The organism is Chryseobacterium sp. ON_d1 (genome assembly GCF_006829085.1).
Taxonomy (GTDB): domain Bacteria; phylum Bacteroidota; class Bacteroidia; order Flavobacteriales; family Weeksellaceae; genus Chryseobacterium.
Genome location: NZ_BJTC01000001.1, coordinates 438,171 through 495,841 on the forward strand (window position 1 = coordinate 438,171; position 57,671 = coordinate 495,841).

Annotated in this window: 54 protein-coding genes (2 of these 54 cut by a window edge); 31 read left to right on the top strand and 23 right to left on the bottom strand. The window is 37.6% G+C overall.

The window, feature by feature from the left end:
- On the top strand, window positions 1–1,278 hold the 3' portion of the coding sequence (locus tag CRS_RS01875; RefSeq protein WP_142722386.1) for a prolyl oligopeptidase family serine peptidase. The gene continues 1,125 nt to the left of window position 1, outside the view; 1,278 of the gene's 2,403 nt are visible here — the last part of the coding sequence; the start codon falls outside the window, past its left edge; the stop codon is at window positions 1,276–1,278.
- Between the two features lie 137 nt (window positions 1,279–1,415).
- On the opposite strand, the gene CRS_RS01880 is transcribed toward CRS_RS01875, so the two are convergent.
- Window positions 1,416–2,111 (bottom strand): HAD family hydrolase, encoded by a 696-nt coding sequence (locus CRS_RS01880; RefSeq protein ID WP_142722387.1) that lies wholly within the window; start codon window positions 2,109–2,111, stop codon window positions 1,416–1,418.
- Between the two features lie 77 nt (window positions 2,112–2,188).
- Here CRS_RS01880 and CRS_RS01885 point away from each other — a divergent pair, with 77 nt between their 5' ends.
- Together CRS_RS01885 and CRS_RS01890 are read left to right on the top strand one after the other, a co-directional pair.
- Window positions 2,189–2,752, top strand: coding sequence for a Crp/Fnr family transcriptional regulator (locus tag CRS_RS01885; RefSeq protein ID WP_142722388.1), 564 nt, complete (start codon window positions 2,189–2,191; stop codon window positions 2,750–2,752).
- 254 nt (window positions 2,753–3,006) lie between these two features.
- The gene (locus tag CRS_RS01890) at window positions 3,007–3,510 is read left to right on the top strand and encodes a GNAT family N-acetyltransferase (RefSeq protein WP_142722389.1); all 504 of its coding nucleotides are present in this window, start codon (window positions 3,007–3,009) and stop codon (window positions 3,508–3,510) included.
- 125 nt (window positions 3,511–3,635) lie between these two features.
- Here the strand turns inward: CRS_RS01890 and CRS_RS01895 are convergent, their stop codons facing one another.
- The 9 genes from CRS_RS01895 to CRS_RS01935 form a co-directional block, all read right to left on the bottom strand.
- The gene (locus CRS_RS01895) at window positions 3,636–4,997 is read right to left on the bottom strand and encodes an MATE family efflux transporter (protein ID WP_142722390.1); all 1,362 of its coding nucleotides are present in this window, start codon (window positions 4,995–4,997) and stop codon (window positions 3,636–3,638) included.
- Between the two features lie 100 nt (window positions 4,998–5,097).
- Window positions 5,098–6,282, bottom strand: coding sequence for a sigma-54 dependent transcriptional regulator (locus CRS_RS01900; RefSeq protein ID WP_002979922.1), 1,185 nt, complete (start codon window positions 6,280–6,282; stop codon window positions 5,098–5,100).
- Window positions 6,283–6,338: 56 nt separating this feature from the next.
- Complete coding sequence (locus CRS_RS01905) at window positions 6,339–6,998, bottom strand: YggS family pyridoxal phosphate-dependent enzyme (protein ID WP_142722391.1); 660 nt, start codon at window positions 6,996–6,998, stop codon at window positions 6,339–6,341.
- Between the two features lie 66 nt (window positions 6,999–7,064).
- On the bottom strand, window positions 7,065–7,931 hold the full coding sequence (locus tag CRS_RS01910) for a polysaccharide deacetylase family protein (protein ID WP_142722392.1): 867 nt from the start codon (window positions 7,929–7,931) through the stop codon (window positions 7,065–7,067).
- 296 nt (window positions 7,932–8,227) lie between these two features.
- A complete protein-coding gene (locus CRS_RS01915; RefSeq protein WP_142722393.1) occupies window positions 8,228–8,956 on the bottom strand; it encodes a DUF72 domain-containing protein in 729 nt (242 codons plus the stop codon).
- Between the two features lie 4 nt (window positions 8,957–8,960).
- Window positions 8,961–11,816 carry a heavy metal translocating P-type ATPase gene (locus tag CRS_RS01920; protein WP_142722394.1) on the bottom strand — a complete coding sequence of 952 codons (2,856 nt, stop codon included), beginning with the start codon at window positions 11,814–11,816 and terminating at the stop codon, window positions 8,961–8,963.
- Window positions 11,817–12,037: 221 nt separating this feature from the next.
- A complete protein-coding gene (locus CRS_RS01925; protein ID WP_142722395.1) occupies window positions 12,038–12,598 on the bottom strand; it encodes an AraC family transcriptional regulator in 561 nt (186 codons plus the stop codon).
- Complete coding sequence (locus CRS_RS01930; RefSeq protein ID WP_142722396.1) at window positions 12,595–12,990, bottom strand: acyl-CoA thioesterase; 396 nt, start codon at window positions 12,988–12,990, stop codon at window positions 12,595–12,597. The genes CRS_RS01925 and CRS_RS01930 overlap by 4 nt, the downstream gene beginning before the upstream one ends.
- Window positions 12,991–13,087: 97 nt before the next feature.
- Window positions 13,088–13,501: a DUF6157 family protein gene (locus CRS_RS01935; protein WP_142722397.1), complete on the bottom strand. Its 414-nt coding sequence runs from the start codon at window positions 13,499–13,501 to the stop codon at window positions 13,088–13,090.
- Window positions 13,502–13,862: 361 nt separating this feature from the next.
- Between CRS_RS01935 and CRS_RS01940 the strand changes: the two genes are divergently transcribed.
- Window positions 13,863–14,216: an RNA-binding protein gene (locus CRS_RS01940; protein WP_142722398.1), complete on the top strand. Its 354-nt coding sequence runs from the start codon at window positions 13,863–13,865 to the stop codon at window positions 14,214–14,216.
- Window positions 14,217–14,624: 408 nt separating this feature from the next.
- On the opposite strand, the gene CRS_RS01945 is transcribed toward CRS_RS01940, so the two are convergent.
- Together CRS_RS01945 and CRS_RS01950 are read right to left on the bottom strand one after the other, a co-directional pair.
- Window positions 14,625–15,110, bottom strand: coding sequence for a BlaI/MecI/CopY family transcriptional regulator (locus CRS_RS01945; protein WP_142722399.1), 486 nt, complete (start codon window positions 15,108–15,110; stop codon window positions 14,625–14,627).
- Between the two features lie 8 nt (window positions 15,111–15,118).
- Window positions 15,119–15,721 carry a phosphatase PAP2 family protein gene (locus CRS_RS01950; protein ID WP_142722400.1) on the bottom strand — a complete coding sequence of 201 codons (603 nt, stop codon included), beginning with the start codon at window positions 15,719–15,721 and terminating at the stop codon, window positions 15,119–15,121.
- Window positions 15,722–16,250: 529 nt separating this feature from the next.
- Between CRS_RS01950 and pdhA the strand changes: the two genes are divergently transcribed.
- From pdhA to CRS_RS02005, 11 genes are all read left to right on the top strand, one after another.
- Window positions 16,251–17,252: a pyruvate dehydrogenase (acetyl-transferring) E1 component subunit alpha gene (pdhA, locus tag CRS_RS01955; RefSeq protein ID WP_142722401.1), complete on the top strand. Its 1,002-nt coding sequence runs from the start codon at window positions 16,251–16,253 to the stop codon at window positions 17,250–17,252.
- An 84-nt stretch (window positions 17,253–17,336) separates the two neighbouring features.
- Window positions 17,337–18,929 (top strand): 2-oxo acid dehydrogenase subunit E2, encoded by a 1,593-nt coding sequence (locus CRS_RS01960; protein ID WP_142722402.1) that lies wholly within the window; start codon window positions 17,337–17,339, stop codon window positions 18,927–18,929.
- Window positions 18,930–19,198: 269 nt separating this feature from the next.
- Entirely contained in the window at window positions 19,199–19,867 is a 669-nt protein-coding gene (locus tag CRS_RS01965) for an ABC transporter ATP-binding protein (RefSeq protein ID WP_142722403.1), read from the top strand.
- 114 nt (window positions 19,868–19,981) lie between these two features.
- Window positions 19,982–20,461 (top strand): murein L,D-transpeptidase catalytic domain family protein, encoded by a 480-nt coding sequence (locus CRS_RS01970; protein ID WP_262711767.1) that lies wholly within the window; start codon window positions 19,982–19,984, stop codon window positions 20,459–20,461.
- Window positions 20,462–20,481: 20 nt separating this feature from the next.
- On the top strand, window positions 20,482–21,159 hold the full coding sequence (gene radC, locus CRS_RS01975; protein WP_142722405.1) for a DNA repair protein RadC: 678 nt from the start codon (window positions 20,482–20,484) through the stop codon (window positions 21,157–21,159).
- Window positions 21,156–22,070 (top strand): GNAT family N-acetyltransferase, encoded by a 915-nt coding sequence (locus CRS_RS01980; RefSeq protein ID WP_142722406.1) that lies wholly within the window; start codon window positions 21,156–21,158, stop codon window positions 22,068–22,070. Before radC ends, CRS_RS01980 begins: the two co-directional genes overlap by 4 nt.
- Window positions 22,071–22,143: 73 nt before the next feature.
- Window positions 22,144–23,076 carry a phytanoyl-CoA dioxygenase family protein gene (locus CRS_RS01985; protein ID WP_142722407.1) on the top strand — a complete coding sequence of 311 codons (933 nt, stop codon included), beginning with the start codon at window positions 22,144–22,146 and terminating at the stop codon, window positions 23,074–23,076.
- A 91-nt stretch (window positions 23,077–23,167) separates the two neighbouring features.
- The gene (locus CRS_RS01990; protein ID WP_142722408.1) at window positions 23,168–24,340 is read left to right on the top strand and encodes a hypothetical protein; all 1,173 of its coding nucleotides are present in this window, start codon (window positions 23,168–23,170) and stop codon (window positions 24,338–24,340) included.
- 24 nt (window positions 24,341–24,364) lie between these two features.
- Window positions 24,365–24,877 carry a hypothetical protein gene (locus CRS_RS01995; protein ID WP_142722409.1) on the top strand — a complete coding sequence of 171 codons (513 nt, stop codon included), beginning with the start codon at window positions 24,365–24,367 and terminating at the stop codon, window positions 24,875–24,877.
- A 17-nt stretch (window positions 24,878–24,894) separates the two neighbouring features.
- A complete protein-coding gene (locus CRS_RS02000; protein WP_142722410.1) occupies window positions 24,895–25,506 on the top strand; it encodes an inorganic pyrophosphatase in 612 nt (203 codons plus the stop codon).
- Window positions 25,507–25,752: 246 nt separating this feature from the next.
- Window positions 25,753–28,482, top strand: a complete 2,730-nt coding sequence (locus CRS_RS02005) for a sodium-translocating pyrophosphatase (RefSeq protein ID WP_142722411.1) — start codon at window positions 25,753–25,755, stop codon at window positions 28,480–28,482.
- A 150-nt stretch (window positions 28,483–28,632) separates the two neighbouring features.
- Here the strand turns inward: CRS_RS02005 and CRS_RS02010 are convergent, their stop codons facing one another.
- Complete coding sequence (locus CRS_RS02010; RefSeq protein ID WP_142722412.1) at window positions 28,633–29,772, bottom strand: aminotransferase class I/II-fold pyridoxal phosphate-dependent enzyme; 1,140 nt, start codon at window positions 29,770–29,772, stop codon at window positions 28,633–28,635.
- Window positions 29,773–29,932: 160 nt separating this feature from the next.
- Here CRS_RS02010 and CRS_RS02015 point away from each other — a divergent pair, with 160 nt between their 5' ends.
- The 4 genes from CRS_RS02015 (at window position 29,933) to CRS_RS02030 (ending at window position 33,227) form a co-directional block, all read left to right on the top strand.
- Complete coding sequence (locus CRS_RS02015; protein WP_142722413.1) at window positions 29,933–30,973, top strand: M28 family metallopeptidase; 1,041 nt, start codon at window positions 29,933–29,935, stop codon at window positions 30,971–30,973.
- Between the two features lie 50 nt (window positions 30,974–31,023).
- Window positions 31,024–31,386: a glyoxalase gene (locus CRS_RS02020; protein ID WP_142722414.1), complete on the top strand. Its 363-nt coding sequence runs from the start codon at window positions 31,024–31,026 to the stop codon at window positions 31,384–31,386.
- A 9-nt stretch (window positions 31,387–31,395) separates the two neighbouring features.
- Window positions 31,396–31,896 (top strand): endonuclease V, encoded by a 501-nt coding sequence (locus CRS_RS02025; RefSeq protein ID WP_142722415.1) that lies wholly within the window; start codon window positions 31,396–31,398, stop codon window positions 31,894–31,896.
- A gap of 155 nt (window positions 31,897–32,051) precedes the next feature.
- Window positions 32,052–33,227 (top strand): acetyl-CoA C-acyltransferase, encoded by a 1,176-nt coding sequence (locus CRS_RS02030; protein WP_142722416.1) that lies wholly within the window; start codon window positions 32,052–32,054, stop codon window positions 33,225–33,227.
- 406 nt (window positions 33,228–33,633) lie between these two features.
- On the opposite strand, the gene CRS_RS02035 is transcribed toward CRS_RS02030, so the two are convergent.
- Window positions 33,634–36,975, bottom strand: a complete 3,342-nt coding sequence (locus CRS_RS02035) for a DEAD/DEAH box helicase (protein ID WP_142722417.1) — start codon at window positions 36,973–36,975, stop codon at window positions 33,634–33,636.
- A 133-nt stretch (window positions 36,976–37,108) separates the two neighbouring features.
- Here CRS_RS02035 and CRS_RS02040 point away from each other — a divergent pair, with 133 nt between their 5' ends.
- The 3 genes from CRS_RS02040 (at window position 37,109) to CRS_RS02050 (ending at window position 40,049) form a co-directional block, all read left to right on the top strand.
- Complete coding sequence (locus CRS_RS02040) at window positions 37,109–37,906, top strand: SDR family oxidoreductase (RefSeq protein WP_142722418.1); 798 nt, start codon at window positions 37,109–37,111, stop codon at window positions 37,904–37,906.
- A gap of 76 nt (window positions 37,907–37,982) precedes the next feature.
- Window positions 37,983–38,897 (top strand): AraC family transcriptional regulator, encoded by a 915-nt coding sequence (locus CRS_RS02045; protein WP_142722419.1) that lies wholly within the window; start codon window positions 37,983–37,985, stop codon window positions 38,895–38,897.
- 171 nt (window positions 38,898–39,068) lie between these two features.
- On the top strand, window positions 39,069–40,049 hold the full coding sequence (locus CRS_RS02050) for a T9SS type A sorting domain-containing protein (RefSeq protein ID WP_142722420.1): 981 nt from the start codon (window positions 39,069–39,071) through the stop codon (window positions 40,047–40,049).
- A gap of 82 nt (window positions 40,050–40,131) precedes the next feature.
- Here CRS_RS02050 and CRS_RS02055 read toward each other — a convergent pair whose 3' ends face one another.
- Entirely contained in the window at window positions 40,132–40,749 is a 618-nt protein-coding gene (locus CRS_RS02055; RefSeq protein WP_142722421.1) for a GNAT family N-acetyltransferase, read from the bottom strand.
- 190 nt (window positions 40,750–40,939) lie between these two features.
- On the opposite strand from CRS_RS02055, the gene CRS_RS02060 reads away from it, so the two are divergent.
- Entirely contained in the window at window positions 40,940–42,103 is a 1,164-nt protein-coding gene (locus tag CRS_RS02060) for an MFS transporter (protein WP_228451150.1), read from the top strand.
- Between the two features lie 95 nt (window positions 42,104–42,198).
- Here CRS_RS02060 and CRS_RS02065 read toward each other — a convergent pair whose 3' ends face one another.
- Together CRS_RS02065 and CRS_RS02070 are read right to left on the bottom strand one after the other, a co-directional pair.
- Window positions 42,199–42,588: a hypothetical protein gene (locus tag CRS_RS02065; RefSeq protein ID WP_142722422.1), complete on the bottom strand. Its 390-nt coding sequence runs from the start codon at window positions 42,586–42,588 to the stop codon at window positions 42,199–42,201.
- Window positions 42,589–42,613: 25 nt separating this feature from the next.
- Window positions 42,614–44,002 (bottom strand): MFS transporter, encoded by a 1,389-nt coding sequence (locus CRS_RS02070; protein ID WP_142722423.1) that lies wholly within the window; start codon window positions 44,000–44,002, stop codon window positions 42,614–42,616.
- Window positions 44,003–44,074: 72 nt separating this feature from the next.
- Here CRS_RS02070 and CRS_RS02075 point away from each other — a divergent pair, with 72 nt between their 5' ends.
- From CRS_RS02075 to CRS_RS02085, 3 genes are all read left to right on the top strand, one after another.
- Complete coding sequence (locus CRS_RS02075) at window positions 44,075–44,923, top strand: AraC family transcriptional regulator (protein WP_142722424.1); 849 nt, start codon at window positions 44,075–44,077, stop codon at window positions 44,921–44,923.
- Between the two features lie 114 nt (window positions 44,924–45,037).
- The gene (locus tag CRS_RS02080) at window positions 45,038–45,532 is read left to right on the top strand and encodes a MarR family winged helix-turn-helix transcriptional regulator (protein ID WP_142722425.1); all 495 of its coding nucleotides are present in this window, start codon (window positions 45,038–45,040) and stop codon (window positions 45,530–45,532) included.
- Window positions 45,529–46,293 (top strand): hypothetical protein, encoded by a 765-nt coding sequence (locus CRS_RS02085; protein WP_142722426.1) that lies wholly within the window; start codon window positions 45,529–45,531, stop codon window positions 46,291–46,293. The genes CRS_RS02080 and CRS_RS02085 overlap by 4 nt, the downstream gene beginning before the upstream one ends.
- A 74-nt stretch (window positions 46,294–46,367) precedes the next feature.
- Here the strand turns inward: CRS_RS02085 and CRS_RS02090 are convergent, their stop codons facing one another.
- Window positions 46,368–46,610, bottom strand: a complete 243-nt coding sequence (locus CRS_RS02090) for a hypothetical protein (protein ID WP_142722427.1) — start codon at window positions 46,608–46,610, stop codon at window positions 46,368–46,370.
- A 242-nt stretch (window positions 46,611–46,852) separates the two neighbouring features.
- Here CRS_RS02090 and CRS_RS02095 point away from each other — a divergent pair, with 242 nt between their 5' ends.
- The 3 genes from CRS_RS02095 (at window position 46,853) to CRS_RS02105 (ending at window position 49,347) form a co-directional block, all read left to right on the top strand.
- Window positions 46,853–47,137 (top strand): hypothetical protein, encoded by a 285-nt coding sequence (locus tag CRS_RS02095; RefSeq protein WP_142722428.1) that lies wholly within the window; start codon window positions 46,853–46,855, stop codon window positions 47,135–47,137.
- A 134-nt stretch (window positions 47,138–47,271) separates the two neighbouring features.
- Window positions 47,272–47,895, top strand: coding sequence for a hypothetical protein (locus tag CRS_RS02100; protein WP_142722429.1), 624 nt, complete (start codon window positions 47,272–47,274; stop codon window positions 47,893–47,895).
- A gap of 156 nt (window positions 47,896–48,051) precedes the next feature.
- Entirely contained in the window at window positions 48,052–49,347 is a 1,296-nt protein-coding gene (locus tag CRS_RS02105; protein WP_142722430.1) for a deoxyribodipyrimidine photo-lyase, read from the top strand.
- A gap of 95 nt (window positions 49,348–49,442) precedes the next feature.
- On the opposite strand, the gene CRS_RS02110 is transcribed toward CRS_RS02105, so the two are convergent.
- From CRS_RS02110 to CRS_RS02130, 5 genes are all read right to left on the bottom strand, one after another.
- A complete protein-coding gene (locus CRS_RS02110; RefSeq protein ID WP_142722431.1) occupies window positions 49,443–50,138 on the bottom strand; it encodes an ABC transporter ATP-binding protein in 696 nt (231 codons plus the stop codon).
- The gene (locus CRS_RS02115) at window positions 50,132–51,478 is read right to left on the bottom strand and encodes a DUF3526 domain-containing protein (protein WP_172616979.1); all 1,347 of its coding nucleotides are present in this window, start codon (window positions 51,476–51,478) and stop codon (window positions 50,132–50,134) included. Before CRS_RS02115 ends, CRS_RS02110 begins: the two co-directional genes overlap by 7 nt.
- Window positions 51,478–52,923, bottom strand: coding sequence for a DUF3526 domain-containing protein (locus CRS_RS02120; RefSeq protein WP_142722433.1), 1,446 nt, complete (start codon window positions 52,921–52,923; stop codon window positions 51,478–51,480). The genes CRS_RS02115 and CRS_RS02120 overlap by 1 nt, the downstream gene beginning before the upstream one ends.
- A gap of 3 nt (window positions 52,924–52,926) precedes the next feature.
- On the bottom strand, window positions 52,927–55,179 hold the full coding sequence (locus CRS_RS02125; protein WP_228451151.1) for a TonB-dependent siderophore receptor: 2,253 nt from the start codon (window positions 55,177–55,179) through the stop codon (window positions 52,927–52,929).
- Window positions 55,180–55,367: 188 nt separating this feature from the next.
- A complete protein-coding gene (locus CRS_RS02130; RefSeq protein WP_142722435.1) occupies window positions 55,368–55,721 on the bottom strand; it encodes a hypothetical protein in 354 nt (117 codons plus the stop codon).
- A 172-nt stretch (window positions 55,722–55,893) separates the two neighbouring features.
- On the opposite strand from CRS_RS02130, the gene CRS_RS02135 reads away from it, so the two are divergent.
- Both CRS_RS02135 and pelA read left to right on the top strand, forming a co-directional pair.
- Window positions 55,894–57,081 (top strand): DUF4861 family protein, encoded by a 1,188-nt coding sequence (locus CRS_RS02135; protein ID WP_228451152.1) that lies wholly within the window; start codon window positions 55,894–55,896, stop codon window positions 57,079–57,081.
- A 17-nt stretch (window positions 57,082–57,098) separates the two neighbouring features.
- Window positions 57,099–57,671 carry the 5' portion of a pectate lyase gene (gene pelA, locus CRS_RS02140; RefSeq protein ID WP_142722436.1) on the top strand. 447 nt of this gene lie beyond the right edge of the window, so 573 of the gene's 1,020 nt are visible here — the first part of the coding sequence; its start codon is at window positions 57,099–57,101; the stop codon falls past the right edge of the window.

Consider the following 57,671-nt stretch of genomic DNA (forward strand, 5'->3'; position numbering starts at 1 on the left):
GGAGTAGACTGGACCAATGATCACTATGCCATCGTTTCTGAAGAATGGTATGATACAAGGAATACAAAATCTTTTCTGATTGACCTCAACAACGGCGAATCAAAAGTTATTGATGACAGAAACTCTCAGGATGTATACAGTGATCCTGGTAACTTCAATACAGTGAAAAATCAGTATGGAAGAACGGTTATTGACATGAAAGGAGGAAAAGCCTATCTGATCGGTGCCGGATTTACCAAAGAAGGGCAGCATCCTTTCATTGATGAAATGGATGTTAAATCATTGAAAAAGAAGAGACTTTATACTTCCAATCTTAAAAATGCCAAAGAAGGAATCATAGATATCCTGAATCCATCAAAAGGAGAAATTTTAACAACTCAGCAGTCTCCAAGCCAATACCCGAACTATTTTAAAAAGAATATCAGATCCAATAAAACAGAAGCGGTAACCCATTTTGCCAATCCTTTTGAAAGCATCAAAGATGTTTATAAAGAAGTGATTACCTACAAAAGAAATGATGGTGTAACCTTAACAGGAACTTTGTATCTCCCTGCAAATTATGACAGGAAAGCTAAAAAAGAAAAACTTCCTTTATTGATCTGGGCATACCCTAGAGAATATAAAGACAAAGATACTGCAGGACAAAGCACTCAAAATGATAATGATTTTACTTTTCCTACATATGGTTCTTTTGTATACTGGACTGCCAAGGGATATGCTGTTTTGGATAATGCGGCTTTCCCAATTGTTGGAGAAGGAAAAACAGAACCGAATGATACTTTTATTCCTCAGCTGGTAGCCAATGCAGAGGCGGCTATTGATGCTGTAGACCATTTAGGATATATCGACAGAAAGAAAGTGGCTATTGGAGGGCATTCTTACGGAGCTTTCATGACAGCAAATCTTCTGACTCATTCCAACCTTTTCGCTTGTGGAATTGCAAGAAGTGGAGCGTACAACAGAACATTGACACCATTCGGATTCCAAAGTGAGCAGAGAAACTATTGGGATGTTCCTGAGGTTTACAACACGATGTCTCCGTTCATGCATGCTGATAAAATGAAAACCCCGCTTCTTCTGATCCATGGAGACGCGGATAACAATCCGGGAACCTTCACTTTACAGACTGAAAGATACTTCCAGGCACTGAAAAATCTGGGTGCTCCTGTAAAAATGGTCCTTCTTCCCAAAGAAGCCCACGGATACCAGGCCAAAGAAAATATCTTACACCTTTTATGGGAACAGGATCAGTTCCTTGAAAAGTGTCTGAAGAAATAAATTACAAAAGAGACTGTCCATAACGAACAGTCTCTTTTTTTGATTGAAAAATATAATAAGGAAGTTAGAGGCACACAACTTAAAAATTAAGCAAAGTTTAGCTTAATAATCTTATCTTCTTATGGCACTTTAACAGCTTAATATGAAAGATATTTCAGAATTTCATCAATACTCTTAAGCTCCATAAAATTCGGATGTTCAAGGTTAACGTCATGCTGCTCATGCGTCCAGGTGACATGATAAGGAATGTGAGCCGCAGAACCCCCGATTTCCAATACCGGTAAAACATCTGATTTTATGGAATTACCAAGCATTATGAAATTTTCAGGCGGGCAGTCCAGATGTTTAAGGAGCTTTTTGTAATCATTTTCCTTTTTATCACTCATGATCTCTATGTGATGGAAATATTCCTGTAATCCTGATTTTTTCAGTTTACGTTCCTGATCCAGAAGATCTCCTTTTGTTGCCACAACAAGCCTGTACTTTCCCTTTAAATTTTCAAGAGTCTCTGTAACTCCATTCAGTAACTCAATAGGTTTCTGCAGCTGGTCCTGGCCTAACTGTATGGCTTTATTCACCAGTTCCAGGGAGGCGGTATTATTGGAAATTCTGCTGATAGTTTCGATCATACACAGCATAAATCCCTTTACTCCATATCCGTACAAATGAAGATTCTGCATTTCTGTTTTAAACAGTTCCTGGGAGACTGAATGCTGCGGTAGGTAGTCCTCAAGCAGCATACAGAATTCATTTTCAGCCTCCTGAAAATAAGGCTCGTTGATCCAAAGAGTATCATCCGCATCAAAAGCAATTGTAGTAATATGATTATTCATTTTTGTTTTGTAATTTTCTGAGCTCAAAATTCAGTATTAAAACTTAATAAGCAAAGGACATTTGTCCCGGGATCCATATGTTACGAACCAATCAGGAATTTTTAAGCTATTTCGAAGAGCTTTACAGTCAACAGGAGAGTGAGAAAGATATCCTGTTGAAATCTTATCCCAAAGGAGAAAAAATTCTTGTACAGGGACGGTTTCTTTTAAAACCTATGATTATTAAAGAAGGAATTACCAAATGTTATTTTACTGAAGAAAATGGAAAAGAATATATTGTAGAGTTTTCGGGAAGCGGTGAAATTGTTGGAGAAATAGAGATGATCAAAAATACACCTTGCTTATGCAGTATAGAAACATTAACTGAAGTTTCCGTTTATGAGATTGCTGTTCCATATTTCAGGTTTTTGCTTAAAAATGATATTATTTTAAATAACTTATTGCTTGATACCTTTGCCGAACGGATTATCAATACTTCCAGCAGAGCTTCTTACCAACAGCTTTATACAACAGAACATACTTTAACACAATTACTGAAAATGCAGGCTAAAGAAGGAATTCAGATTTCAAAAGAAGATATGGCCGCTTACCTGGGAATAACAGTAAGAAGCCTGAATAGAATCTTAAAAGACTTAAAATAGTTTTTAAGTTTAAGAGTAAAAAATGAAATTTTCAGCAATTATTATTAGCAATTAAAAAGCGACATGTAATTTTATCACAGATAAAATCCTCGCGCCTTTGTGTATTGACAAAAAATATTTTTATAAATGTTATAAATAGTATTTTATTGGGGGTGATCTCTTAAGAATGTTGAAATTGGGTAATTGATTGTGAATTTATAGGGTATTTTTCGAAATTTAGTATTTTTGTATAAAATTAAGCCGAATATTCGTCCATGGAAAAATTGAAGTTCAGGAATGCTGAATTAACAGATTTAAATAAAATCGTAGCCATTTATAATTCAACAATTGCCTCAAGAATGGTAACTGCAGACATGGAAGAAGTTTCTGTGGAAAGCAAAATAAAATGGTTTGAAGAACACAACTCTCAGACCCGACCGCTTTGGGTGGTTGAAGATAAACAGGAGCAAATCATCGGATGGGTAAGCTTCAGTTCATTTCATGAAAGAGCGGCATATAATGGCACAGTAGAGGTGAGTATTTATCTGGATGAAATCTGTAGAGGAAGAGGATACGGTAAAACAATTCTGCAGTACTGCATTGACAATGCAGGGAAATTTGGAGTGAAAAATCTCGTTGCCCTTATTTTCCTTCATAACGAGCCAAGTCTGAAACTGTTCAGGCACTTCGGATTTGAGGACTGGGGAAGCCTTCCTAACGTAGCAGTTTTGGACGGAATAGAAAGAAGTCTGAAGATTTTAGGAAAGAGAATCGATTAAATGGTAAAAGAGGCAAAAAGTAAATTTTAAAAAGCCTATATCAACCTCTTATTAGTTTTTATCTGTAATTAAAAATTGGAAAGAATAAAAAATAGCCGTTTCAAAACTGAAACAGCTATTTTATTTTATGAATTCTGCTTAATTCTTTTTGCAGACATATTCAAAAATCGTTTTACAAGAAAAACTGCGGATACCGTCAATCCTAATCCAAGTGCGACCCACATACCCAATGCTCCCATTTCCAGAGTAACACAGAAGAAATATCCTAAAGGAATGGTAATTACCCAATAGGCAATAAAAGTATAGATAGACGGAATTTTCACATCCTGCAATCCTCTAAGCATTCCCAAAGCCGTCACCTGAATTCCATCTGAAAGCTGGAATAGGGCAGCGATGATCATGAGCTTGGATGCTAATGCAATAACTTCTACTTCTTCTTTTTTTGTGAAGAAAGTCGGAAGGATATTTCTGCCTAAAATAAATACCAATCCACAGATACACATGAAAATAAATGCAATTTTCAGATTGTTGATTCCTACTTTTCTCAACTCAACAAAATTCTGTTCTCCCAGTTTTCTGCCGATCATGACTGTGGAGGCAACACTGAACCCAACACATAGATTGAAAGTAAATGAAGCCATACTTAAAGCAATCTGGTGGGAAGCAATATCATGAGCAGAAATCAGCCCGCAGATGAATGCAGCCCCGGCAAAAGCAGTTACTTCAAAAAACATCTGTAAAGCGGTAGGCAATCCAAGTCTTACCATTTTATCAAACATCTGCTTTGAAAAATCCTGAACTTTTAAAGAGAAATCTTTGATATAACGTCTTGTTCTTTTTTCTTTAAGCAATACAAAATAAAGGAAAACAACCATGAAAATTCTGGAAATCAGAGTTGCCAGGGCCGATCCTTTTACCCCCATCGGAGGTATTCCCCAGAGTCCTTTGATAAAAACATAATTCAGTGCAATATTGATGATATTGGCAATAATGGTAGCTTTTGTAACTCCGATCGTGTATGATAATCCTTCAGAAACTTCACGAAGCGTCTGAAATGCCATGAACGGAATCATACTGATTACCATGATACTTAAGAAGCTTACCGTATCGGGAATGATCTTGGCAGGCTGCCCTGAGTGATAGAGGAGCGGCATTCCCATCAGTAAAATAACCATGAGAATGATCCCAACAGACATATTGATAATAAAACCATGACTGAATACAGAATTGATCGTAGCGTGATCTTCTTTCGAGTGTGCTTCCGAAACCAATGGCGGTATAGCAAATGAAAACCCAAGGGCCAATACAAAGATGGAGAAAAATACCGCATTCCCCAATGAAACGGATGCCAGAGCATCAGCTCCCAATAATTTTCCGACAATAATATTATCGAATAAGTTTACTGAAACCTGCCCCACCTGGGTAAGCATCACAGGCAGAGCCAAAGTCAGGCATTCTTTCGTATAGTTTTTGTTTAAAAAGTTCATAATATTTTAAGATTCATATAGTTTATAATTAAAATAGGGGCAAAAAAAAATTTGCAGTGTTTATACTGCAAATTTTTATAATATTGTAATAATAGCTTTATTATTTCCTTACAAAACTTGCAACGTCACTTTCAGAAACAGTATTTCCACCAAGAATAATCAATCTTTCCACAACATTTCTTAATTCCCTGATATTTCCAGTCCATGAAAGAGCTTTTAAAGCATCAATCGCTTTATCATCAAATTTTTTCGCAGCAGTACCATGCTCATCAGCAATCATACCTGCAAAATGCTCAACTAATAATTTGATGTCTTCTTTTCTTTCATCCAATGGCGGAACATAGATTTCAATAACAGAAAGTCTGTGGTAAAGGTCTTCTCTGAATTTCCCTTCCTCTATTTCTTTCTGCATATTCTTATTTGTTGCCGCAATTACTCTCACGTCAACTTTAATTTCTTTATCACTTCCAACAGGAGAAACTTTGCTTTCCTGAAGAGCTCTCAATACCTTAGCCTGAGCAATAAGGCTCATATCTCCAATCTCATCAAGGAAGATCGTACCGCCGTTTGCCTGTTCAAATTTTCCCTGTTTATCTTTAATGGCACCTGTAAAAGACCCTTTTACGTGTCCGAAAAGTTCAGATTCAATCAGCTCAGACGGGATAGCAGCACAGTTGACCTCTACCATTGGGCCTCTTGCACGCTCACTTTGATTGTGAATAGCGTGGGCTACCAATTCTTTTCCTGCACCATTAGGTCCTGTGATCAAAACTCGGGCGTCAGAAGCAGCTACTTTTTCGATCATATCCTGGATCTTTTGAAGAGCAGGAGAAGTACCGATCATCTGATATTTTTTGCTTACTTTTTTCTTTAGAGTTTTATTCTCGGTCTGAAGATTCTTATTTTCTTTTTTCAGGGTTTCCTTTACCAATGCATTTTTTACACTTGTAATAAGTCTGTTGATATCAATGGGTTTGGAGATAAAATCGTATGCACCCTCCTTCAGACAGGAAACAGCAGAATCGATATCTGCATGGCCTGAGATCATGATAAAAGTAGTTTCTGGCTTTAATGCGAGACTTTGCTTCAAAAGTTCGGTTCCTGAAAGTTTAGGCATCTTGATATCAGAAATCACCAGTGCGAAATCTTCTTTTTCTACCTGTTTGTACCCTTCAAGGCCGTCTTCGGCGATAACAAATTCATAATCGGTTAGTTCATCCGAAAGAATACTGTGAAGTACTCCCGAGATTGCTTTTTCGTCTTCTACTATAAGGATTTTTTGCATAGTTGCAAATTTAAATTTTTTGTTTCAATTATTAGCAAAAACTGTACCTAAATATTCTATTTTGAATAGTCTCTCCTTCCGAAAATAGCAGATCCAACCCTTACAGAATTAGCCCCACACTCAATGGCTACCGGAAAATCATCACTCATTCCCATAGATAAAGTATTCAATGCTCTTACTGTACTTAGTTCATCAAAAAGGCCTTTCAGAACTAAAAACTCATTTCTTACCTGCTGTTCATCATCCGTGAATGTGGCCATTCCCATTAAGCCGGTGATTTCAACATTAGGAAAATGTCCGTCAATATATTTTCTGAAGAGATCTTTCGCTTCAGAAATGTCAAGCCCGAATTTACTTTCTTCTGCCGCAATTTTCACCTGTAAAAGAACTTTGATAATTCTGCTATGCTTTCCTGCTTCTTTGTTGATTTCTGCTAATAATTTTTCAGAATCCACACTTTGTATGGTATCAATAAAAGGAGCAATATACTTGACTTTATTTGTTTGCAAATGACCGATCAGATGCCATTGGATATCCTGAGGAAGAAGGGGGAATTTCTCCATCAGTTCCTGAACTTTATTTTCTCCAAAGACTCTCTGTCCCAGATCATAAACCTCCTGGACAGCTGAAGCGGGATGGGTTTTAGAAACAGCAACCAGCTGCACAGTGGATGGCAGCTGGTTCTTTATAGTGTTATAGTTCTCTTTAATACTCATAAATACAAATGTCCGAAAATTCCCTGAATGTTCAAAGCTCAAAGATCATCAGATCTTCTGTGCATATTAATTCAAAACCTCATTGATTTTAGGGTACTGTGAAATTTTTCTGAAAACAAACCTGTTGCTTTTCTGCAGTTTTTCAATGAAAAGATCCAGTTCATTGATAGAATCTGCATCTCTCAGATACTGATCATGGGTAAGAAATACAAGGTGTCGTGAAGTCTTTTCAAGATCGTTTAAGAAGATACTGTCTACCTTTTTGATCATGGCTTCATGACTTCCCTTTAAAGTCATCTTTTGGGAAGGTCTCCATTCCAGGTCCCAGCCAATTACTTTATATCCTGCTTTTTTGAGGCCGTCTGCAGCTGCAGTAGAACTTTTGATATCCGTTACATTAATATTGTTCAGCCTCCATATATTTCTCCCTGGAGTTCTTGCTATTTTATCATAAAGCTTCAGGCTGTCTCTGGCAATGTCAAAATCATGAACGACGGCATCAGCATTTTTATAAAAATCGGTGTACTTATTGTGGGCATGGGTAAAACTGTGATTAGCCAGTTCTATCAGTGGATTCTGCTTAAGCAGCAGCAGATCATCTTTCTGTTTTTTGCTTCCATATGCATGTTTCCCCACGAGAAAGGCAGTTGCGCAAACATTTCTTTTATCCAGGATTTTTAAAAGATTTTCGGTTCCCTGATTGGGACCGTCATCGAAGGTAAGGTAGATTATTCTTTTATCAGGGTCTACGCTTTCTTCGTCCATTTTGGGGACTATTTCTGCGGCAGGATGTTCCTGTGATCTGACGACGGGGTCATGATTCACTTCATTCTTGAAATTACAGCTGTTCAATAAAACTGAAGTTGCACTCACCAATGCAAACATCCCGAGGAAAGTCTTATTTCTTGACTTTCCCGCAAAAATTTTTCTCATAAAAATAATGGAATTTAAATTGTTAAAAATCGTTAAAAATAACAACAGAAAGTTAACAAATTATATGCCATGCAGTACAGAAATTTTTCTTTTTAAGTTTATTTTAAGAACTTTATTTTAAAGGAGATTTCCATTGTCATTATGAATTATTATGTATGGTTTTCTTTTATTTAAAATTTAACATTTATAAATACAAAAGCAATAGTTGTTTTCTATCTTTATTGAGTTTTTAACATTCTTCATTGGATGGAGAAATATTTTTATTTTAACAAAATCAACGACATCCAGTATATTTGTTATTCTAAAATTGTCTTCAGAAGCAATGAATTTTTAATGGCTGCCGTTCCCCAGGTATTATTGAAAAAAATAAAAGAAGTTAGCCCGGTATCTTTAATCTTTTCAGCAAGCCCATTTAAAAAGCTTTCACTGTATTCTGATTTATAAAGAACAGGTTTCCCATGAAGTCTGTAATACAATATTCCCGGATGGTTGATGATCAGATCTTCCGGAAGGTCGCCCGGAAAACTTACACCGGAAAAAATAATACGATGTTTTTGTAAAAGATCATATATTTCTTTTTCCCACCATGAGTTGTGCCGGAATTCTATGACGTTCAGAAAACGGTGATCAATATTGTTGAAGATACGTTCCGTGTTTTCAGGAGTCCTTTTGAAGGAAGGAGGGAGTTGGTATAGAAATCCTGAAAGCTTATCCTTCAGACTGCTTTGAATATGACTGCAGAAGAGTTCAATTTCTTCCTTTGAATTTTCAAGCCGGTTCTGATGGGTAATGGATTTAGGAATTTTAATAAAAAATCTAAATGCATCCGGTGTTTCATCATACCACTTCAACAGTGTTTTTGAGGTCGGTTTTCTGTAAAAAGTAGAATTGATTTCTACAGTGTTGAATGTCTTTGAGTATAAGGAAAGAAAATCTTTACTTTGGGCATTTTCAGGATATAAAGACCCTTTCCAGTCATTATTATAAAATCCCGAACAGCCTATGTAAAGATTTTCTTTTGTCATAATATTATTGTATGTCCAGATCTACGGAGTTTAATCTCAATGAATTAAGGATCACTGAAAGTGAGCTGAAACTCATTGCCGCTGCTGCAATCATTGGTGATAACAGAATTCCAAAGAATGGATACAATAATCCTGCCGCAACCGGAACTCCCAAAACATTGTAGATGAATGCGAAGAACAGATTTTCTTTTATGTTTTTAAGAAGCTTTTCACTGAGTAGTTTTGCTTTGGCTACTCCTAAGATATCTCCTTTTAATAAAGTGATCTCGGCACTTTCAATGGCTACATCCGTTCCTGTTCCCATAGCAATTCCCACATCAGACTGGGCAAGGGCAGGAGAGTCATTGATCCCGTCTCCGGTCATAGCCACTATTTTACCTTGCTGCTGCAGCTTTTTAACTTCATTGAGTTTATCTTCAGGAAGGCAGTTCGCTTTGAAGTGTCTGATTCCCAGTTCATCGGCCACGGCTTTGGCCGTATGTTCGTTGTCTCCGGTCATCATGATTACATCGATGCCTTCGCTCATTAATTGTTTAACAGCTTTTTTAGAACTTTCCTTGATTTTATCTGTAAAACTTATAAAGCCAAGTACCTGCTGATCTTGTGCTACATAAGAAATTGTATGCGCTTTGGACTGTACTTCTACAGCTTTTTGTTTTAAAGTCTCCGGAATCTGGATCTGATGTGAGGTCAGCAGGCTTTCATTTCCTAAATATGCTGTTTTGTCATTGATGTTTCCTTTCACTCCTTTTCCTGAAATGTTTTCGAACCGGTCTACTTTTTCAGCAGTTATATTTTTTTCTTTTGCTCTTTTTATAACCGCATTGGATAATGGGTGTTCAGAATTTTGATTCAGTGAAAAAGCAAGTTTTAAAATCTGATTCTGTTCACCGGCTGCTGTTTCTATATATTCTACCGACGGTTTTCCTTCCGTTAAAGTTCCTGTCTTGTCAGTGATCAGAACATTGACTTTATTCATCTGCTCAAGAGCTTCAGCGTTTTTGATCAGGATTCCGTTTTTGGCCCCTTTTCCAATTCCTACCATTAACGACATTGGCGTTGCCAACCCAAGTGCACAAGGACAGGCTACAATGAGTACTGCTACAGCATTGACGAAAGCAAATAAGCTTCTTTTCCCTTCAGGACCGAAAAACTGCCACAGAATAAAGGTAAGCACAGCAATAAGGATCACCACTGGAACAAACACTTTTGAGACCTTGTCCGTCAGTTTTTGAATAGGGGCTTTGCTTCGGCTGGCTTCATTGACCATTTTAATGATCTGTGAGAGCAAGGTTTCGTCGCCTACTTTTTCTGCTTTCATGATGAAAACCCGGTTTCCGTTTATTGTTCCAGAAGATACTTTATCATCAGTGTTTTTTTCAACAGGAACAGGTTCTCCCGTAATCATGCTTTCATCTACGATAGAATTGCCTTCTGTGATTTTTCCGTCTACGGGAATCTTTTCACCAGGCTTTACTTTTAATAAGTCTCCTATTTTTACCTGCGAAAGCAACACTCTTTTTTCTTCGCCATTGATCATAAGATTGGCTTCATCTGGTGAAAGATTTATTAATTCTTTGATGGCATTTCCTGTCTTCTTATGAGCTGCCGCTTCCATTAACTGGCCTAAAATAACAAGGGTTAAAATCACGCAGACCGCTTCAAAGTACAACGGGATTTCATGATTATGCCCACGGATTTCATGAGGAATAATGTCCGGAAAAATTAAAGCAACAATACTGAAAATAAATGCTGCAGCCACTCCCAGCGCAATAAGACTGAACATATTGAGATTCCATGTCTTAAAGGAAATCCAGCCTCTTTTCAATAAGAACCACCCGGAATAAAACATCACCGGAAGAGTGAAGGCAAGCTCGATAAATCCCTGAACCTGATGGGAAAAAGGAAAATTGATAACCATCCCACCCATCGAAAGAATGAAAACGGGAATGGTAAATGCTAATGAAATAATGAATTTTCTCTTTAATATATGGTATGTTTCATCCTCTTCATCATCACCGCTGTCAGGCATTCTTACGAGGTCCATTCCACAGATAGGGCAGTCTCCCGGTTCGTCACGAATAATTTCCGGGTGCATTGGACAGGTATATTTTGCGGTTTTCTTTTCTGGGTATTTAACAAGATCCATTCCGCAGACCGGGCATCCCACATTGGAATCATAAGTTTTATCCCCTTCACAATACATCGGACAGTAATATCTGCCTGCCATTTCATCGGTTACTTTTGGAGCTTTATGGTGGGTATGATGATGGTCGTGATGCTTGTGAACGTGTGAATGAGAATGTAAGCCTCCTTTCTGAATAAGTTCTTCAGTGATAGGTTCCAAATGCATATGACAAACCGGACAGTCTCCTTTTTCATTGTACACCTTATCTCCTTCACAAAACATCGGACAATAATATTTTCCAAGATTGTCTTTAAAGTTTTCCGGAAGGTTGTCTGCAGAATAAGTAGGTTTGTGATGGGGATCTTTGGCCAGTTTTTCTTCAATAGGTACAAGATACATATTACATACAGGGCATCTCTCTCCCTGTTTGAAATACACTTTATCTCCTTCGCATTCCATCGGGCAATAGTATACTGAAGACGGCGATACACGATCCTGAGGCTTTAAAAAGGCTTTTTCGGGATTGTGGGGATCTTCAAGCCTGTATTTTCCTATTTCTGCCAGGGCATCATTTAAAACGGAAAGCTGGACTCTATGATCAGAAATGATTGTTGCGGTATTGGTTTCCAGATTTATCTCTGCTGTAACACCATCAATACTGTTCAGTTGATTTGAGATCTTTTTCTGGCAGCCGGAACAGGTCATTCCGAGTATTTTATACTGTTGTTCCATGATTCTTAAATTTATACTACAAATTTCCAAAATGGATATCTAAGGCTGTTATAAATTTAAGGATAATAGTTATAAAATTAGGTTAGAGGGTAGGAGAGTTTGAGGGTGGGAGAGTATAAGAGTAAGAGGGGTTAAGAGTTGTAGAGCTTTAGAATTTGAGCGTTTGTAAGTGAAATAGGAATATTTAGCTCCTTTGACCCTAAACACTCAAACTCTAAAACTTACAGATTATCAAGCGCTTTGCGGTGGTGTTCTTTAAGTTTTTTGAACTCTGTGGGTGTGAATCCGGTTACATTGCGGAATTGGGTAGAAAGATGCTGAACACTTTTATACCCCAGCTTACCTGCAATTTCGGTAAGATTGAATTCGTTATATAAAAGAAGTTCTTTTACCTTTTCAATTTTCTGAAGGATAAAGAACTGTTCTAATGTAATATTCTCGTTTTGCGAAAATGTTTTTGAAAGCGAACTGTAATCTTTGTGAAGCTTTGAGCTTAAAAATTCTGAAAGCAGAAAGTCCTCCGCAATATCCAGTTCACTGATCTTTACAATAATCAGATTTTTGATCTTTTCCACAACCTGGCGGGCAGAATCCATGATTCTTTCAAAGCCTGTATTGAGGAGTTCTTTCTCTATGACCTGCATTTTTTCCGGAGAAATGTCAGTTTCGGTTTCTACTTCTCCCAATAAGATATTGGTAATGTTTACATCCGCATTACGGAAAATGTTTTCCACTGCCGCAATGCATCTGTTGCAGACCATATTTTTTATGAAAATCTTCATAGGCTGCTGTTTAACCTGTCTTTTACAAATTCGATTTTAGTTTTGCCATGAGGGACAGGATTACCTTCTGTATCAAGATTTACCATGACAATTTTATCTACGGTAATAATGGTCTGGTGGGTCATTTTGTTTCGGACATCACATCTTAACGTAATAGAGGAAGATCCGAAATGTGTAGCCTCAATTCCTATTTCTATAATGTCTCCCTGTTTGGCAGAACTTACAAAGTTGATTTCAGAGATAAATTTAGTAACCACTTTTGTGTTTTCCAATTGGATAATGGCATAAAGAGCAGCTTCTTCATCAATCCATTGAAGGAGTCTTCCTCCGAAAAGTGAGTGGTTTGGATTTAAGTCTTCGGGCTTTACCCATTTTCTGGTATGGTAGTTCATGTCTTTTAATAATTTGAAGTACAAATTTAGTGTTAAAAGCTGATCTTTTCAAAACAATAGTATTTATTGATCTGAAAAGTATTATTCATTTTCTCAATTATTTTCTTTTGGAGCGCATAGCTTTGGTTTTTGCTGTAGAGACATCATTCAGCAATGACTGATATTCTTTACTTTCCACTGGGATCAGTGCCACTTTTTCTTCTGAATTATGATGAATTCCAAATCCGTATTTTTTTGCTAAAGGAGAGCAGCGAAGGCAAGGCTGGCCTTTGGAAAAGAAATTTTCTCTTTCCTGCTGTTTTTCATTTTCTGAAATATCATGTTTAATGGCATAGCAGTCAAAAATAATATCATCTGAAGTATATTGGTAAGGATTCTTTGCAAGTTTCTCATATTGAAGGTTGGCAAGTGTTTTTTCTTTTTTTTCAGGGGGGATCTGTGACTGAGAAACTGGGCAGTCTTCAGCAATTTCAATAAGCGTGTTGATGTAATTGGTGGTATACTTTTTCATTGAATGTGAGGGTTAAAATTTTATAGAAACTAGATGGAGGAAGGGAGTAAAAACCATATGATTCTCTGCTTTTATTAAGATTATAGAAAAGTGTTCAGTATTTTACTTTATGTATTAAATAATTTTAATGATAAAAAGAGATTTTATGTAACTTATTGTTAATCAGTTTGTTTGTGTTTATTGGTGTTTCTTTTTAATATTTGGATTCAACATAATGTGAGAAATATGTAAAAAAAGCTTTGATTTGAAATTTTTAATTGTATCTTGCATACGTTTATATTTGGAATCAATATTTGTTCATTAATTTATGTTGTTTTTCTTTTATATACCAAATTTTTATTAATTTTTTAATTTATTTAAAATGAACATTTTTGTTTCAAACATCAATTACGCAACTAAAGAGTATGAGTTGCACGATCTATTCGCAGAATTTGGAGACGTATCATCAGCTAAAATCGTTACAGACAGAGAAACTGGTCGTTCCAGAGGTTTCGGTTTCGTAGAGATGGGTGATGAAGAAGGAAAGCAAGCTATTGAATCTCTTAACCAAAAAGAATTCAACGGAAAAACGTTAAACGTATCTGAAGCTAAACCAAGAGAAGAAAAACCAAGAAGAAGCTTTGATAACAACAGAAGCGGAGGAGGTTATGGTAATAACAACAATAGAGGCGGAGGCTATGGTAATAACCGTGGCGGAGGCGGAAATCGTTGGTAAAAATATGAAGCGGCTTTTGAGCCGCTTTTTTTGTAATTATATAAGACTGCTTTTAGAGCAGTCTTTGTTTTTATTTTTTTGAAACAGCTTAAGAATCTCAGGTTCAAAATTCACTTTTCCAACCTATTTAAAGTTTAATGTTAATGAGGGGTTATCTGTTAGCTGATCGATCAGTTCAAATTCATCTTCATTAATTTCCTGAGCCTCTCTGTTGTTAACGATGGAAGGTATTATTAACTGTCAGGTTAAGGGAGAGAAGAGAGTTGTGGCAATAATGATATGGTATCTGCAGAAGCTAATAAAGCCATCAACAGAATCTCATAGGATATTGGAAAATGACTTCATTGGCCCGGCTTACAGTTTCCTGGAATTTTGTTTTCATGATTTGGTGTTTTTGGGGGATTGGGATTAATCTTTTTTCTTCTTTTTCTTTTTCTCCTTGTCTTTTTCTTTTCCTTTCGTTTTTTTCTCTTTTTTCGGACTTAAAATTTCTTCGGCAAACTCGAATGTCGGTTCTTCAGTTTTGGATGGTTTGATTTCGATTTTAAGATCAAAATAACCTTTCATATCTTCCTGAGAGATTAATTTTTCGCTTAATAGAAGCTCCAGAATCTCCTTTCCGGAATGATTGAAGAAATTATGCGAAAGTTCTTTTAAGAGAAATTTTTTATATTCCTCCAACGGCACAAGTACTGAGTACTTAAAGATTCGTCCTTCTTTTACAGTTGACAGATAGCCTTTTTCAACCAATATTTTCAAATAAGTGGAAACCGTGTTCTGATGTGGCTTCGGCTCCGGATGCTGCTCCATAACGTCCTTCAGATAGAAAGATTCCATTTTCCAAAACAGCTTCATAAAGTTTTCCTCTGCGGCAGTAAGATGATTAATTTTCATAGAGTATTCTAATGTTGAAATTGAATATTGCAATAAAGATAGATAAAAGATACCATAAATGCTATTGCAGCACCCATAAATACTTCTTTTACCGTATGTCTTTTCAAAATGATACGGGTAATTCCCACCAAAATTGCTATTCCCAGCCATATCAGACCCATTTTCCAGTCGAGAGAGAAAAATAAGGCTGCTACAAATACATTAAATGCTGTATGCATTGAACTTTTTATAAATAGGTTGCTGATCTGAAGCGCAAACAGAAGGATTAAAATAAACAGCATAACCCAATCAATATATCCATTTCTGATATAATTAAAAATAAGGTAAGAAATGACAGCCCCGGCAATAAATATATACAGCGTTTTTCTCTGAATCCGGTTGGAAACATCCATGTTTGTATATCTTCCCGTTTTCACATTCCATACCAGCCATATGATAACCGGGATAACAATCATTAATAATACAGGAAGAAAATACAGCATAGATTCTTTAAGGGAATATTCCCGTATGCTCATATATATAAAAAACAGGATCAGAGAGATCAGGGGATTAAAAAAATCAGAAATGATTTTTGAAAACGTGTGTAATAATGAAGATTTCTTTTCTTCCATAATCTGGTTTAAAAACCAAATATAACACTATAACCTCAAAAACCAAATAAAAGCAATGATAGAGAACGATTGAATACTGTTAAAATGTTTTGATTACCAGGAGTTTTTGATAAAGTGAAATATTTTTCAGCCTTTGAAATTCTAGCATTAGAATATTAATAAATGTAAGGCTTAAATCTGAATTTATTAAAAAATGAAGCTGCTGAAATACCCAAAACGTATGTTAACAATAATTAAAAATAAAAGATACCGAAGGATTAAGTATCAAGAATTTTTACTGTTTCAGTATCCTGTATTATTTTGTAAAATTCACATAAACAGGGTTTTTCTAAATGTGTTGAAACAGAAAAACAGCATGTTGAAAATCGTTTTTTGAATGCGTAGAGGTCTCGAAAATTAAGAATAATCCACTCAGCCCGCAAATAGAATTTGCAGAAAAAACGAAAAGTTATCTATGTATAGAATAAAAACAAAGTTTTTTTCATAATTTTGCTCAACTATTTCATCATAAAAAAGCAAGAGCTAACACATGAAAGAATTTTCTAAAGAGGTATACCTGAAGTGGTATGAAGATATGACAATGTGGAGAAGGTTTGAAGACAAATGCCGTTCTCTTTACCTAAAACAAAAGATCAGAGGTTTTTTACATTTGTATAACGGTCAGGAAGCAATCCCTGCCGGGTTTACCCATGCAATGGATCTTACAAAGGACAGTATGATTACTGCTTACAGGTGCCACATCCATCCAATGGCGATGGGGGTAGATCCTAAAAGAATCATGGCAGAACTTTGTGGTAAAGCTACGGGAACATCCGGAGGAATGGGTGGATCTATGCACATTTTCAGTAAAGAACACCGTTTTTACGGAGGACACGGTATCGTTGGAGGACAGATTCCTTTAGGTGCAGGTATTGCTTTTGCAGATAAATATTTCGACAGAAAAGCAGTGAACATCTGTTTCTTTGGAGATGGTGCTGCAAGACAGGGGTCTTTACATGAGACATTCAATATGGCAATGAACTGGAAACTTCCTGTCGTATTTGTTGTGGAAAACAACCAGTATGCCATGGGAACTTCCGTAAAAAGAACGGCCAACCACGAAGATATCTATAAATTAGGATTAGGATACGAAATGCCTTGTCTTGCTGTAGATGCAATGGATCCTGAAAAAGTAGCAGAAGCTGCTTATGAAGCTATTGAAAGAGCGAGAAGAGGAGACGGGCCTACTTTCATTGAAGCAAGAACTTACCGTTACAGAGGACATTCTATGTCTGATGCTGAACCATACAGATCTAAAGAAGAGGTAGCTGTTCATAAAAATGATGATCCGATTGAGCTTGTAAAGCACAGAATCCTGGAAAACGGTTGGGCTACAGAAGCAGAATTGGAAACAATAGACAACCAATCAAGAGACTTCGTTGAAGAGTGTATTGAATTTATGGAAAACTCTCCGTATCCGGATGCAGAAAAAATCTATGAATATGTATATGCTCAGGAAGATTATCCATTCCTAGACAAATTAGAAAACTAAAAAATAAAAATTAATTTGAAATTTGAAGTTTGAAATTTCTGAAATCTCAAATCTCAAATCTCGGATCTCAAATCAATATAGATTATGGCAGAAGTAATTACGATGCCCCGCCTGTCCGATACAATGACGGAAGGTAAAGTGGCAAAATGGCATAAAAAAGTAGGAGATAAAGTAAAAGAAGGAGATATTTTAGCTGAAATTGAAACTGACAAAGCGGTTCAGGATTTTGAATCTGAAGTAGAAGGTACTCTTTTATACGTAGGTGTAGAAGAAGGTGGAGCTGCTGCTGTAGATTCTGTTTTAGCAATTATCGGTAATGAAGGAGAGGATATTTCAGGATTGACAGGCGGAGCTGCTGCTCCTGCTGCAGGTACTGAAGAAAAAAAATCAGAAGAACAGCCAAAAGCTGAAACAGCTGCACCTGCTGCTGCAGAAGTTCCGGCTGGGGTAGAAGTTATTACAATGCCAAGACTTTCTGATACAATGACAGAAGGTAAGGTAGCTAAATGGCATAAAAATGTAGGTGATACAGTAAAAGAAGGAGATCTTCTTGCTGAGATCGAGACTGATAAAGCAGTACAGGATTTCGAATCTGAATTCAATGGAGTACTGTTGAAGCAGGGAGTAGAAGAAGGTGGTGCAGCTCCTGTTGATTCAGTATTGGCAATTATAGGTCCTGCAGGAACAGATGTTTCCGCTGTAGGGGCTCCAAAAGCTGCTGCTTCAACTGAAAAACCAGCTGAACAAAAAACAGAAGCTAAAACTGAAGAAAAAGCAGCTCCGGCTATAAGTTCTTCATCTTCTGACAGAGTAGCCATCTCTCCACTGGCTAAGAAAATGGCTCAGGATAAAGGGGTTGACATCAACAGTGTTCAGGGATCTGGTGAAAACGGAAGAATTGTTAAAAAAGATATCGAAAATTATCAGCCGGCTGCAAAAGCACCTGCTTCAGCTCCTGCAGCAAGCGCTGCTCCTGTTGCAGTAAGTTTTGTACAGGGCGAAGATACAGAGACTCCAAACTCTCAGGTAAGAAACGTGATTGCAAAACGTCTTTCTGAAAGTAAATTCTCTGCTCCTCACTACTATCTGATGGTTGAGATCAATATGGATAAAGCGATTGAAGCAAGAAAAGAAATCAATTCTTTACCAGATACCAAGATCTCTTTCAATGATATGATCATTAAAGCCACTGCGATTGCTTTGAGAAAACACCCTCAGGTAAATTCAAGCTGGGCAGGGGATAAGATCATCCACAGAGGAAATATCAATATTGGTGTAGCGGTGGCTATTCCTGATGGATTGGTAGTTCCTGTATTGAAAAATACAGATCAGATGACGTATACCCAAATCTCTGCAGCGGTAAAAGATATGGCTTCAAGAGCTAAGAACAAAGGTCTTAAAGCTAACGAAATGGAAGGATCTACATTCTCTATTTCCAACTTAGGAATGTTTGGTATCGAAACATTTACAAGTATCATTAACCAACCAAACTCTGCCATCCTTTCAGTAGGAGCAATCATTGAGAAACCAATCGTTAAAGACGGTCAGATTGTAGTTGGAAACACGATGAAGCTTTCATTGGCTTGTGACCACAGAGTAGTGGATGGTGCTACAGGTGCGCAGTTCCTACAGACATTAAGAACCTATTTAGAAAGTCCATTAACCTTGTTACTGTAATTTTCTAAATTAAAAATAATAAAACCTCCTGAATGATTCGGGAGGTTTTCTTGTTATTGAATAACCTTAAAGTTTTAAAAAAGTATAAAAGGAAATAATCTTTATATATAATTTTCACCAGTGAAAAAAGAAGAAAATAATTAAAAAAATTAATAGAAAAGACTCATATAAATGGATTAAAAAAATCGGATATCTTTAAAAGCAAAATAAAATATAAACCGTTTCAAAAAGCGGTTTTTTATTTGCAGGCAATTCACTATTTTTGAATCATGATTAAAGCAAGAAATATCCATAAATCTTATGGGAATTTAGAGGTACTGAAAGGTGTTGATATTCAAATCAAAACAGGAGAGGTGGTTTCTATTGTAGGAGAGTCAGGAGCAGGTAAGTCTACATTGCTTCAGATTTTAGGAACGCTGGATCACCCGACTCAATCAAACAAATATGATACTGAAATTGAAATAGCAGGAGAGTCATTTATTAACATGAATGATAAGCAGCTGTCGAAATTCAGAAATCAGAATATCGGTTTCGTATTTCAGTTTCATCAGCTTCTTCCGGAGTTCACAGCACTGGAAAATGTACTGCTTCCGACAAAAATAGCCGGAGCCAATGAAAGAGAAGCTATTGAAAAAGCATATGCTTTATTCGAAGATTTAAAGATAGAGCAGAGGCTGAATCATAAACCTAATCAGCTTTCCGGTGGAGAAGCACAAAGGGTGGCTGTAGCAAGAGCTTTAATCAATTCACCAAAAATCATTTTTGCAGATGAACCTACAGGTAACCTGGATTCCAAGAATGCAGATGATCTTCACAGGTTATTTTTCGATCTTAGAGACAAATATAACCAGACTTTTGTGATTGTAACGCACAATCCGAATCTGGCAGAAATCACAGACCGTAAACTTGTCATGAAGGACGGTATGATTATAGAGTAACATTGATAGCACCGGATGATGAAACACTTTATTTTCTTTTTTTTAATTATAATTTCCTGCTCAAAAGCTGAATCTCAGCAATTGAAGCCCATAGGCGTGCCACAGTCAAAAATTTTGGAGGTCAAAAATTATATTAAAGGAAAGGATTTTAATCAGGAACTGGCTGTTTTTATCAATTTTAGAATTTCTTCCGGGAAATACAGGTACTTTGTTTATAATCTTAAAAAGAATACTATTGTACAGCAAGCTGTTGTTTCTCACGGTTCGGGTTCCGTTATTCCCCGGTCAGATGCTTTAAGATTCAGTAATACTGAAGGTTCTTACCAGTCTTCATTGGGGAAATATGTTATTGGAGAAAGTTATATAGGTAAATTTGGCAAGGCTTACCGTTTAAAAGGCTTGGATTCTACCAATAGCAATGCTATGCAGAGAGCAGTTGTTCTTCATTCTTACGGCTGTATTCCTGATGTGGAATCCGAGACTCCGGCATGTTTGAGCTTGGGATGTCCTATGCTTTCAGTAAACGCTTTTAAAGAAACATCCAGATATATTGATCAGTCAGTAAAACCCATGATCTTATATGCATTCTATTAATTTATAATATTTCTATTTCGATGGCCATAAAATTTCTTGCAGAAGATGACAGACCCAGAGAAAAGTTTTTGCAGAAAGGCAAAAGCTCACTTTCTGATTCTGAATTACTGGCTATCATAATGGGGAGCGGGAATAAGGATGAAAATGCCATAGAATTAGCCCGTAAAATTTTAAGTTCAGTCAACAATAACTGGCATCAGTTGAGCCTGCTTTCTGTTAAAGACCTGATGAAATTCAAAGGAATTGGAGTTACAAAAGCCATTTCAATTATTTCAGCTTTAGAGATCGGCAGAAGAAGAGCTATCCAGGAAATTCCCGAAAAAACAATTATCGGCAACAGTCATGACGCTTATATGGTTCTCAAAAACCAGCTTTCTGATTTGAGGACAGAAGAATTCTGGGCTGTTTTCCTGAACAGTAACAATAAAGTAATTCATATTTCACAATTGACCCAGGGAGGAATAAGCCAGTCTATTGTAGATGTAAGAATCTTATATAAAACAGCATTGGATCACTTCTCAACGGGTGTTATCATTGCCCACAATCATCCGTCCGGAAGTTTAAGACCAAGCCGGGAAGATATCAACATTACCCAAAAAATAAAAGAAGCAGGAAATACGTTAAGTATTCAGCTTTTAGACCATATTATCATTACACAGGATTCTTATTTTAGTTTCTCGGACGAAGGATTATTATGATTAGAAGATTGAAATACAATGAAATTGATTTTGTAAAATATGCTCAATGTTTAGAAAATTCTGAACAAAGAAAATATTCTGCTACTAAAGACTTTTTAGATACTGCTTCAACGATTCCGTGGGAAATTCTCGTCTATAAAGATTATGAAGCAGTAATGCCTGTACCTTTTGTAAGAAAATACGGCTTGAAAATCGTGCACAATCCTAAACTGTGCCAGCAGCTTGGTGTGTTTTCCCATAAGGATAATGTGGATCTTAATGAGGCTTTTTTAGAATTTCTGAAAAGAAATTACATGATCAGGGCCTACCCGTTCAATGATATAAACCAGCTTCGTACAAAGCTCAGAATCAAAAAAAATTTTTTGCTGTATCCTGATTCTTATGAGAAAGTTTACAACAGGTATTCTCCAAAGCGAAAACGGAAACTGAGGTTAGATGAATCTGTTTTAAAAGATTCGGAAATCAAAATCATTTCTTATGATCAGGCAAAGATCTTTATAGAAGCAAATACCCTGGGATTAAGCAAAGACAGTGATCTGCCTGACTTTATGAGGATTTTTGAAAGTTTTCACAGATCAGGATATCTTAAGTTTACTGCTTTTTACTATCAGCACAGGATAATCAATGTAATTGCTACTTATAGAGATGGTAATATGGTGGCGCTTCTTGGGAATTTTAATGATAAGGATTACGTTAAATTATCCGGAGCATCCGTCTTGATAGACCATGTCATCAAAGAAAATATCGAAACTCATATCTTTGATTTCGAAGGAGGTGAACTTCCCAATATTGAAGAGTTTTTCAGAGGATTCCGCCCAGAGTTAAAACCTTATGGCATCATTGAAAATTCAAAAAAGAACCTTTTTAAAAAGCTGGGCTGTCTTATCTTGGGTGGAAAGTCTTTTTTATGATGAAAAGCATTGTTTAGATTGGTTCTAATTAAGTAATATTCCGTAACTTTATAAAATCCTTAGCAAAACAGTTATGTTACAACAGATTCGTCAGTACAAACTCTCCTATATGCTTTATAACCTTTTTAAAAAGAGCAAGTTAAAGCATAATATTCCACTGTATAAAAAATACGGAATCAATAAAAGCTATTTTTCAAGCATTTCAAGTAAGGATTTTGCCCATCTGCCTGCCAGTGAAAGAAAAGTAGACTATACAAAGCTTACGGAAACCCCCTTTTTTAAGAAGCTGTCTGAAGAAAATAAAGCAAGCGCTCTTCAATATGACGATAACGGGTATATGATTCTCAGGAATTACCTTACTCCGGAGACAGCAGATCAGATCAATATGGAAATTGATAAACTGATGAAAGATGGAACTTTGAAGTTCATTTATGGCGGAAAACTGATGTTTGCCATCCATCATTCAGAAATCATTAAAAATATAGGGAGTGACAGAGAGCTGTTAGACTTTTTATCTGTTTTACTGGATGGTAAATCCAAACTTTTCCAAAGCATAAATTTCATTAACGGGAGCCAGCAGAAAACACATTCTGACAGCATTCACATGACAACCTACCCATTGGGAGGTTTACTGGGAGTCTGGATTGCGCTGGAGGATGTGGATGAAACAAACGGAGCTTTACATTATATTCCTAAAAGCCATAAACTTCCATATTTCCTGAATTCGGATTATGATAATGAAGGAACTGCCTTAAAAATTGGCAAAAAAAGTTACAGGGCTTACGAGACTTTCCTTGAAGACAAAGTAAAAGAGCTGGGATTAAAAAAAGAGATTTTTAAAGCTAAAAAAGGCGATCTGCTGATATGGCATGCCAATATTCTTCATGGTGGTGAACCTCATACCGATAAAAACAGAACCCGTAAAAGTCTTGTGTACCATTTCTTTGATGAAAACAGTGTATGCTATCACGAAGTAACCCAAAGACCGGCCCTGTTTGAACTTTAATCTAAGCTGATTCCTTAAGGTATAAAAGCTTTTATAAGAATGCAGATTTAAAAAGATAGTTTTTTTACATTTGTGTCCTTATATATCATGTATGAAAAAAAGGAATATTCTTGTTTTTATATTTTCCATCTATGTATGCATTATGTCATACTACCTGTATACCCACCAGTATTACAATACGGATATGGAAGCATACATGGGACTGATTTATAAAACGGAATATCCCGAAATGAAAATTGAAGAGATTCACCGGAAAGTCTATGCTGAACTGAGAGAAAAGAATCCTGATTTCGCCGGGTTAGGTCCTGTGAATCCCATGGCTGAGGAAGTTGCTGAAGGAGAGCGTACCTATTATAAAATATTATCAGAAAATCCTAAAGCCTATGAAGAAGAACTGCAGCTTTTTGTGGTAAAACCTTTCTATAATTTCATTAATTGGCTATTCTTTAAACTGGGATTCAGTGCCTCTGCTTCTACTTTTTTAATTTCAATAATTTCCTATGCCCTGATTATCATCCTGATTTTCAGTTTTCTGATCAGGATTTTGAAAAATTATCCCCTGGCATTGATCATAACAATTCTAATCTCTCTGTTCAAACCTCTTTTAGAATCAAGCAGGCATGCTTCTGCAGATTCTTTATCTTGCCTGCTTCTGCTTTTAAGTTTTTATGCATTTTCTGTTAAAAAGCATTTTTTTTCAGCTGGTATATTTGCCATGCTATGCGTACTGACCAGGCCGGAGTATTTTATTCTCTATTCATTTCTGTATGCACTGATCTATCTTTATAAAAACAAACTTCAGATTAAGACCGTTCCAATACTGATCTCTTACGGATATCTTTTTCTTTCCTTCTTCCTGATACAGGCTTTTAACCAGGTCTCATGGTCCACACTTTTTATGAATCAGTTTACCAAAGTTCAGATTTATCCTGTGTCGCAGCCTGATCCGTTCTTATTGTCAGACTATATTCATTTTATTAAAAGCAAAGTGATGCTGGAGTTCAATGCTTCATATTTTCCTCTTCTGCTGATTTTTATTGTGGTTATTCTGGCCAACCGTTTTTCATTCAGGGACAAAAAAAATCAGGCTCAGGTCTTATTTTTTGCTGCTATTTATGCTACAGTCATGTTGAGATTTCTGGTTTTTCCCTCCCTGGTCAACAGGATGATGCTGGGCTTTTATCTCATCATTATGCTTGCATTGATCTATATACAGAATTCTAAAGTGGATATCTTTAAAAACTCTTTAGAAGACGGAAAATAATTAGTAATTTTGCAGTCTAAAATTATGATGAATCTTTCAGGATATCTACCGTATGCATTTGCATTAATTATTGCAATTCCTTTTTTGGTTTTGCTACGACAATTTGTACATTCATACATTACCCTTAAAAATCAGGAAATCAAACTGCTTAGTGTGAAATCAAATTCAGAGAACAAAGCACATTCCTATGAAAGAATGACTCTGTTTCTGGACAGAATAAAGCCTTCAAACCTTATTCAGAGATTTGATAGAGAACTGGCTGTTCATGAGTTTATTTTCCTTACAGAAAAAGCAATCCATGAAGAATTCGAATATAACTCTTCACAGCAGCTTTACATCACAAAAAATTCATGGAAGAATATTGTAGATTCTAAAAATGCAATCATCGAACTGCTTCACAAGACCTATGACGGATTGAAAGGAGAGGTCCAGCTGGATGAATTCAAAACGATTTTCATCATGAACTATATGGAAGGCAACGACTATATTGCTGAAACCATAGAAGATTTAAGAAAAGAAATTTTAATAATAACTTAAAAAATAACAGATAAATAATGATTCCAAATTTTAAAGCACATCCATGGCACGGAATTTCTGCAGGGGAAGATGCGCCAAATGTTGTAAATGTATTTGTGGAAATTGTTCCTTCAGATACTATTAAATATGAAGTAGATAAAGAAACAGGATATTTAAAGGTAGACAGGCCGCAGAAATTTTCTAATATTATCCCGGCTTTATATGGTTTTGTTCCAAGAACATACTGTGATAATGAGGTGATGAAGCTTGCTGTAGAAGCCGGAGCTGATGATGTGACTATGGGAGACCATGACCCGCTTGATATCTGTGTTTTAAGTTCTCACAATATCCATGCCGGAGGTCTATTGATGGAAGCTATTCCAATCGGTGGCTTCAAAATGATCGACGGGGGAGAAGCTGATGACAAGATCGTTGCAGTAATGATCAATGACCATGCTTTCGGACACTTCAGAGATATTGCTGAATTACCAGAAGCGGAAGTAAAAAGATTAATGCACTATTTCCTTACATACAAAAACCTACCGGATGAACCGGCAAAATGTAGAATTCAGGAAGTTTACGGTGCAGAACATGCAAGAAAAGTGATTAAAGCTTCTCAAATAGATTATGCAGATAAATTCGGAGGATAAGATCTTCTTAATTCAATACCAAAAAAGGATAGACAGCCGTTGTCTATCCTTTTTTATGATATAACCGTCAATTTTCCAGTCATTTTCAGGACTTTTTTCAATAATTTTAATCATAATGATTCTTATACAGTCATATTGTTTTTTTCTGATTTTCAGCCCGTAAAAACAGAACTGTTATATTTTTTAATGCTTTGCTGGTAATTATTTATTATATTTAATTTTCTATTACCAAAAAAATATTAAACTATGGATCTATTTGTGTTAGTGCCAATTTTTGGTGTCGTAGCTTTGATTTATACATTTCTTCAGAGCAACTGGGTCAATAAACAGAATGCCGGAAATGAAAAAATGAAAACAATCAGCGGGCATATTGCAGACGGTGCAATGGCTTTTCTAAAGGCTGAATACAAAATCTTAACGTACTTTGTCGTAGTGGTCGCCATTTTACTGGCAGTAATGGGATCCAGCAATGCCAACTCTCACTGGAGTATCGGAATTGCCTTCGTGGTAGGAGCCATATTTTCAGCATCCGCAGGCTTTATCGGGATGAAAATCGCTACCAAAGCCAATGTAAGGACTGCGGAAGCGGCAAGAACTTCACTTTCAAAAGCTCTTAAAGTATCTTTTACCGGTGGTTCAGTAATGGGAATGGGAGTTGCAGGGCTGGCTGTTTTAGGACTGGGAGCGCTGTTTCTGATTATTAAGCAGATTTTTGCTCCGGATGCTACCGTAGATTCTCACGAAATGGAACGAACCATAGAAATTCTTACCGGATTTTCTCTCGGAGCAGAGTCTATAGCCCTTTTTGCAAGAGTAGGAGGTGGTATTTATACAAAAGCGGCTGATGTAGGGGCCGATCTTGTAGGAAAAGTAGAAGCCGGGATTCCGGAAGACGACCCAAGAAATCCTGCAACAATTGCAGATAACGTAGGAGATAACGTAGGAGATGTCGCCGGAATGGGAGCCGATCTTTTCGGATCATATGTTGCTACAGTGCTTGCCACTATGGTTTTAGGAAGAGAAACTGTTTCTGATGATGCCTTCGGAGGTTTTGCCCCGATTCTTTTACCCATGCTGATTGCAGGAACAGGAATTATATTTTCAATGATTGGAACTTTATTTGTAAAAATTAATGATAATGAAGGCTCATCAACATCCAGCGTACAGAACGCGCTGAATCTTGGAAACTGGGGCAGTATCGTTATTACTGCCATTGCATCATATTTCCTGGTAACCTATATTCTTCCCGAAAAAATGGTTTTGAGAGGCCACGAGTTTACTAAAATGGGAGTATTCGGTGCGATCATGGTAGGATTGGTTGTGGGAACTTTAATGAGTATTATCACAGAATATTATACGGCTATGGGAAAAAGACCGGTTTCCAGTATTGTGAGACAGTCTTCTACAGGACACGCAACCAACATTATCGGAGGGTTATCCGTTGGTATGGAGTCTACCTTGCTTCCGATTATTGTATTGGCTGGAGGTATTTATGGTTCCTATCTCTGTGCAGGCCTTTACGGAGTTGCAATTGCAGCGGCAGGTATGATGGCTACTACAGCTATGCAGCTGGCTATCGATGCCTTCGGGCCTATTGCAGATAATGCAGGGGGTATTGCTGAAATGAGTGAGCTTCCTAAAGAAGTACGTGAAAAAACAGATATCCTGGATGCCGTAGGGAATACAACGGCAGCTACCGGAAAAGGATTTGCCATTGCTTCAGCCGCTTTGACCGCCTTAGCCTTATTTGCGGCCTTCGTAGGAATTGCAGGGATTGATGGTATTGACATTTACAGAGCAGATGTTCTGGCAGGGCTGTTTGTTGGCGGAATGATTCCCTTTATCTTTTCATCTTTGGCCATTACAGCGGTTGGACAGGCTGCAATGGCAATGGTAGAAGAAGTAAGAAGGCAGTTTCGGGAAATTCCGGGAATTTTAGAGGGAAAAGCGCAGCCGGAATATGAAAAATGCGTGGCTATTTCCACCGATGCCTCTATCAGAAAAATGATGTTACCTGGAGCTATTGCTATCATTTCACCTTTACTGATCGGATTTATTTTCGGACCTGAAGTACTGGGAGGATTCTTGGCAGGAGCTACAGTTTGTGGTGTTTTGATGGGAATGTTTCAGAACAATGCAGGGGGTGCATGGGATAATGCTAAAAAATCATTTGAAAAAGGAGTGGATATCAACGGGCAGACTTATTATAAAGGTTCAGAACCTCATAAAGCATCGGTAACAGGAGATACTGTTGGAGATCCGTTTAAAGATACATCTGGCCCGTCGATGAATATCCTGATCAAATTAATGTCAATCGTTTCCTTAGTGATTGCACCTACTTTAGCAGTATTGCATAAAGATAAAATTGAGGCAAACAGAAAAGCAAAGATTGAAAGTCTTACCAGAGTATCCGCAAATGCCACTGTAGTTGCAGATTCTAATGCAGCTCAGGTTGTTCCGGGTCAGGTTCAGGGACACCTTAATGAAAACGGAGACTTTGTATACGAAACAGGCAATATCCAGAAAATAAAACTGGATGGAGGAAAAACAATTGCTATAGGAGACGGAAGCCAGCTTTATCAGCTATATAACGCTGTTAAACAAAAAGATAAATCTGTTTTAGATCCTAATAAGTGGTATACCATTGAAAACCTTTATTTTGAAACAGGCTCAAGCGATTTAAAACCAGGTTATGAACTTCAGTTAAACACCTTGGCTGAAATTTTAAATGCGTATCCTGATCTGAAAATAAAATTAGGAGGCTATACCGATAACAGTGGAAATGAAGAAAGCAATCTTCAGTTATCCAGCCTAAGGGCACAAACCGCTAAGCTTAAATTACTTGAGCTGGGAGTTTCAGCAGACAGAATAGAAGCTGAAGGATATGGATCTCAACATCCGGTATGTGAAGCTAATGACACTGATGAATGTAAAGCAAAAAACAGAAGAATTGATGTAAGAGTTTTAGCGCTCTAAAATCAATGTAAAAATACTGAAAAGCATCGCTCTGGCGGTGCTTTTTTCATATCTATTCTGGTTAAGTTAAAAAACATGGAAAAGAAAATTCCTACAATCATCTGTAAAAATCTGGGTAATCTAATCTGTGGGAAAAGCCATGTAGGAAAATTAAAGATTCTTTTTCAGATGCTCTAATGCCTGGATAATCAGTTCATCTTTTTTAGCAAAACTGAACCTGACGTAATCCGAATTCTGTCTTGCATTATAAAAAGCAGAAAGTGGGAGGCAGGATACCTTTTTCTCAACGGTAAGCCATCTCGAAAATTCTACATCTGTCATGCTTTTGGAAACACTTCTGAAATTGACGATCTGGAAAACGCTTCCTTCTGTTTGGTGCTCAATCTGTAGAGAAGTTTCCTGCAACAGATTATTGAAAATATCCCTTTTTTTCTGCATGACTTTTTTGTTGCGATCCGGCTCGAACACATTAAGATACATAGCTACTGCATATTGAGCCGGAGCATTGACACTGTAAGAGATATATTGCTGATGGCAACGGAATTTTGCTGTCAAAGCTTCAGGAGCAAGTATATAACTGACTTTCCATCCGGAAGTATGGAACATTTTTCCAAAAGAAAAAATACAAAATGTCTTCTCTCTAAGCTCAGGATGAATGAAAGAACTGTAATGATCGGTCTCATCGTAGCAGTAAGTGTCATATATTTCTTCGGAAACCAGATAAATATCCCGGTTTTTAATCATTTCATACAGCTGATGCCAGTCTTCCTTTTTCCATACTTTTCCGGTGGGATTCTGGGGAGAATTGACAATGATGGCTTTTGTTTTTTCAGTAATGCAGTTTTTAAAACGGTCCCAGCAGATACTGAAATCGTTTTCAAGATCATAATAGACAGGAATTCCTCCATTCATCACAACCGCAGGTCCATAGGTGTAATAAGATGGCTGAATGATAATAACCTCATCGTTCTGATTAAGAATTGATTTGAGGGAAGTATATAAAGCAAAGGTTGCACAAGGTACAACAGTGATTTCGTCAGCCGTAATGATAATTTTATGGATTCGTTTCGCGTTGAAATGAATAATACTTTCAATCAGGAGAGGATTTCCGGCAAGAGGCTCATAATGATAGGTAGCCTTTTCTGCAGCTTCTTTTAAAAAAAATGTCAGACGTTCATCAATATCGAAATCGGGAAGTCCCAGAGAAAGATCATAGCTTCCGTGTTTGGCTGCCAGTTCAGACATTTCTGTAAAAAAAGAGTAATGAGTAAATCCGTAAATTTCATCCATCTATTTTGTATTTTCATCAAATATAATAAAATTCTAATATCAAATTATATTTGAAACTGATATGCTGTTAAATTTATAACGAAGAGTTTTTTAAATTGTCAGATTCACTAACCAGATTATGATTCGATAAAAATTGTTATTTTTAAGAAATTTATTCTTTATGAGAAAAATACTTATCCCGTTATTGGCAATGGCGTTAGTGACCAGTTGCGGAACGGCAAAAATATCTGATGGGAACGCGTCCCATCCTGTTTCTAAGAAGCATGATAAAGCATTTAACAAGGCATATGAGGCCATTAATGCAGAAGACCTGAAGAAAAACCTTTATGTAATAGCAGCAGATGATATGGAGGGGCGGGACACCGGAAGCAAAGGGCAGAAAAAGGCGGGTGAGTATATCGTTAATTACTATAAAAATCTGGGTATTTCAGCACCTAAGGTATTAAATTCTTACTATCAGAAAGTTCCGTCTGACTTCATGAAAAAAAGAGGGGGAGGTAATCTTCCTGATTCCGAAAACATTCTGGCCTTTATCGAAGGAAGTGAAAAACCGGAAGAAATTGTTGTCGTTTCTGCACACTATGATCATGTAGGAACAAAAAACGGAGTGGTATACAACGGAGCAGACGATGATGGAAGCGGAACGGTTGCCGTAATGGAAATTGCCAAAGCATTCCAGCAGGCTAAAAAATCAGGAAAAGGACCTAAGAGATCTGTCTTATTCCTTCATGTTACCGGAGAAGAGCACGGGTTATTTGGTTCTGAATATTATTCTGAAAATCCTGTTTTCCCGTTAGCCAATACCGTTGTAGACCTTAATATTGATATGATTGGGCGTGATGATCCTGCCAACCGGGGAAAACAGTATGTGTATGTAATTGGCTCTGACATGCTGAGTTCTCAGCTTAAAGTAATCAATGAAGCGGCGAATAAAAGAACCAATAACCTGGAATTGAATTACAAATATGATGATTTGAATGACCCTGAGCAGCTCTACTACCGCTCAGACCATTATAATTTTGCCAAGCATAATATTCCGGTAGCCTTTTTCTTTGATGGTATTCATGAAGATTATCACAAACCGACAGATGATCCTGAAAAGATTGATTACCAGTTGCTGGAAAAAAGAACCCAGCTTATTTTTACCACAGCTTGGGATATTGCCAACCGGGAAGAGAGACTCACGGTCGACAGAAAATAATCACCCGTTTTATTTCAGAGAGGAATTGAGTGGGGAAAAATACAAATACTATGACGCCAACATTAAAATCCATCAGACCTTTTATCGGGGCTCAGAACTTTGAGATCAGCAGAAGCTTTTACAGGGATCTGGGATTTGAAGAAGTTGTTCTGGAACAAAAGCTATCCCTATTTATAAGAGAAGAAACAGGTTTTTATCTTCAGGATTATTATACAAAGGACTGGGTTGACAATACCATGATTTTTGTAGAAGTTGCCAGCACAGATGATTTCTGGATCGAACTATTGTCTTTGGGACTTACAGACAAATATGAAAATGTAAAGCTGACCCCCGTAAGAACAATGGATTGGGGAAAAGAATGTTTTGTACATGACCCGTCAGGGGTTTTATGGCATTTCGGTGAATTTTTTTAAGAATAAAATATGATTTACGCGTTTGATACTTACTATTATGAGGATTATGCCAATACGGTATGTATTGCATTTGATGACTGGACATCTGAAAAAGAAGTGGAAACTTTTATAGAGCAAACACCTGTGGGGTCGGAGTATGAAAGCGGAGCCTTTTACAAGAGAGAATTACCCTGCATTTTAAGTCTGCTGAAAAAAATAGCATTAAGACCCGAAGATATTATTATTGTTGACGGATATGTCACTTTGGATAATGACGGAAAGATCGGTTTAGGAGGACATCTTTACGAAGCATTGGAAATCAAATGTCCTATTGTTGGAGTTGCAAAAAATGAATTTACAACTCCGGATTCCCAGCGTAGAAGCGTATTCCGTGGGGAAAGCAAAACCCCGCTTTTTGTTACTGCCAGGGGAATTGATGTGGATGAAGCCAAAGGAATGCTGGAAAAAATGCATGGTACTTACAGAATACCCACACTGTTAAAGAAACTGGATCAGTTGAGCAGATCATAAAAATTGAAGTCTTACCCTAAAAAGTAAGATTTTTTTTTCTTTACTAATATACCAACCGGTATATTTTTATTATATTTGTTGTATTCCTTCTAAAAATGAAAGGGCTTTTTTTTAATGATAAATATACCGATCGGTATTTTGTAAAAATAAAATCTATGAAAGAAGTATTTATAACAGCAGTAAAACGGACACCTGTTGGTGGTTTTATGGGAAGTCTGTCTGGATTTACAGCCTCTCAGTTGGGGGCTACAGCAATAAAGAATACATATGAAAGTATCGGACTTTCTCCGGAGTATGTAGACAGTGTTTATATGGGAAATGTATTGAGTGCAGGCCTTGGGCAATCGCCGGCAAGACAGGCTGCAATTTTTGCAGGAATTCCGGTTGACAAAGATGCTTCAACCATCAATAAAGTTTGTGCATCCGGAATGAAATCAGCCATGATTGGCGCCCAGCAGATCCAGCTTGGAGTAGATAATATCGTTATGACAGGAGGAATGGAAAGTATGAGCAATGTCCCTCACTATGTTAAGCTCCGACAGGGAACAAAACTTGGGGACACCCGTCTTACAGATGGTCTTATAAAAGATGGTTTGTGGGATGTATACAATGATTTCCATATGGGCAGTGCAGCCGAATTGGGTGTGAAAAAGTATGGATTAACCAGAAAACAGCTTGATGAATATGCTTTGTTTTCATATCAAAGAGCTCAGGAGGCTACCAAAAAAGGAAAGTTTAACAATGAATTGATCCAGATAACAGTTGAAGGAAAAAAAGGAACAACAATTGTTGATCAGGATGAAGATATTGATAAGCTCATTCCTGAGAAAATAGCACTGCTGAAACCTGCATTTGAAGCAGATGGAACTTTGACCGCTGCTAATTCCAGTAATCTGAATGACGGAGCCGCAGCATTGCTGTTAGCATCTAAAGAAGCCCTGGAACGTCATCACCTGAATCCGTTGGCAAGGATCGTTGCGTATGCAGACGCAGCCCAGGCTCCGGAGTGGTTTACCACTTCTCCTTCTGTAGCGATTCAGAAAATTCTGAAACACACGGGGCTTGCTTTATCTGATATTGATTTTTTCGAAATAAATGAAGCCTATTCCTCAGTAATTTTATCCAACCAGCAAATTCTCGGCTATGATCTCAGTAAAGTGAACGTATATGGTGGAGCCGTTGCTTTGGGACATCCTATTGGCGCTTCAGGAGCAAGAATCGTTACCACTCTCGTCAATGTACTTCGTCAGGAAAAAGGAAGATACGGTATAGCTGCCATCTGTAATGGAGGAGGAGGAGCTTCTGCAATTCTTATTGAAAATATGAGCTAAACAGTTTAATACTTAGATTACTATTATATAGAGCAGACCTTTCTTGAATCAATTCAGGATGGGTCTGTTTATTTATATTGTATTGGTTATCTGCTGTTAAATATATTTTTTCTAATCATATGAAGTTATTTTTCATTGGATGATAAATATCATTGCATTATTATTTTTATTAATTCTAAATAAATATAAATTTGCCTCAGGAAAAATAAATAATCATTTTTAAAGCATTCTTCAGTAACGCAGCAAGGAATTCAGAAAAAATAGTACAGCAGACACATCATATCTAAATCATATCCATATCAATTTTTGTTTTTTAATCGACAGGCCTTTTACCCTGTCGGTTTTTATTTTTAAAAAACTGTAAATAACTCATCTGTTTTATAAGCCATAAATAAAGAAATGTATATTATGAGCTGGATTCAAGCAGATCCATGAGGTCCTGTTTAGACAGCCCCTGAAGTTTTTTTCCATCAGTGGTAAGCAGATGCTGAGCCAGGATTTTTTTCTTTTTCTGAAGGGTAAGAATTTTTTCTTCCACGGTATTGGAACAGATCATTCTTACAGCAATTACATTTTTGGTCTGTCCTATACGGTAGCTGCGGTCGATAGCCTGATTTTCTGCTGCAGGATTCCACCAGGGGTCCACCAGATAAATATAGTCTGCCTGAGTAAGATTGAGACCTACACCGCCAGCCTTTAAACTGATCAGAAATACACGGATATTTTCATTGTTCTGAAAATTAGCTACTTTTTCTCCTCTGTCTTTCGTCTGTCCTGTCAGATATTCAAACTCAATATTGTGACGTTCCAGCCCAGTTTTTATAAGATCCAGCATTCCGACAAACTGGGAGAAAACAAGGATTTTATGATCTTTTGATTTTCCCAGGATCTGTTCTGTTAAAATTTCGATTTTAACTGCATTTTCACCGGAATATCCCTCTTTCATCAAAACAGGCGAATTACAGATCTGTCTGAGCCTGGTAAGACCTGTAAGGACATGCATACTGTTTTTGTTCAGGTCATCATCATCGTTGGCTGCAATGAATTCGCGAAGTTCTTTTTCATAGGCATCGTAGATTTTACGCTGTTCCGTATTCATTTCACAGTAAATCACGGTTTCAGTTTTATCCGGGAGCTCTCTGGCTACTTGTTTCTTGGTTCTTCTGAGGATAAATGGCTTAATCTTTTGCTGAAGCTCTAACGCACGTTTACTGTACTCAAATTTATCGATAGGAACCGCATAGATATCTTTGAAATACTGTTTGCTTCCCAGCAGCCCGGGACACGCAAAAGAAAGCTGGCTGTAAAGGTCAAAAGTACTGTTTTCGACAGGAGTACCGGTCAGTACAATTCTGTTTCTCGATTGAAGAAGGCGTGCTGCTTTATATCTTTCTGAATTGGGGTTTTTAATAATCTGTGACTCATCCAGAAAAACATAATTAAAATTAAAGTTTTTTAAAAACCGGATGTCTGAAAGGAGCATCCCGTACGTAGTAAGGACAACTTCATAATCAGCCATATGAGCCGTTGTTTTAGGCCTGTCTGCACCATAATGAAGGAGAACTTTTACCGAAGGGGCAAACTTTCTGATCTCTTCCTGCCAGTTGAACAGCAGAGAAGTGGGAACTACAATCAGATTGGTGGTATGTCCTCTTTTTTCCCTCTGTGAAAGAATAAAAGCTATGATCTGAATGGTTTTTCCAAGTCCCATATCATCGGCAAGGCATCCGCCGAAGTTGAAATCATCCAGAAAGTTGAGCCAGTTAAGCCCGTCATGCTGGTAATCCCTGAGCTTGGCATTCAGATCATAAGGAACAGCGACTTCCGGAATGTTCTTTACTTTTGAAAACTTTGCAGAATAGGAGTTGAGTTCTTCCTGAACTTCTTTGCTCAGAACTTCTTTTTCAAACAGGGATGTCACCTCGGTAAAATTGATTTTTGGAATCTTTAAAAGTTCTTCATCAATTTCTCCTGCCCTGAAATAAGCGGAGATCTTTTCCATCCATTCTTCAGGGAGAATTCCCAGGCTGCCATCATCCAGCTGGACAAATTTGCTTTTATTTCGGATGGACCGGTGGAGTTGTTTCAATGAAGCTTCTTTAGGTCCAAATCCTACCTTTAATTTGGCATTAAACCAATCCAGTCCGCTGGTAATCTGAATATTGATTTTAGCCCGGTGAGCATTTAGTTTATTGTTTTTTAGCTCGTTAAAGCCAAGGATGATTACTCCTTCATTTCTCCAGATCTCAAACGTATCAAGAAACCAGTTGTTATCCAGGAACTTATCTCTGTGAAGGTAAAAATACTGATAGCCTCCCATCTGTTCTTCAAAATCAGGGTGCTGCTGCATAACCAAAGAGGTAAAGCGGGCTTCTGCAGATTCATTTCTTTCTATTTTAAATGGGTTTCCGTTCTGATCAGTATCAAAGATCTGCTTTCTGGAATACACGGGAATTTCTACATCTCCATACTTCATAACGGGTGTGATTCCTATATAATTTTCCTGCTGACGGAGATAAATTACTTTTTCAACTTGATAATTCTTATCTTCAAGCTGTGCTTTTGTTGCGGGTTGTATATAGCTGTAATTGATATGGATACGTTCCTCTATAGAAGAGAGGATATTCTGCGTAAATGCTTCGTATTTAGAAGAATGGACCAGCAAAATCTCATTGTTGGCCTTAAAGAACCTGATGATTTTAAGCATGTCCGAATCATATACAAAGCTGAAAGTGTTACGGTTATAGACAAAATATTCATTTCTGAGAATGACATTGCCAAATGGTATGGAAATATCATTAAACTGCAGTTCTCCGGTTATTTCATAAAACGGATCTTTCTTAAATACAGTTAATTGAATCTCGGCATCTAAAGTGTTTAATTCAACCAGGGAAAGTGACTTTGCGGAAACCGTTTCTGCGATTTCCCGGTTATGATAATACACATCCAGTTTCAGAGGGTTCTGTACAATAAGCTTTAAAGCTTCCAGTTCTGATGGGTTGTAGTCTTCATTATAATTGTTCTGAAATGCAGCAATAGCTGTATAAAATTTGATTTCCGCAGGTTTTTCAGCTTTCCAAATCAGCTGCATGGCATCAACCGGGTTTACCGGATTTTTGATCTTTCCTGACTGTGTTGTTTCTGCCTCCATCAGTGAGAAGGTCAGGTGATTGTAATACCGGTGTTTACCCATCACCAACAGTTGTTTTTTGCCGGTTTCGAGGACAGCCAGTTTGTCCAGTTTAGAAGGATGCTGGGGAAGGAGATCTCTTTTTAAAATGACATCATCCACAGGAAGCATTTCCTTGATTCTGGGCAGGATCTCAATTTTCCCATCAGTATATTTCAGCTCAAAATACAGATCCAGATCCGGCTCGCTTTCCAGACCATAACCTTTTGCTTTGAGAAGCAATGCCTTTTTACGGAAAATATCATCGAAAAAAAGGCGGTAATTTTTATCTTCTAAGATACAATGGATAATTTCCGCCTGATGGGAACAAAGCTGATCTTTTTCATTGTCACAGGTACAAGAGCATAACAATGAGCTGCCGACCCTGCTTATACTAACCATAGGAAAATCCTGTAGTGAAGATTGCCTGGTAAATATTCCTGAATTGTTTTCGATAGCAACAGGATAAATATCGCGGAAATCCCTGATCCCGATAAATGCACTGTCTGAGGTATGTTTCAGCAGGTCGTATACGGAAAGTGTACTGATATTGACGTTGTCAAGAATATATTCTGCCATAAAATTGATAAAACAAACTTACAAAAAACAAATCTATTTCAACATCCGTTTTGGCTACAGCTTACCCCATTTTGGCAACTTCCGGATTTCTCCCAATGCAGAACTTTGTCATGTAATTTTAAACCAAGAAAAAATGAAAACAATTTTTATAACAGGTGCTTCTACAGGACTAGGAAAAGCAACTGCCCAATTATTTCAAAACAAAGGATGGAAAGTAATCGCTACCATGAGAAACCCTGAAGCGGGTGCTGATCTTGCTGCACTGGAAAATGTTACTGTACTTCCGCTGGACGTTACCAACCCGGAACAGATCAAATCAACCGTTAAGCAGGCTCTTGCACTGGGAGAGATCGATGTCGTTTACAACAATGCAGGATATGGACTTATAGGGCCTTTGGAAGCTCTTTCTGATGATCAGATTGTAAAACAGCTGGATACTAATTTATTAGGAGTTATCAGAGTAACACAGGCATTTATTCCGTATTTCAGAGAACAGAAAAAAGGAATATTTATTTCTACAACATCTATAGGAGGGCTGATTGCTTTTCCGTTAGGTTCTACTTATCATGCTACGAAATGGGCACTGGAAGGCTGGAGCGAAAGCCTTGCTTTTGAGCTTAATCCATTTGGGATAGCTATTAAAACAGTGTCTCCTGGAGGGATTAAAACAGATTTTGTAAGCCGTTCTCTGGACTCAGCATCCACTCCGGCTTATGATGAAATGACGAACTCTCTGTTTTCTAAAATGGAAGGAATGATGGAAGCCGCCTCTACACCGGAGCAGATTGCAGCAGTCGTATATGAAGCCGCTACAGATGGTAAAAAGCAGTTGAGATACGTTGCAGGAGAAGATGCAAAAGCATTGTATGCCCAGCGTCTTGAACTTGGTGATGAAGCTTTCAGGGAACAGTTCGGTAAGCAGTTTATTTAGTCAGAAACTTTAGAGACAGTATAAAGTATATTGCATTTATACTGTCTTTTCCTCTAATAATTTATAAATTTATATCATGGAAAAGAAAGATAACGCTCCTTTGAAAATTTCATCCATCTCAGAACTTCACAACATGCTGCAGCTCCCAAAATCGCTTCATCCCCTGGTAAGCCTCGTGGATAATACAAAAATGACGGTGAATAAGGACATGTTTAAAAGAAGCTTTATACTGGATTTTTATAAAATTTCCTATAAATATTCTACTGTTGGAAAAATGGGGTATGGACAGGGATATTATGATTTCAATGAAGGGGGAATGATGTTTACCGCTCCTGGGCAGGTCCTTTCAACGGATGAAAATGCGGAATACAGTGGATATACTCTGCTGGTACACCCGGATTTCATAAGAAGTTATCCGCTGGCAAAGAATATTAAAGGGTTCGGTTTCTTTTCCTACGATACTAATGAAGCCCTGCATTTGTCTGATCAGGAGAAAGCAACTATAATCGGTATTCTTGATAATATTGGGAATGAACTGAATACTGCTATTGATGAAGTGAGTCAGGATGTTATTGTTTCTTATCTGGAAGTTCTTCTCAATTACAGCAATCGTTTTTATAAAAGACAGTTTATAACAAGAAAAGCAGTAAATCATGATTTGCTTGCCAAGATGGATGCCGTACTGGAAGAGTATTTCAATAAACAGGAAACATTAAATAAGGGACTTCCTACCGTTGAGTTTCTGGCTTCCACACTGAATCTGTCGCCTCATTATCTGAGCGATATGCTTCGGAACCTTACCGGACTGAATGCACAACAGCATATTCATGAAAAACTGATTGAAAAGGCTAAAGAATATCTTACCACTACAGGTTTTTCTGTATCCGAAGTAGCTTATGCTCTCGGGTTTGAACACCCGCAGTCGTTCAATAAACTGTTCAAAAAGAAAACGGATAAAACTCCTCTGAGTTACAGACAGTCATTTAATTAAAGATATTTACCCGGCTCCGATGCCGGGTATTTTTTTGCTCATATAAATTAGTGATTTATCATGAGAGAAAAAATACCTGATTTTAGGTAGATAAAAATACTTTTTTTTTAGGATTGATAGCTTTTGGAACTAAAAATACATTTGTAGTAACCAAATTTTAAACAAAATAATATGAAAAAGCTAAATTCTGTTTTATTTCTTGTTACAGGAATTATAGCGTATGCACAGCCGTCCGTAACGAGATCTGCTGTTGACAGGGTTAATATACCTTATACGTTCAGAGCAGGAGATGTTGCACTTACTGCGACTGCAGGTCCTTCCGGAGCGAATGTCACATGGGATTTTTCTGCCTATACAGGTCCAAATACCAATACAAATACAACGAAGACCTGCCCGGGTGAAGTTAACTGTTTCAGATTTCCGGCGGCCAACAGGATAACCAGGCCCACTCTTTCTGATGTCTACGATTTTACTTCCATATCTGATACACAGGATGTAATGCTCGGGACTTATGCCAACCCCGGAGATATACTGATGTCTTATTCGGATCCTTTAATTAATTTTAATTTTCCGATTACCTATCTGCAGCAGTTTACAGATACTTATCAGTTCAATATAACTTCTGGAGGGGTGCCTAATGGGGCAGAATCAGGGCAGGTGGAGTACACCGTAGACGGCTATGGGACAATTACGACTCCCACAGGAACTTATCCGAATGTTCTGAGAATAAAAAGAATGAGGACTGCCACGCAGACACCCGGGCCTTTCAACTATACCAATGAGTCTTATATGTGGATAAGCCAGTCTGCGGGTATTGTATTTAATTTTGCGATTAATACTTTTACCATCAATGGGAATACAAGTGTTGTAAAAAGTATTTCTTATCTGGAAACAACTGCTTTATCTACCGCTGATCCGGAAATTGGACATAAAGATTTATCTGTTTATCCGAATCCCGGTTCCGATTTTATAACATTAAATTCCAGAGAAGACATAAGCAGGATAACCGTGATATCTCTGGATGGCAGAACTGTTTTAACTCCTGGGAATTCTAACATTATCGATATTTCCAGTCTTCCGAAAGGGGTATATATCCTTCAGGGGGAATTAAAGAAAGGAGGATCAGTTTCTAAGAAAATTATAAAAAAATAATCCAATTCAGTTTTAAAGCCTTATAAAGTGACAGTATATTATCTTTTCCGGCTGGGATTGATTGTATACTGTCTTTTTTATTTTACAGGTTTGGGGTACGCTGCTTTTCTTTGATTAAAGTCTCTATTTTATGCTGTGCTGCATTCCATTCATTATCCAGAATACTGTAATAAGCTGCATTTCTTGTAGTCCCATCACCCAGTACTTTGTCTTTGCGCAAAATACCCTCGAAAACGCCGCCAATTTTTTCAATAGCTTTTCTTGACCTGAAATTGTTGTCTTTTGTTTTCAATTGTACCCTGTTGGTTCTCAGTGTTTCAAAGCAGAATGTTAAAAGTAATAGTTTACATTCGAGATTAACGGATGTTCCCCAGAACTCTTTTGTGATCCATGTCCATCCGATTTCCAGTTTTTTATCTGCAGGATATATCTCAAAAAAACGTGTTGACCCTATCAGCTTCCGGGTTTCTTTATGGCGTATTACAAAAGGATACTGGTTCCCGGACTCTCTTTCGGATAATGCCAGCTCATAGCTCTTGTAAAACAGTTTTTTATCTGAACAGTCTGTGGGAATCAGCTCCCATAGCTCTTTATCAGCAGCTGCAGCATATAATTCTTCAAAATGTTCTTTTTCAAGGGGAATTAATTCAACTGTTTTCCCTTCTAAAATCGTGGGATAAGGAATCCATTTCTCTCTCATGGTTCAATTTTTATGGACGAAATTAGTAAAAACTGAAGTTCTGTAGACCAAAAGTAAAGTAATATTTTACCATAACGACAGGTGATTTATTCTTTAGTGGTCAAAATGGAACGTAAAAATGACAAAAACGGATTATATTTTAACAGAGGTGTGTATTTAACTTTGCAGCAAGGAATTTTATCACCCTGTTATGATGAACGAGAGAGACTCTTTTAATGCAAAAATGCCAACAGCCTGCTTCTTACTTTTTTTTGCCCATGGGCTTGTTTTTTCTTCCTGGGCGAGCAGAATTCCGATTATCAAAAATACACTTTCAATCAGTGAAGCAGAGCTCGGTACCCTTTTACTCCTGATGCCGATAGGGCAGCTTTCAACAATGGTTCTGGCAGGGAAGCTGATAAGCATCTATGGAAGCACCTGGGTGATTAAAAGATGCTTTTTACTATATTCCTTTTTTCTCCTATTAATTGGCTTAGCGCCTTCTTACTGGGCACTGGCGGTAGTTCTGTTTTTCTTTGGAGTTTCCGGAAACCTGTGTAATATAGCAATTAATACTCAGGCTATTGAAATTGAGTCTCTTACAAAGAGAACGCTTTTATCGTCTTATCATGGCGCCTGGTGTTTTGCAGGACTTACAGGGGCAGTGGTAGGTTTATTATTGATTAATATCCATGTAGGTACCTTTTACCATTTTGTGATTATTTTTATCCTTGTTATCATGCTTTGGTGGTACAGCAAAAGAAATCTGACCCATATTATTCATAAAGCAGAACCACAAACCCGTTCGATTTTTAAATCTTTTAATCCTACATTGTTTGGATTGGGTATTATCGGTTTTCTGAGTATGGCCATTGAAGGGGCTATGTTCGACTGGAGTGGAGTTTATTTTCAAACTATAGTTAAAGTGCCTGAAAACCTTGTCATACTGGGATATACAAGTTTTATCTTAATGATGACTTTAGGTCGGTTTATCGGGAACAGAATCATTGAGAAATATGGAAAAAGGATTGTTCTGCAATGCTGTGGCTTACTGATGAGTGGAGGGCTTTTCTTAAGTGTGTTCTTTCCGGAACTATGGATCTGCGTTATTGCTTTTATGATCATTGGTCTTGGAAGCTCTCTGAGTGTACCGTCAGTATACAGTACGGTAGGCAAGGTAAGTACGGTAGCGCCGAGTATAGCTTTATCGTTTGTGTCCAGCATTTCATTTTTAGGGTTTTTAATAGGACCGCCTCTTATCGGATATATTGCTGAGAGTTTTGACCTCAGGTATTCATATGCTCTTTTTGCCTGTTTTGGAATTTTGCTTGCGGTGATGGCCGGGCAGATGAAAGTATTCAGAAACAGTAATTGATGTTTTTGAGGAAATTTCACATCTTTCAGGTATTTTGTACTGATGATTGGTACTGCATTTGCGGATATGCAGTACCATTTAGTGGAATCTCCGGATTATATCCATTTCTCTATAAGATGAAGCCATAGGGCCTTTTCTGCATTAATCAGGAAAACAGCTGATGATTTTCTTTTGGTAATGGCTTCTCCTGTAACCTGAGTTTCTGTATACGTAGCAATCCCATGATAATCAGTATGGTTTGTTTCAATATTTTCAACCTGAATGGTGCGTTCCGGAAACTTTCCAAATACGGCTGGAAGCCAATCCGAAAGCATAGATAATGTAACGGCATCACCATTTCCACTGATCATTCTGAATTCCGGTGAGAATCCGGACAGCAGCGTCCTGTAAAGAGCTTCATGATTCTCTGTTTTGCCCTGGAACCATTTCTCAATATTCTTATGGAATTCTATGATTTCCCGGATAATTTTTTCTGTATTCTTCATGTTTAAATGTATTGTATTTTTCGAATTAATCTTTATGTTGAACCAAAATTTTTCTTAATCTATTTCCTGCCCATATTCCAATGCACTGAAAAGCGCCAATCGTTCCTATGGCGACAGTAAATGCTTCTGTGAAGCCCATAACTTTTATCAGATTAAAAAATAAAGTGCCAATAACGGCCCCTCCTGTAACGCTTCCAATCTGGATTCCTATGCTCACCAGTCCTGAAGCCTGTCCGGCTTTATCCCTGGAAACCAAAGAGATGGCTGTCCGCATCATGACTGGCATCACCGTACCATGACCCAATCCGGCCATGAAAAGGGTAGTATGGGTGATAAAAGATGGCTTTTGCTGAAAATAAAAAGCTACTGCACTCCCTACAAAACCTATTATCAATAATCCCAATCCTCCATTGATCATTTTTACAGAGGCCATTTTTATCCGGGAACTTACTAAAGGGGCCAGGAAAAAAGCCAACCCATAGGGAACTATAGCGAGCCCTGTCTGCATTGAGTTTTGATGAAGAAATTGCTGAAGATAGTAAGGGTAGCATATAAATAAACCCGCAGTGAAATTGTAAAAGAAAATAATCAGAAGGCTTAATGCAAAAGGTTTCTGCTGTAACAGTGCCGGATCTATCAGTACCGGATGATTTTTTTGAAGTTTTTTTCTTTCATATTTTATAAATAGAATTAAGAGCATGATCCCGGAAAGAAGGATCCCAAAAACCCACCAGGCCCATTCATATTTCTGTCCGAAAATAAGAGGGCAGATGAACATAAGCAAAGCCAGGATTAATAGTAAAGCGCCAATAAAATCAATCCCCGTTTGTTTGTTTTTGTTACTGTTATCCATTGTAAAATGTATACCAATAATACAGATAACCGTGATTGGTACATTCACAAGAAACACCATTTCCCATGAAAAATGTCCCCAATGCATGCTTAAAAGCGCTCCGCCCAGTAATTGCCCGATAACAGAAGCAAGTCCGAATACTGAACTGAAAAGACTTACAGCCTTAGGCTGCTCCTGACTGCTGAAAAGGTCTTTTATAGAAGCCAACACCTGTGGGGCAAGCAGTGAAGCCCCAATACCCTGAAACATTCTGGAAGCAACCAGCCATGTAATATCAGGGGAGAATGCGCAGGCGAGAGATGAACCCAAAAAAGTGTACAATCCCCATACAAATACCTTTTTGCGGCTGTAAATATCACCCAGCCGTCCTCCGCAAACCACAAATGCTGCATAGGTAAGGCCATAAATGGCAATAACCATCTGGAGCTCATGATCACTGGCGCTGAATGCTTTTTTTATAGAGGGCAGAGCCATATTGACAATAAAATAATCCAGTGGCGAAAGAAAGGCTCCTATGATGAGGAAGTTGAGTGCCTGCCAACGTTTCGGATATATATTCATAATTTTTTTATACAAAAATACCCGCTAAATATTCTGCTAAAATTGTACTTTTGGAGGAAAATATAGTGTAATATGAAAGGACTTCCGCTTGAAGAAATTGACGTAAAAGACGTAGAATTAAAAGATGAAGAGATCATGTTGAAAACAAAAACTTTTCTTTCGTTTGTTTATGTTGTCAGAGGGAAGGGTGCACTTAGGTATGATGACCGCAGTATTACTTTCTCTCAGGGTAAGCTTTTCATTATCCCGCAACAGGAAGTATATTGTTTTCAAAGTGAAGGATCCCGCCTGATTAGTATTCAGTGTCCGGTTGAGTTTATTGACAGAATCCGGTTGGAGGCAGACCGTATTGAAAGCTGTGAAAATTTGTATAAACTGCAATACATCAGCCATAATTATCATGCAAGGGCTGGCTGTGTTTTCAGGAATAAGAATGATGAACAGTTTGCGGAAACCCTTATTCTGCAGATTGCCAATGAGTTTAAAAACAAAGCCGAGGACTATCTTGTCATCCGCAATTGTATGTCGATCCTTCTGAATCTTATTGCCAGAAATATCCTTCAGAGTGAAACCTCAGACCTTCAGGAAAACCGGAAAGCATTTTCTATCATGAAAATCATCACTTATATTCAGCAGCATATAAAAGACCGTGAGAAGACCGGAATCCAGGTTATTGCTGATCATTTTGGAATTTCCGGGAACTATTTCGGGGAATATTTTAAACAGCAGACCGGAATTTCCTATCAGGATTATCTGCTGGACTATAGAATGAAGCTGGTAGAGACCTATTTGAAATACAGCAGTGTACGATTAAGTGAAATTGCCTATGAACTCCAGTTCAGTGATGAAAGCCATCTTTCCAAACTTTTTAAAAAACATAAGGGAGTAACTCCCGGAAATTACAGGAAAAATTTCAAATAACTAAGCTCTTTGAAAAGGATTTTCCCTGATATTTATGTTCAAATTAAAAATAATATAAAGTCAACTATATAGTTGACTTTATATTTTGTATATTTACAGCAAAATAGATTTCAAATGGATTTTGATTTTATTAAAGAATTAGGGTATAAGGCGCTGGATAGCAGACTTAAAAGAATCAGTGACCGAATGTCTCATGATGTCAGAAAATTTTATAAAGAATTCGGAATTGATGTTGAACCCAATTGGTATCTGGTTTTTATGTTGCTGCAAAAAAAAGGTGAAATTTCTATTACCGATATTGCTGAGCCGTTGGGATATTCACATCCGTCTGTCGTGGTTATTGTTAAGAAAATGACCGAAAAGGGATATCTCGTCATCAAAAAAGACAGTATAGATAAAAGGAAACAGATCATTTCGTTATCTCCTAAGGCAATAGAAATGCTGCCTGAACTGGAGAAGATATGGGACAGCTGCGAAAAAGCAATATTGAAACTATTGTCAGATGACCTGTCGGTTTTCAATTATCTGGATCGTATTGATCAGGAACTTAAAAGTGAATCTTTCCATCATCGTTTCAAACAGGAATATTTAAAATCAAACCCATTATGAGAATATTACTTTTTATCACTGTATTTCTTTTTTCCCATCTTATGGTCTCTGCAACGGAAACAAAAGTTATGATAAGGGCTAAAGCAAGAGATGCCAAATTTATCGGAACCTCATTGGGAGGAGCGCATATTATTATAAGGAACAAGCTGAACCAGCGAATCCTGGCAGAAGGAAAGACAACAGGCAGCACAGGGAACACAGATCTGATTATGAAGACTCCTAAAGTCAGAGGAAATTCCATTGCAGATGAGCAGACAGGTGGGTTTATAGCCGCAGTAGATATTGATGAGCCTACTTTTGTCAATATAGAGGTTATTTCTCCTCTAAACAGCAAACAGGCGCAAGCAGTTGTAAGTACAGAGCTGTGGCTGATTCCAGGGAAACATATTTTGGGAGAAGGAATTATTCTTGAAATTCCGGGGTATATTATTGATATTCTGAAACCCAGAACCCATCAATATATTGCTTTGAACAGTATTAAAGACAAACCTTTTCTGTTTCAGGCCAATATTGTGATGATGTGTGGCTGTGTCATAGAAAAAGGAGGAGTATGGAATTCGGATGACATTGAAGTGAAAGGCATTCTCAAAAAAGACGGGAAATTTATAAAGAATATAGACCTGTCACTGGTTTCAACCAACCTGTTTGAAGGAAGCTACGTCATCAGCTCTCCAGGCAACTATGAACTGGTATTGTATGCTTACCATGAGAAAACGGGAAACACCGGAGTAGATAAAGTAAACTATGTGGTTTTTGAATAGCCCAACTACAATTCACCAGAATTAGAAGAGATCCTGAAGGGTCTCTTTTATGTTTTAAACCTTCAGGAAACAAATTATAAAACCTGAAGTTCTTTGAAAACCTCTATAATAGCTTCAATAAGCCCTTTTTCTACTGTATGTTCTGAAGCAGCATCAGGTAAGAAAGCTCTTAAATCACCGTGATCATCACGCTCTATGATAACTTCAGTTCCATTTACATCCACATAAAGTTTATACCCATAAGAGTAGGTGGCCAGTCGTCCATTGAAAAAAAGCTCCTGACCTTTGTATGTTACCGGCACTTCAAATTCTTCCATTGCAATGAGTTTCTTTTCGTTTAAAATCGGGGCAAAGGTCGGAAATTTTTAATAATAAAGCTGAATGTAGAAATAGATTAAATTAAAATATGTGGTTTTCCCCATGGCTGCATTGATATATTTTTATTATACTTGCCCTTATAAGCATTATGATTTTGATATGGAAAATCTTAATGAACATTCACTCAATAATTTGAAGATGATTGACAATAAACTAAAACCTGGAATCTGAAATTTAAAAGATGAGAAAAAAGGCCGGATTATGGATCCTGTTACTTGTATTATTTGCTTTAGGAGTTGATTATTTCTTTCAAAAAGAAACAGCTTCTGTTTACAGCAAATCTGCCGGTACAGCTTCTGCAGATCAAAACCAGGGAGAATTTGTTCCCAAGCAAAACACCGATTATATTTCTGTTACAGAATATTCAGAATTCGCGTTTAATATCCGGAATATTGTAATCTTTATTATTGTTTTGTTTCTTATCTCTTTCATCATAAGGAAATTACATTCCGCAGGAAAGCAATAGCCTTCTCTGCTATCCGGTTCAATGGTATATCTCAATACGGCTTAGAAATAAAAAAACGATTCACTATAATTTTACTTCTGTTAAGTATTTTCAGTTTGAATGGTCAGAATAAAAAACTCAAAAAAACTACGTCTATGATATCAACAAAAGATTTCAGTGCGCTGCCTGATAGAAAAAAGCTGCAAAGCATTTGTAAAGCGATATCCGTTTTGGATGCTATTCTTTGTCAGGAATGGGAATACCGTTATTATTCTTACAATAACAAATGGGCGGATCATGAAGAGGTTTTTGAGATGAGGGATGGCTCTGGTGATCAAATGCTTATTTTATTCCTGCGGGACGGATGTGTAATCAATGGTTTTGCACATGAATATAAACAGCCTGATAAAAAAGCGCTTACCCAAAAAATGCCTTCTGTTTTTGACGAATTTATATTGGGGGAACCTGTAAAGTCAATCGGGACAACATTCTGTTTGTGGACAACTGAGAATGAAGGCTGGAAGACAGGAGATATCGGAAACAACAAGGACCGTTCTGAAGAAATGTTAAATATTTTTGATGGAAATCCGCAGACCTATATCGATTGGGCAGCAGAATATTTTGAAAACGATGGAATACAGGCAGAAGCTTTAATGAAGATCTATAGTGGCCAAACTTTAACAAAAGAGATGGTATTAACTATTGTTGACAATGTTGAAGATTGGGAACAGCTTAAGGATGATCTTAATAAAATTGGCTATCCTTATTATTTTGAATAGATAATGATAAAATTAAAACCATGAACGCGAAAGGTTTTCGAACCTGTTTCCAAGGTTGTCTGCTATTTTATTCAGAACAGCTAAAATTCAACGGCAAAGCTATCATATTCTGAAATTTGTTTTGGAGTAAGTAAGATAAACAAGCTACCTTTGAATATGAAACATAAAGTCACCTTATTCTGGTTCAGACGTGATTTAAGGCTGGAAGACAATATTGGTTTATCCCATGCGCTTCAATCAGGTACTCCGGTAATGCCTGTTTTTATATTTGATTCCGATATTCTCGGTAAATTGGAAGATAAGAATGATCGCAGAGTAGATTATATCCATCAGGCTTTGACAGGAATTAATATTTCATTAAAAAAATACCATTCGAGACTCAATACATACTCTGGTAAACCTCTGGATATATTCAGAAAATTATCAGAAGAATATGATATCGAAGGGGTTTTCTGTAACCGGGATTATGAACCTCAGGCCATTGAAAGAGATAAGGAAGTCTATTATTTTTTTACCGAAAAGAATATTCCTTTTAAAGCTTATAAAGATCAGGTGATTTTTGATAAAGACCAGATTGTTAAAAAAGACGGTTCCCCTTATACCGTTTACACCCCTTTTGCCAAGAAATGGAGAGAAGCATTGACTGCTGAGCATTATCAGTCGGTAAAAACGGACTTTACCCATCTGTTTTCCCAGAAGCATACTGATATCATCACATTGAAGGATATCGGTTTTAAAAAAACAGAAATGGATTTCACAACACCGGTTTTAGATGCTTCCATTATAGATGACTATGACCAATACCGCGATTATCCGGCATTACAGCATACAACACAGCTGGGAATTGCTTTACGGTTTGGAACCATCAGCATCAGGAAATGTGTGGCTTTTGCATTGAAACATAATGCTGTATGGCTTTCTGAACTGATCTGGCGTGAGTTTTTTATGCAGATTTTGTATCATTTTCCTCAGGTTGTCCAACAATCTTTTAAAACCAGGTATGACAACATTCATTGGCGGAACAATGAGAATGAGTTTAAGCACTGGTGCGATGGCACTACAGGATATCCGATCGTAGATGCCGGGATGAGGGAGCTTAATCAGACAGGCTATATGCATAACCGTGTGCGGATGATCGTTGCGAGTTTCTTATGTAAACATTTGCTGATTGACTGGCGGTGGGGCGAAGCTTATTTTGCTTCAAAGCTGAATGATTATGACCTTGCAGCCAATAACGGAAACTGGCAGTGGGCAGCAGGGAGTGGTTGTGACGCAGCACCTTATTTCAGGGTTTTTAATCCGGCAGCTCAGACAGAAAAGTTTGACAAAGACCTGCATTATATAAAAAAATGGCTGCCCGAATGGAATACCCCTGAATATCCTTTCCCCATTGTAGAGCATACCTATGCCCGTGAAAGAGCTTTAGCCGAATACAAGAAAGCGTTGGCATAAATAAGATGATCAGTAAAAATGCCCGGCAACAAAATATTCCCGGGCATCAACCAAATTGATAATATGAAAAGTTACTTATCAGAGTAACATAAACATCAAATTGTTTTAAGATATAATTCCTGCAGTTCCTGGGCTGTAAAAGCCTTGGAAGGTAAGTTCTGTACAAGTTCTCCCTGTTTCATAATTCCAATGTTGGTAGCAACACTTACTGCATTGAAAATATCATGAGTTGCCATTAATACCGTTCTGCCTTCCTGACCCAGCTGCCGGACAATTTCTGTAAATTCAGCAGTGGCTATTGGGTCCAGTCCGCTGGTGGGTTCATCAAGGAGAAGTACTTTTGCATCTTTGGCGAGAGCAATAGCAATACCTACTTTTTGGCGCATTCCTTTAGAATACCCTCCCAATGCTTTCTGGTGAGCGGTTTCCTGTAAACCGGTCCGTTTAAGGAGTGCAGACAGCTCATCTTTCTGATAATCGAATCCGGCAATTTTGGAAAAAAAATCAAGATTCTCCATTCCGGTAAGGTGGGGATATAAAAGAACTGTTTCAGGAATATAAGCCAGATGCTTTTTTATTTTCTGAGGTTCATCTTTTACTGAGATCCCATTAATAAAAGCATCTCCGGAAGTTGCTTTAATTAACCCGAGAAGAATATTGATCGTGGTACTTTTTCCAGCGCCGTTCTGACCGAGAAGTGCAAAAATTTCTCCCTTTTTTACTTCCAGGTTTAGAGAATGAAGCGCGGTGAAGCTGTTGTATTTTTTATGGAGATTGATTGTTTTTAGCATAGTTTTCTGTATTTGTTTTGTGAAAGAATGATAAATAAAGCGATGAAGATGAGGTATGGGAGAAATATCTGAACATATCCGATGTGTTCAGAAAATCTGAAGACTTCTGTAATCTGCTGTGCCCAGTTGACAGACTCAGCATTTTTTTCCGAGAAAATAAGAGGGTAGAAGAACAAACGTTTTTTCTCATGAAATTTTTTAAGAGAAGAAGCATATTGTAAATGATTGCTCATATCTGTTTTTGCAAGATGGCTTGATACAAGCTGGGTATGAAGATTCGGCAGGAGATAGCCGAGGTAGCCGGCAGCCAGATTTCTTTTCTGCATTTTTTCGGTGTACTGTTCTGAGGATTTCGAAGATTCCAGATCACCCATATGCTGCATGGCATAATACCACGTCCAGGTAAATGCATCATTTTCTTCCACTGTGAAATTTCTGTATTGGGGATATGCTTCGTAAAACTTTTCCATAGTGGGCTGTTTGGCTTCATCCCACTTATTGTGATAACCCTCTCTCTGTTCCATTACTGCTTTGAGAGATTCGTGAACAGGATAAATCTTCTGAATCAGGATATTGCTGCTCATAGGAATGATAAAATTGATGGCTACCCATACGATAAGGAGAATCAATGCATTCTGAGCCGATGATTTACGGAAAGAAACAATCCATCTGCACAACGCAAACCAAAATAGAACATAAAGCCATCCGCTTGCTGCAAAAGCAATAAAATAAAGGTCCAAGGGTATCTTTATCCAGGCAGAGGCAATAATCATTAAAATCAGATATACAGCTGTGACTGCTAAAAGGCGGATAAGCATCTTCTGATCTAAAAAACTCTGCAAATTGCCGCTTTGAACCGACAGCAGCTTCCAGGTTCCTTTTTCTTCTTCTTCAGAAATCAGGTTATAACAAAATGCTACAATGACCAATGGAAAGAGGAAAACAATAACAAAACTGAAATCAAAGTTTCCAACCGCTGCATTGGCCGGATTATAGAAATCAGCATTGTAGCGCTGTTCTTCCAGATTCCGGATGGTTACTCCCTGGATAGAAGGGTTTAAATCACGCATTCCGATATTGAGAGCAGCCAGTTTGGGCGTTTCATTGACTAAATTAAATTTGATATAATATAGAGCCAGTCCCAGATCATCTTTATGAAATTTAGTATTTCGTGCTATGCTTTCTTTCTGAAACGCTCCGCTTTTGGAGATGATATCTTCGTTTCTGTCAAGAAATTTTTTCCCAGTATAAATAGCCATTAATCCGGCCATGAATAAAAACAACAATGCTATGAGATATGCTTTGTTACGGTAAAATTGGATATATAAATAACGGTTCATTAGATCAATTTTAATTTTCTTCCACTTATTTCGATGGCAACAATACAGATAATGAGCCATAAGACTAATGCTGCTGCAGGTATTGGCTGTGCTTTCAGGCTTTCAGAGACAGAAGTATATCGGTATTGAAAATCCGGAAACTTCTTCCAGTTGTCTTTGTCGATGACAGCAGGAGGTCCGCCTTTTTCAGGTTTAATATTGCTGATATGCTTTATCTGAAGGTCATTTAAATGCTGGGCCATTTGATAGCGGTATTCTTCCGCCTGCTTTTGAAATTGGGTGTAGGAAAAAAAATCAGTGCCGGTGGCCATCATGGAAAAGTTTTTAACAGCGACAGAAGGATTGATCAGCCCTGAAATATCAGTCAGATTCTGTTGTCTGTTGTAAATGGTCTGCAGTTCTTTCTGATGTCTGATATAAATCTGTGAACTTATTTTCTCTCCTTCTTTCATGACAAATCCACCATAATTGAAAGGAAGCTCGTTCGTTGTTTTTACATTATAACGGGTAAGTAGGGAATCTTTGATTTTCTTAAAATGAGGATCGTCAGGATTGTGACTGTCTCCGGATTTTAAAATATCCTTTTCAAGATCGGTCTCAAAAGCGATTCGGGAAGGCGCCGGATACAGATTCTGAGCAGCAAACTGAACTCCCTTCGGCAAAACGATAATGAAAAGAAGCCAGAATCCGATAAGGCTGATCAACGCTGAAGAGGTGTTTTTACTGTTCGCTGAAATGATAACTGCCAGGGCACTGATAAAAAAATAATAGATCATATAAGCAGGAAGAAGAAGCGATAATCTTATTAAAATATCAGTGGAATCTGTAGTTTCTGACATCATTGCTGCCCAAAACACAACAGGAATTACAGGAATCAGAAAACATAAAGAAAACAGCCAGAGTCCCAGAGTTTTTCCCCAGACGATATCTCTTCCCGAAGCACCCTGTACGCTGATGATTTTTAATGTAGCATTCTCCCGTTCCTGTACAATTAATCCAAACCCCAGAAAAAGAATGATAAGTGGCACAATACTCTGCAGAATAAAAGCACTGCTGAAAGCCCCGAATCTAATCAAAGTCCCTGAGCTTCCTGCTTCCGAAAGGTTAGCGGTATTTTGTTTGTGAGCCTCCAGGAATATGACATTTCCCAGATAATCATCTAAGCCTTTGTCAAAAATATTCAGCGGATGACCGATCCTGAAAACCAAATAGCCGTAGTGAGCCATACGGTGGGGATGCTTATCCGGTCTGTGTTCCCAATGTTCGCGCACTTCTTCCCGGTATTCCTTTATTTTTGAAAAAGAACCGGTATATTTTGTAAATCCTATGCCGATGCTCAGCATACAGAAGAGAAGTACAGTAACCGTGATGATGAGGTTCTGTTTTCCTTTAAACAGATCCTGCAAGGTTTTTCTCACGATCAGCTGTAGGTTTGAAATAGCCATAGTTTAAAATTTATAAGTAGCGGTTAGTAAATAATTTCTTGGAGTTCCCGGAAATAGCCTCAGATAATTCTGAGCTCCGATCCAATAGACTTTATTGGTAATATTATTCAGGTTAAAAGCAAGCTGAATCGTTTTTGCCGGGCTGTAATATAAGGCTGCATCTATTGTAGTATAGGCAGGAAGTTCAAAACTTCTTGTAAACCACGGAACTTTTGAACTCTGATAAAGCATTCCTGCCCCGATTCCAAAGTCTTTGATCACTTCGGTGTTTGAGAAATTGTAGCGGGTCCAGATATTGACCGAATTTTTAGAGGTATTTTCTTTTCTTTTTCCCACAAGATCAAGGTTGGAATCATCCAGTATTTTAGCGTCAATATAGCTGTATCCTCCGTAAATATGCCATTGAGGAAGGATATGTCCGGAAAATTCGGCCTCAAATCCACGGCTTCTGTCTGCCCCTCGCTGTATAAGTTCATCAGGTTCTGATGGATTATTGGCGTTGATGATGATATTTCTCTGGTTAATCTCATACACGGCCAGATTTAATGAAATTCTGCCAAAAATCTGTGCTTTGATACCCATTTCTTTAAGATCGGAAGTCAAAGGTTTAAACCTTGCAGCAGATCCTGTAAGACTGGAGGTATTGGGCATTAATGTTACCGTATTGGATTGCGGCTGATAACCGGTAAGGTAAGTTCCATAAAGGTTGATGTTATCGGTTATGCTGTAGGTAATCCCGAATCTGTACAGCAGTTTGTTGTTTTTAAAAGAAGATTCGTTGGTTTCTTTGAAATTAGTAGTATCCTGAAACCACTCCTGACGGATTCCTGATAATATTCTGAACTTTTTCCAGGTAAAAATATGCTGGATATAAGCTGCATGCGTAGTGGTACGAGCGGAGGGTAAGGCGGTGATCACATTAAGCGTATTAAAATCAGGTCCCTGATAATTTTGTGCTCCGGGATTCAGATCAAACGGTGTGACATTAGGCTTTGGAATGATCGTTCCATTGTAATTGACGGTCTGATAATCTGAAGCTTTTGCAGGATCGTAAGAGGATGCTACTGATCCGCTCTTTAAAAGAAAACCTCTTGCGGCATTTTGCAGTCCTCCTTTTCGTTTGTCCCAGATCTGCCCGTCATAGCCTATTAAAGCCTGATGCTGAACAGCTCCTGTTTTAAATTTAAAATTAAAATAGGCATTTATATTATCTGTTGCCCAGTTTTGTCTTCTCTGCACAAACTGCATCATGGCGAGACTGGAAACCGGTTTGTTGTCCATGTCAGGAACAAAAGAATTGGTTGTTCTGTGCTCCTGAAGATTTTCTCTCCAGTATTGCTTCATATATGAGGCATTAAAACTAATCGATTGGTTAAAATGGTGAGCAACACTTCCTATCAGAATAAGTTCTCTGGTTTTAAAAAAGTCATCAGGAGCTCCCAGGTTCAATGTTCTTGGAGTACTGTACAGATCTGTTTTTCCGGCTACAGCACCGAAAATAGGCTGCCCACGGTCCAGGTTTCCATAGAGATCATTGAAAATCATTTCTACATTCACGGAGGTCTTTTCATCGGGAATAAATGTCAGGGATGGCGAGATCAGAATACCGCTGTTTTTAACATGATCCCTGAATGAGTAAGCGTTCTGGTAAGCTCCGTTAAAACGGTAAAGCAAGGTTTTACTCTTATTCAAAGGACCTGTAAGATCTGTGGAGACACGGTAAGTATCAAAGCTGCCTCCTGATGAAGTGATCTCATGTTGGGAAACGGGCAATGGTTTTTTAGTCACCATATTAATCGTTCCTCCAGGATCCACACTTGACATGGTAATGCTTGCCGGACCTTTAAAAATTTCCACACGTTCTATATTGGAGGTCATCGGCTGTAGAAAATAGTATTGCCGGGTTCGCATACCGTTGATAATCTGGCCCTCCTCATTCTGGCTGATTCCACGGATATTGTACTGATTATAATAGCTGGAAGGAGAGACCCCGTTAACATTTTTCATTACATCTCCAAGCTGAAAGGCTTGTCGGTCGGTAATCAGTTCCTTGGTAACCGTATTGAGAGTTAAAGGCAGATCTTTATTTTTCATTGCAATCTTGGTGGCTGCAAAAGAGTAGACGGATGTATAATCTTTAGACTTTCTTCCGATAACCTCAACGGTTTGAACCACTGTAGATAAAGAATCTTCAGAACGGGACTGTGCATACAGAAATGACGATGCGGTGATGAAACTTAGACTGAAAAGTTTCACAGAATTTGGGGAAATACAATGAATTATTCCCGAATAATTAAAATTACTGGTAGTCATGAACAGGGAAGTAGGGGCAGTGAATTTGCCTATTAATAAAAGGATATCCTTACTAATTTGAAGACACAGGTATCCAAGGAATTACAGTACAGATTAAAAAATCTGTAAACGAAATATTAGGGCAGCATAGATTACGCTACCGCAGAAAATGTGGATGGGGGAGCTCTGGAGCTGAAAAAATCGAGAAGACAACGATATGAAATGGCTTTCGGCTGTGGCATCTCGTTATCATTAGTAGTGTCGATAGCAAAATCCAGATTCAAAGGTTCAGGAAGAAGAACATTGGTCATATGCAGATGAAGTGCACACTGACATTCGTCGTCCTGAGAAAAGGTAGGAATTTTCTCTTCTTTTGAACCTTTTTTATAGATCACTTTACTTTTGGAGTGTCTGGCATGATCAAGACATGTCGTTATCCCGCTGACATTCGAAACAAATATCAGAAGTAAAGAAAAAACAAAAAAGACTCTGAGAAATTTTTGCATAATAGAAAAGCAAATGTACAATTTAATTTGATAAAAACAGAATCAGGAGCAAAAAGTAACAGATATTTTTGGTTTTTAAAGATCTGATAAGATTTAAATAACTTCAATTATAATCACTTATTTATTGACAAATTATTTATATTTTTGGTTGATTAACTTATTGAGTAAAATTATGTTGATACCGAATTCTACCTTTATGGGCTTAAGTTGTGCAATCGGTTGCATTGCTTCGTGTTTTTTATCTGCCCAGCGATCTGTACAGGTGACCAATTTTTTGGATTTTCCAAGAAATGAGGTGGCCGCAATTCCAGTGGCTCAACTGCATTTGTTCTTAAACAAGCATAGTGAAAACGAACTTAGAATAAAAGATGCAAAAGGAAAATGGCTTCCGATTCAATGGATAGATAACGATGGTGATGGTAAAAATGATGAATTGCTTTTTCCTGTTGCTATTGGCTCCGGAAAGACCAATACATATAGTGTTGTAGCAGACGGAAACGTTCATATTCCGGAAAGCAGAATTTCCACCTATTCTAGGCTGGTTCCTGAAAGAGTAGATGATTATGCCTGGGAAAATGACAGGGTTGCCTTCAGAGTGTATGGCCCAAAAGGCCAGCAGGAAGCTTTACAGGGAATAAAAAGCAGTACGCTTTCCAGTGGTGTTGATATCTGGCTCAAAAGAACAGATCTGCCCGTAATTAATAAGTGGTATAAAGGCTATCTTACCGATCCTATGTATTACCATAAAGACACAAGAGGAGAAGGCTATGATCCTTACCATGTGGGAAACAGCAGAGGAACCGGAGGCATTGGAATCTGGAAAGATGACAAGCTTCAGGTTTCCCAAAATTTTGTAACCTCCAGAACAATTGCTGAAGGTCCTTTGAGAACTGTTTTTGAACTGACTTATCAACCATGGAGCGAATATGGAGTGAAAGAAACCAAAAGAATTTCTCTGGATCTGGGTTCCAGCTTTTCTAAGTTTGAATCTGTTTTTGAATCTGAAAAGCCTGTTCCGAATTATACAATAGGAATTACCCTGCATAAAAACGAAGGAAAATCTCAATTGAATGATCAGTATGGATACTATCTTCATTGGGAGAAAATAGACGATGCTTTTGTGGGAGAAGGAATTATTGTAAATCCGGAAATCGTTGAAAAGTCAATCGCTTTTACTTCTGATGTTCCTGATGAAAGTAACCTGTATGTCATTACAAAACCCAATAAAACCTTAACCTATTATGCAGGATTTGCCTGGCAGAAAAGCGGACAGGTTCAAACACAGAAAGACTGGGAGAATATGCTTCAGAAACAGGCTCAGATCATCGCAAAACCATTGTTGATAAAAGTAAAAGAGTAATTTTTAAATAATAAAAAATGAATCTAAAAATATACACATTTGCATTAGGATTGCTGGCGGTCCATTATTCTGCCCAGAGTAAGGATACCCTGGCAGAAAAAATGCTGATCTATCAGCTTCCCAATGGCGGCTGGGGAAAACAGCTGGAAGATAAGTCGGTGGTAAACTATAGTCTGCGCATAGATAAAGCCCTTTTAAGAAAGATAAAATCTACTGGGGATGATCATGCAACCATTGATAATAACGCAACTTCGAGAGAGATCAATGGATTGATTAAAGCGTATGCAACTACAAAAAATCCGGAATATTTAAAAGCGGCAGAAAAAGGAATCGGCTATCTTCTTATGATGCAGTATGATAACGGAGGTTTTCCGCAATATTACCCCAATACAGGACTCTACAGAAAGCAGGTGACTTATAACGATAATGCAATGATCAATGCTCTGACTGTTTTGTACAATGCTGCGGAAGGCAGGAATAATTTTGATGTGATTTCGCCTTCCCTGCAAGAGAAATCAAAAATAGCGGTCCAGAAAGGTATCGGATGTATTTTAAAAACTCAGGTGCTCCAAAAGGGAAATCCTTCCATT

Excerpts from the sequence above, each read along its gene's own strand:
- CRS_RS01880 (WP_142722387.1), bottom strand. The coding sequence starts at position 2,111 with ATGAATAATCATATTACTACAATTGCTTTTGATGCGGATGATACTCTT.
- CRS_RS01885 (WP_142722388.1), top strand. The coding sequence starts at position 2,189 with ATGTTACGAACCAATCAGGAATTTTTAAGCTATTTCGAAGAGCTTTAC.
- CRS_RS01890 (WP_142722389.1), top strand. The coding sequence starts at position 3,007 with ATGGAAAAATTGAAGTTCAGGAATGCTGAATTAACAGATTTAAATAAA.
- CRS_RS01895 (WP_142722390.1), bottom strand. The coding sequence starts at position 4,997 with ATGAACTTTTTAAACAAAAACTATACGAAAGAATGCCTGACTTTGGCT.
- CRS_RS01900 (WP_002979922.1), bottom strand. The coding sequence starts at position 6,282 with ATGCAAAAAATCCTTATAGTAGAAGACGAAAAAGCAATCTCGGGAGTA.
- CRS_RS01905 (WP_142722391.1), bottom strand. The coding sequence starts at position 6,998 with ATGAGTATTAAAGAGAACTATAACACTATAAAGAACCAGCTGCCATCC.
- CRS_RS01910 (WP_142722392.1), bottom strand. The coding sequence starts at position 7,931 with ATGAGAAAAATTTTTGCGGGAAAGTCAAGAAATAAGACTTTCCTCGGG.
- CRS_RS01915 (WP_142722393.1), bottom strand. The coding sequence starts at position 8,956 with ATGACAAAAGAAAATCTTTACATAGGCTGTTCGGGATTTTATAATAAT.
- CRS_RS01920 (WP_142722394.1), bottom strand. The coding sequence starts at position 11,816 with ATGGAACAACAGTATAAAATACTCGGAATGACCTGTTCCGGCTGCCAG.
- CRS_RS01925 (WP_142722395.1), bottom strand. The coding sequence starts at position 12,598 with ATGAAGATTTTCATAAAAAATATGGTCTGCAACAGATGCATTGCGGCA.
- CRS_RS01930 (WP_142722396.1), bottom strand. The coding sequence starts at position 12,990 with ATGAACTACCATACCAGAAAATGGGTAAAGCCCGAAGACTTAAATCCA.
- CRS_RS01935 (WP_142722397.1), bottom strand. The coding sequence starts at position 13,501 with ATGAAAAAGTATACCACCAATTACATCAACACGCTTATTGAAATTGCT.
- CRS_RS01940 (WP_142722398.1), top strand. The coding sequence starts at position 13,863 with ATGAACATTTTTGTTTCAAACATCAATTACGCAACTAAAGAGTATGAG.
- CRS_RS01945 (WP_142722399.1), bottom strand. The coding sequence starts at position 15,110 with ATGAAAATTAATCATCTTACTGCCGCAGAGGAAAACTTTATGAAGCTG.
- CRS_RS01950 (WP_142722400.1), bottom strand. The coding sequence starts at position 15,721 with ATGGAAGAAAAGAAATCTTCATTATTACACACGTTTTCAAAAATCATT.
- pdhA (WP_142722401.1), top strand. The coding sequence starts at position 16,251 with ATGAAAGAATTTTCTAAAGAGGTATACCTGAAGTGGTATGAAGATATG.
- CRS_RS01960 (WP_142722402.1), top strand. The coding sequence starts at position 17,337 with ATGGCAGAAGTAATTACGATGCCCCGCCTGTCCGATACAATGACGGAA.
- CRS_RS01965 (WP_142722403.1), top strand. The coding sequence starts at position 19,199 with ATGATTAAAGCAAGAAATATCCATAAATCTTATGGGAATTTAGAGGTA.
- radC (WP_142722405.1), top strand. The coding sequence starts at position 20,482 with ATGGCCATAAAATTTCTTGCAGAAGATGACAGACCCAGAGAAAAGTTT.
- CRS_RS01980 (WP_142722406.1), top strand. The coding sequence starts at position 21,156 with ATGATTAGAAGATTGAAATACAATGAAATTGATTTTGTAAAATATGCT.
- CRS_RS01985 (WP_142722407.1), top strand. The coding sequence starts at position 22,144 with ATGTTACAACAGATTCGTCAGTACAAACTCTCCTATATGCTTTATAAC.
- CRS_RS01990 (WP_142722408.1), top strand. The coding sequence starts at position 23,168 with ATGAAAAAAAGGAATATTCTTGTTTTTATATTTTCCATCTATGTATGC.
- CRS_RS01995 (WP_142722409.1), top strand. The coding sequence starts at position 24,365 with ATGATGAATCTTTCAGGATATCTACCGTATGCATTTGCATTAATTATT.
- CRS_RS02000 (WP_142722410.1), top strand. The coding sequence starts at position 24,895 with ATGATTCCAAATTTTAAAGCACATCCATGGCACGGAATTTCTGCAGGG.
- CRS_RS02005 (WP_142722411.1), top strand. The coding sequence starts at position 25,753 with ATGGATCTATTTGTGTTAGTGCCAATTTTTGGTGTCGTAGCTTTGATT.
- CRS_RS02010 (WP_142722412.1), bottom strand. The coding sequence starts at position 29,772 with ATGGATGAAATTTACGGATTTACTCATTACTCTTTTTTTACAGAAATG.
- CRS_RS02015 (WP_142722413.1), top strand. The coding sequence starts at position 29,933 with ATGAGAAAAATACTTATCCCGTTATTGGCAATGGCGTTAGTGACCAGT.
- CRS_RS02020 (WP_142722414.1), top strand. The coding sequence starts at position 31,024 with ATGACGCCAACATTAAAATCCATCAGACCTTTTATCGGGGCTCAGAAC.
- CRS_RS02025 (WP_142722415.1), top strand. The coding sequence starts at position 31,396 with ATGATTTACGCGTTTGATACTTACTATTATGAGGATTATGCCAATACG.
- CRS_RS02030 (WP_142722416.1), top strand. The coding sequence starts at position 32,052 with ATGAAAGAAGTATTTATAACAGCAGTAAAACGGACACCTGTTGGTGGT.
- CRS_RS02035 (WP_142722417.1), bottom strand. The coding sequence starts at position 36,975 with ATGGCAGAATATATTCTTGACAACGTCAATATCAGTACACTTTCCGTA.
- CRS_RS02040 (WP_142722418.1), top strand. The coding sequence starts at position 37,109 with ATGAAAACAATTTTTATAACAGGTGCTTCTACAGGACTAGGAAAAGCA.
- CRS_RS02045 (WP_142722419.1), top strand. The coding sequence starts at position 37,983 with ATGGAAAAGAAAGATAACGCTCCTTTGAAAATTTCATCCATCTCAGAA.
- CRS_RS02050 (WP_142722420.1), top strand. The coding sequence starts at position 39,069 with ATGAAAAAGCTAAATTCTGTTTTATTTCTTGTTACAGGAATTATAGCG.
- CRS_RS02055 (WP_142722421.1), bottom strand. The coding sequence starts at position 40,749 with ATGAGAGAGAAATGGATTCCTTATCCCACGATTTTAGAAGGGAAAACA.
- CRS_RS02060 (WP_228451150.1), top strand. The coding sequence starts at position 40,940 with ATGATGAACGAGAGAGACTCTTTTAATGCAAAAATGCCAACAGCCTGC.
- CRS_RS02065 (WP_142722422.1), bottom strand. The coding sequence starts at position 42,588 with ATGAAGAATACAGAAAAAATTATCCGGGAAATCATAGAATTCCATAAG.
- CRS_RS02070 (WP_142722423.1), bottom strand. The coding sequence starts at position 44,002 with ATGAATATATATCCGAAACGTTGGCAGGCACTCAACTTCCTCATCATA.
- CRS_RS02075 (WP_142722424.1), top strand. The coding sequence starts at position 44,075 with ATGAAAGGACTTCCGCTTGAAGAAATTGACGTAAAAGACGTAGAATTA.
- CRS_RS02080 (WP_142722425.1), top strand. The coding sequence starts at position 45,038 with ATGGATTTTGATTTTATTAAAGAATTAGGGTATAAGGCGCTGGATAGC.
- CRS_RS02085 (WP_142722426.1), top strand. The coding sequence starts at position 45,529 with ATGAGAATATTACTTTTTATCACTGTATTTCTTTTTTCCCATCTTATG.
- CRS_RS02090 (WP_142722427.1), bottom strand. The coding sequence starts at position 46,610 with ATGGAAGAATTTGAAGTGCCGGTAACATACAAAGGTCAGGAGCTTTTT.
- CRS_RS02095 (WP_142722428.1), top strand. The coding sequence starts at position 46,853 with ATGAGAAAAAAGGCCGGATTATGGATCCTGTTACTTGTATTATTTGCT.
- CRS_RS02100 (WP_142722429.1), top strand. The coding sequence starts at position 47,272 with ATGATATCAACAAAAGATTTCAGTGCGCTGCCTGATAGAAAAAAGCTG.
- CRS_RS02105 (WP_142722430.1), top strand. The coding sequence starts at position 48,052 with ATGAAACATAAAGTCACCTTATTCTGGTTCAGACGTGATTTAAGGCTG.
- CRS_RS02110 (WP_142722431.1), bottom strand. The coding sequence starts at position 50,138 with ATGCTAAAAACAATCAATCTCCATAAAAAATACAACAGCTTCACCGCG.
- CRS_RS02115 (WP_172616979.1), bottom strand. The coding sequence starts at position 51,478 with ATGAACCGTTATTTATATATCCAATTTTACCGTAACAAAGCATATCTC.
- CRS_RS02120 (WP_142722433.1), bottom strand. The coding sequence starts at position 52,923 with ATGGCTATTTCAAACCTACAGCTGATCGTGAGAAAAACCTTGCAGGAT.
- CRS_RS02130 (WP_142722435.1), bottom strand. The coding sequence starts at position 55,721 with ATGCAAAAATTTCTCAGAGTCTTTTTTGTTTTTTCTTTACTTCTGATA.
- CRS_RS02135 (WP_228451152.1), top strand. The coding sequence starts at position 55,894 with ATGTTGATACCGAATTCTACCTTTATGGGCTTAAGTTGTGCAATCGGT.